Annotated in this window: 51 protein-coding genes (2 of these 51 running past the window's edge); 9 read left to right on the top strand and 42 right to left on the bottom strand. The window is 39.6% G+C overall.

Annotated elements, in window-relative coordinates:
• The 3 genes from mutT to H4J46_RS17570 all read right to left on the bottom strand — a co-directional run.
• Positions 1–305, bottom strand: the 5' portion of a protein-coding gene (mutT, locus tag H4J46_RS14690) for an 8-oxo-dGTP diphosphatase MutT (protein ID WP_182234193.1). Its footprint begins 91 nt before the window's first position; only the first 305 of its 396 coding nucleotides appear in the window; the start codon lies at positions 303–305; its stop codon lies beyond the left edge, outside the window.
• A gap of 417 nt (positions 306–722) precedes the next feature.
• Entirely contained in the window at positions 723–3,401 is a 2,679-nt protein-coding gene (secA, locus tag H4J46_RS14685; protein WP_182234192.1) for a preprotein translocase subunit SecA, read from the bottom strand.
• 139 nt (positions 3,402–3,540) lie between these two features.
• Positions 3,541–4,389 (bottom strand): M23 family metallopeptidase, encoded by an 849-nt coding sequence (locus H4J46_RS17570; RefSeq protein WP_310650251.1) that lies wholly within the window; start codon positions 4,387–4,389, stop codon positions 3,541–3,543.
• A 76-nt stretch (positions 4,390–4,465) separates the two neighbouring features.
• Here H4J46_RS17570 and H4J46_RS14675 point away from each other — a divergent pair, with 76 nt between their 5' ends.
• Positions 4,466–4,927, top strand: coding sequence for a DUF721 domain-containing protein (locus H4J46_RS14675; RefSeq protein ID WP_182234190.1), 462 nt, complete (start codon positions 4,466–4,468; stop codon positions 4,925–4,927).
• 376 nt (positions 4,928–5,303) lie between these two features.
• Here H4J46_RS14675 and lpxC read toward each other — a convergent pair whose 3' ends face one another.
• From lpxC to mdh, 21 genes are all read right to left on the bottom strand, one after another.
• Positions 5,304–6,221: a UDP-3-O-acyl-N-acetylglucosamine deacetylase gene (gene lpxC, locus H4J46_RS14670; RefSeq protein ID WP_182234189.1), complete on the bottom strand. Its 918-nt coding sequence runs from the start codon at positions 6,219–6,221 to the stop codon at positions 5,304–5,306.
• Positions 6,222–6,357: 136 nt separating this feature from the next.
• Positions 6,358–7,521, bottom strand: coding sequence for a cell division protein FtsZ (gene ftsZ, locus H4J46_RS14665; RefSeq protein ID WP_182234188.1), 1,164 nt, complete (start codon positions 7,519–7,521; stop codon positions 6,358–6,360).
• A 111-nt stretch (positions 7,522–7,632) separates the two neighbouring features.
• The gene (ftsA, locus tag H4J46_RS14660) at positions 7,633–8,868 is read right to left on the bottom strand and encodes a cell division protein FtsA (RefSeq protein WP_182234187.1); all 1,236 of its coding nucleotides are present in this window, start codon (positions 8,866–8,868) and stop codon (positions 7,633–7,635) included.
• Positions 8,869–8,873: 5 nt separating this feature from the next.
• Positions 8,874–9,641, bottom strand: a complete 768-nt coding sequence (locus H4J46_RS14655; RefSeq protein WP_259365889.1) for a cell division protein FtsQ/DivIB — start codon at positions 9,639–9,641, stop codon at positions 8,874–8,876.
• 15 nt (positions 9,642–9,656) lie between these two features.
• The gene (locus tag H4J46_RS14650) at positions 9,657–10,592 is read right to left on the bottom strand and encodes a D-alanine--D-alanine ligase (RefSeq protein WP_259365894.1); all 936 of its coding nucleotides are present in this window, start codon (positions 10,590–10,592) and stop codon (positions 9,657–9,659) included.
• Positions 10,592–11,998 (bottom strand): UDP-N-acetylmuramate--L-alanine ligase, encoded by a 1,407-nt coding sequence (gene murC / locus H4J46_RS14645; protein ID WP_259365893.1) that lies wholly within the window; start codon positions 11,996–11,998, stop codon positions 10,592–10,594. Before murC ends, H4J46_RS14650 begins: the two co-directional genes overlap by 1 nt.
• A 74-nt stretch (positions 11,999–12,072) precedes the next feature.
• A complete protein-coding gene (gene murG, locus H4J46_RS14640) occupies positions 12,073–13,179 on the bottom strand; it encodes an undecaprenyldiphospho-muramoylpentapeptide beta-N-acetylglucosaminyltransferase (protein WP_182234184.1) in 1,107 nt (368 codons plus the stop codon).
• Positions 13,172–14,434: a cell division protein FtsW gene (gene ftsW / locus H4J46_RS14635; protein WP_182234183.1), complete on the bottom strand. Its 1,263-nt coding sequence runs from the start codon at positions 14,432–14,434 to the stop codon at positions 13,172–13,174. The genes murG and ftsW overlap by 8 nt, the downstream gene beginning before the upstream one ends.
• A complete protein-coding gene (gene murD / locus H4J46_RS14630; RefSeq protein WP_310650250.1) occupies positions 14,434–15,828 on the bottom strand; it encodes a UDP-N-acetylmuramoyl-L-alanine--D-glutamate ligase in 1,395 nt (464 codons plus the stop codon). The genes ftsW and murD overlap by 1 nt, the downstream gene beginning before the upstream one ends.
• Before the next feature lie 10 nt (positions 15,829–15,838).
• A complete protein-coding gene (mraY, locus tag H4J46_RS14625; protein ID WP_182234182.1) occupies positions 15,839–16,921 on the bottom strand; it encodes a phospho-N-acetylmuramoyl-pentapeptide-transferase in 1,083 nt (360 codons plus the stop codon).
• Positions 16,921–18,321, bottom strand: coding sequence for a UDP-N-acetylmuramoyl-tripeptide--D-alanyl-D-alanine ligase (murF, locus tag H4J46_RS14620; protein ID WP_182234181.1), 1,401 nt, complete (start codon positions 18,319–18,321; stop codon positions 16,921–16,923). The genes mraY and murF overlap by 1 nt, the downstream gene beginning before the upstream one ends.
• Positions 18,318–19,931: a UDP-N-acetylmuramoyl-L-alanyl-D-glutamate--2,6-diaminopimelate ligase gene (locus H4J46_RS14615; RefSeq protein ID WP_182234180.1), complete on the bottom strand. Its 1,614-nt coding sequence runs from the start codon at positions 19,929–19,931 to the stop codon at positions 18,318–18,320. The genes murF and H4J46_RS14615 overlap by 4 nt, the downstream gene beginning before the upstream one ends.
• A complete protein-coding gene (locus H4J46_RS14610) occupies positions 19,924–21,687 on the bottom strand; it encodes a penicillin-binding transpeptidase domain-containing protein (RefSeq protein WP_182234179.1) in 1,764 nt (587 codons plus the stop codon). Before H4J46_RS14610 ends, H4J46_RS14615 begins: the two co-directional genes overlap by 8 nt.
• 15 nt (positions 21,688–21,702) lie before the next feature.
• Positions 21,703–22,017 (bottom strand): cell division protein FtsL, encoded by a 315-nt coding sequence (gene ftsL, locus H4J46_RS14605; RefSeq protein WP_182234178.1) that lies wholly within the window; start codon positions 22,015–22,017, stop codon positions 21,703–21,705.
• A gap of 15 nt (positions 22,018–22,032) precedes the next feature.
• Entirely contained in the window at positions 22,033–22,974 is a 942-nt protein-coding gene (rsmH, locus tag H4J46_RS14600; RefSeq protein WP_182234177.1) for a 16S rRNA (cytosine(1402)-N(4))-methyltransferase RsmH, read from the bottom strand.
• Between the two features lie 51 nt (positions 22,975–23,025).
• Positions 23,026–23,484 (bottom strand): division/cell wall cluster transcriptional repressor MraZ, encoded by a 459-nt coding sequence (gene mraZ, locus H4J46_RS14595; RefSeq protein WP_182234248.1) that lies wholly within the window; start codon positions 23,482–23,484, stop codon positions 23,026–23,028.
• Positions 23,485–23,777: 293 nt separating this feature from the next.
• On the bottom strand, positions 23,778–24,878 hold the full coding sequence (locus H4J46_RS14590) for an ABC transporter ATP-binding protein (RefSeq protein WP_182234176.1): 1,101 nt from the start codon (positions 24,876–24,878) through the stop codon (positions 23,778–23,780).
• Positions 24,875–26,503 carry an iron ABC transporter permease gene (locus tag H4J46_RS14585; RefSeq protein WP_310650248.1) on the bottom strand — a complete coding sequence of 543 codons (1,629 nt, stop codon included), beginning with the start codon at positions 26,501–26,503 and terminating at the stop codon, positions 24,875–24,877. Before H4J46_RS14585 ends, H4J46_RS14590 begins: the two co-directional genes overlap by 4 nt.
• A 24-nt stretch (positions 26,504–26,527) precedes the next feature.
• On the bottom strand, positions 26,528–27,529 hold the full coding sequence (locus H4J46_RS14580) for an extracellular solute-binding protein (protein ID WP_182234246.1): 1,002 nt from the start codon (positions 27,527–27,529) through the stop codon (positions 26,528–26,530).
• Between the two features lie 206 nt (positions 27,530–27,735).
• Positions 27,736–28,212: a YcxB family protein gene (locus tag H4J46_RS14575; protein ID WP_182234175.1), complete on the bottom strand. Its 477-nt coding sequence runs from the start codon at positions 28,210–28,212 to the stop codon at positions 27,736–27,738.
• Positions 28,213–28,549: 337 nt separating this feature from the next.
• Positions 28,550–29,485 (bottom strand): malate dehydrogenase, encoded by a 936-nt coding sequence (gene mdh, locus H4J46_RS14570; protein ID WP_182234174.1) that lies wholly within the window; start codon positions 29,483–29,485, stop codon positions 28,550–28,552.
• 615 nt (positions 29,486–30,100) lie between these two features.
• Here mdh and argR point away from each other — a divergent pair.
• Positions 30,101–30,574, top strand: coding sequence for a transcriptional regulator ArgR (argR, locus tag H4J46_RS14565; protein ID WP_182234173.1), 474 nt, complete (start codon positions 30,101–30,103; stop codon positions 30,572–30,574).
• Between the two features lie 103 nt (positions 30,575–30,677).
• Here the strand turns inward: argR and H4J46_RS14560 are convergent, their stop codons facing one another.
• From H4J46_RS14560 to H4J46_RS14540, 5 genes are all read right to left on the bottom strand, one after another.
• Complete coding sequence (locus H4J46_RS14560; RefSeq protein WP_182234172.1) at positions 30,678–31,601, bottom strand: Dyp-type peroxidase; 924 nt, start codon at positions 31,599–31,601, stop codon at positions 30,678–30,680.
• A 205-nt stretch (positions 31,602–31,806) separates the two neighbouring features.
• Positions 31,807–33,072 carry an ammonium transporter gene (locus H4J46_RS14555; RefSeq protein WP_182234171.1) on the bottom strand — a complete coding sequence of 422 codons (1,266 nt, stop codon included), beginning with the start codon at positions 33,070–33,072 and terminating at the stop codon, positions 31,807–31,809.
• Positions 33,073–33,082: 10 nt separating this feature from the next.
• Positions 33,083–33,421, bottom strand: a complete 339-nt coding sequence (locus tag H4J46_RS14550; protein ID WP_182136611.1) for a P-II family nitrogen regulator — start codon at positions 33,419–33,421, stop codon at positions 33,083–33,085.
• Positions 33,422–33,937: 516 nt separating this feature from the next.
• Entirely contained in the window at positions 33,938–34,786 is an 849-nt protein-coding gene (locus tag H4J46_RS14545; protein ID WP_182234170.1) for an HDOD domain-containing protein, read from the bottom strand.
• A 114-nt stretch (positions 34,787–34,900) separates the two neighbouring features.
• The gene (locus tag H4J46_RS14540) at positions 34,901–35,701 is read right to left on the bottom strand and encodes a DUF2797 domain-containing protein (RefSeq protein ID WP_404851803.1); all 801 of its coding nucleotides are present in this window, start codon (positions 35,699–35,701) and stop codon (positions 34,901–34,903) included.
• A 172-nt stretch (positions 35,702–35,873) separates the two neighbouring features.
• Here H4J46_RS14540 and H4J46_RS14535 point away from each other — a divergent pair, with 172 nt between their 5' ends.
• A complete protein-coding gene (locus H4J46_RS14535) occupies positions 35,874–36,140 on the top strand; it encodes a GIY-YIG nuclease family protein (RefSeq protein ID WP_182234168.1) in 267 nt (88 codons plus the stop codon).
• A gap of 116 nt (positions 36,141–36,256) precedes the next feature.
• Positions 36,257–36,973, top strand: a complete 717-nt coding sequence (locus H4J46_RS14530; RefSeq protein WP_182234167.1) for a DUF3581 family protein — start codon at positions 36,257–36,259, stop codon at positions 36,971–36,973.
• A 106-nt stretch (positions 36,974–37,079) separates the two neighbouring features.
• On the opposite strand, the gene H4J46_RS14525 is transcribed toward H4J46_RS14530, so the two are convergent.
• Positions 37,080–37,334, bottom strand: a complete 255-nt coding sequence (locus H4J46_RS14525) for a PGPGW domain-containing protein (RefSeq protein WP_182234166.1) — start codon at positions 37,332–37,334, stop codon at positions 37,080–37,082.
• A gap of 195 nt (positions 37,335–37,529) precedes the next feature.
• The gene (locus tag H4J46_RS14520) at positions 37,530–38,063 is read right to left on the bottom strand and encodes a hypothetical protein (protein WP_182234165.1); all 534 of its coding nucleotides are present in this window, start codon (positions 38,061–38,063) and stop codon (positions 37,530–37,532) included.
• Positions 38,064–38,282: 219 nt separating this feature from the next.
• On the opposite strand from H4J46_RS14520, the gene H4J46_RS14515 reads away from it, so the two are divergent.
• Entirely contained in the window at positions 38,283–39,161 is an 879-nt protein-coding gene (locus tag H4J46_RS14515) for a DNA ligase (RefSeq protein ID WP_182234164.1), read from the top strand.
• A gap of 40 nt (positions 39,162–39,201) precedes the next feature.
• Positions 39,202–39,816, top strand: coding sequence for a LysE family translocator (locus tag H4J46_RS14510; protein ID WP_182234163.1), 615 nt, complete (start codon positions 39,202–39,204; stop codon positions 39,814–39,816).
• Between the two features lie 100 nt (positions 39,817–39,916).
• On the opposite strand, the gene H4J46_RS14505 is transcribed toward H4J46_RS14510, so the two are convergent.
• The 8 genes from H4J46_RS14505 to H4J46_RS14475 form a co-directional block, all read right to left on the bottom strand.
• The gene (locus H4J46_RS14505; RefSeq protein ID WP_182234162.1) at positions 39,917–40,810 is read right to left on the bottom strand and encodes a class I SAM-dependent methyltransferase; all 894 of its coding nucleotides are present in this window, start codon (positions 40,808–40,810) and stop codon (positions 39,917–39,919) included.
• Between the two features lie 111 nt (positions 40,811–40,921).
• Positions 40,922–42,346 carry a sodium-dependent transporter gene (locus H4J46_RS14500; protein WP_182234161.1) on the bottom strand — a complete coding sequence of 475 codons (1,425 nt, stop codon included), beginning with the start codon at positions 42,344–42,346 and terminating at the stop codon, positions 40,922–40,924.
• Between the two features lie 186 nt (positions 42,347–42,532).
• On the bottom strand, positions 42,533–42,724 hold the full coding sequence (locus H4J46_RS17385; RefSeq protein ID WP_259365888.1) for a hypothetical protein: 192 nt from the start codon (positions 42,722–42,724) through the stop codon (positions 42,533–42,535).
• Positions 42,725–43,130: 406 nt separating this feature from the next.
• On the bottom strand, positions 43,131–43,367 hold the full coding sequence (locus H4J46_RS17380) for an HDOD domain-containing protein (protein ID WP_259365887.1): 237 nt from the start codon (positions 43,365–43,367) through the stop codon (positions 43,131–43,133).
• Between the two features lie 73 nt (positions 43,368–43,440).
• On the bottom strand, positions 43,441–45,135 hold the full coding sequence (locus tag H4J46_RS14490) for a M28 family metallopeptidase (RefSeq protein WP_182234160.1): 1,695 nt from the start codon (positions 45,133–45,135) through the stop codon (positions 43,441–43,443).
• Positions 45,136–45,381: 246 nt separating this feature from the next.
• A complete protein-coding gene (locus H4J46_RS14485) occupies positions 45,382–45,861 on the bottom strand; it encodes a winged helix-turn-helix transcriptional regulator (protein WP_404851799.1) in 480 nt (159 codons plus the stop codon).
• Positions 45,862–46,107: 246 nt separating this feature from the next.
• A complete protein-coding gene (locus tag H4J46_RS14480) occupies positions 46,108–48,669 on the bottom strand; it encodes an EAL domain-containing protein (RefSeq protein WP_182234158.1) in 2,562 nt (853 codons plus the stop codon).
• A 121-nt stretch (positions 48,670–48,790) separates the two neighbouring features.
• Positions 48,791–49,078, bottom strand: coding sequence for a hypothetical protein (locus tag H4J46_RS14475; protein WP_182234157.1), 288 nt, complete (start codon positions 49,076–49,078; stop codon positions 48,791–48,793).
• Between the two features lie 347 nt (positions 49,079–49,425).
• Here H4J46_RS14475 and H4J46_RS14470 point away from each other — a divergent pair, with 347 nt between their 5' ends.
• The gene (locus H4J46_RS14470) at positions 49,426–50,265 is read left to right on the top strand and encodes an isopenicillin N synthase family oxygenase (protein ID WP_182234156.1); all 840 of its coding nucleotides are present in this window, start codon (positions 49,426–49,428) and stop codon (positions 50,263–50,265) included.
• A gap of 85 nt (positions 50,266–50,350) precedes the next feature.
• Here the strand turns inward: H4J46_RS14470 and H4J46_RS14465 are convergent, their stop codons facing one another.
• Both H4J46_RS14465 and H4J46_RS14460 read right to left on the bottom strand, forming a co-directional pair.
• Positions 50,351–53,554, bottom strand: coding sequence for an efflux RND transporter permease subunit (locus tag H4J46_RS14465; RefSeq protein WP_182234155.1), 3,204 nt, complete (start codon positions 53,552–53,554; stop codon positions 50,351–50,353).
• Positions 53,555–53,556: 2 nt separating this feature from the next.
• Entirely contained in the window at positions 53,557–54,774 is a 1,218-nt protein-coding gene (locus tag H4J46_RS14460; protein WP_182234154.1) for an efflux RND transporter periplasmic adaptor subunit, read from the bottom strand.
• Positions 54,775–55,502: 728 nt separating this feature from the next.
• Here H4J46_RS14460 and H4J46_RS14455 point away from each other — a divergent pair.
• The gene (locus tag H4J46_RS14455; protein ID WP_182234153.1) at positions 55,503–55,970 is read left to right on the top strand and encodes a TerB family tellurite resistance protein; all 468 of its coding nucleotides are present in this window, start codon (positions 55,503–55,505) and stop codon (positions 55,968–55,970) included.
• A 79-nt stretch (positions 55,971–56,049) separates the two neighbouring features.
• Entirely contained in the window at positions 56,050–56,886 is an 837-nt protein-coding gene (locus tag H4J46_RS14450) for a S1 RNA-binding domain-containing protein (RefSeq protein ID WP_182136631.1), read from the top strand.
• A gap of 75 nt (positions 56,887–56,961) precedes the next feature.
• Here the strand turns inward: H4J46_RS14450 and tldD are convergent, their stop codons facing one another.
• Positions 56,962–57,671: the final stretch of a metalloprotease TldD gene (gene tldD / locus H4J46_RS14445; protein WP_182234152.1), read on the bottom strand. Its footprint extends 739 nt past the window's final position; the window shows 710 of its 1,449 coding nt (coding positions 740–1,449); its start codon lies off the right edge, out of view — the gene reads right to left on this strand; its stop codon occupies positions 56,962–56,964.

The following is a 57,671-nucleotide window of genomic DNA, read 5'->3' as shown; positions in this document are numbered from 1 at the left end:
GATTGCTGCCCTTCTAAAGCTTTTGCTTGGCCGTTAAAGTTATCAACGACAAATACCTCTAGTAACACCTTTTTATCACCGTAGTCATGGCTAATTTGCATTAATGGTGTACACGTCAGGGTTTCAATGGCGACTTCTTCTTTTAGCTCTCTATGAAGCGCTTGATGAACAGTTTCATTTTCTTCAACTTTTCCACCAGGAAATTCCCATTTGCCCCCCTGATGACTATCAGCTAATCGTTTAGTGAGGAAAAACTTATGGTCTTGCTTGATCACCCCAACCGCAACATGCACAATTTTTATCATTATTTATCCTAAATACCTATCTAATACTTATCTAATACTTATCTAATACCAAGTTAATTTATTATCTGCACATTTTAATGCTTGAAGTAAAAAACGAGCTCAACTAATTAGTCAAACCAGTATAAAAAATTATACCCGCTGCAGATGTTTGTTGGCACATCAGGTTAATCGCTAGCTTAACAGTTGACAGACTGAAGTCCGACCTACAAATAAACAACCCTAGACAAAACAACCATGCCTGAAAAAATAGGATGTCTGCACATATGTTACTCTTTCATCTAACGTGCAAGGATACACTAATGCCGTGCAGCCATGGATAGCTTGGAACGGCCATGTGATCCTGATATACCCTATATCCTGAAAATAAAAATGCCAGTCACTTGACTGGCATTTATCAACAATTTACTTGTTGATTGCTTAAGTTAATTTACCGTGGCACTGTTTATATTTCTTACCTGAATTACATGGGCATGGTTCATTTCGACCCACACGTGGCAAGCTTGCTTGTTCTGGCGCTGAAGCTGATTCATGCTTAAACTCTTTTGGCAATTCATCGGCTTTTCTATGTTGCTCTTCAACGGCTTCCACATCAGATTCTGCTCTAATTTGCACCTTACTTAAGATACCAATAACGTCGTATTTTAAGTTATCAAGTAACTCAGCAAACAGTTCAAACGACTCGCGTTTAAATTCTTGTTTCGGGTTCTTTTGCGCGTAACCACGTAAATGGATGCCTTGACGTAAATGATCCATCGCCGCTAGGTGCTCTTTCCAATGCGAGTCTAAGCTTTGTAACATAACCGCTTTTTCAAATTGACGTAAAACTTCAGCGCCAACCATTTCTTCTTTGGCCGCATAACTTGCATCAACTGTATCTAAGATTTTTTCACGTAACGTATCTTCATGTAAATTACTGTCTTCTTCTAGCCATTTTGCAATAGGTAGTTCAAGAGTCAATTCGCCTTTAAAACGCTCTTCTAAGCCAGTAATATCCCACATTTCTTCTAACGATTGTGGCGGAATATGTTGACCAATTAGGCCATTAACCACGTCGGCGCGGATCGCGGTAATCACATCAGCAATATCTGCTTCATCCATTAATTCATTACGTTGTTCGTAAATAACTTTCCGTTGATCGTTTGAAACATCATCGAATTCAAGTAATTGCTTACGAATGTCAAAGTTACGGCCTTCAACTTTACGCTGCGCGTTTTCAATGCTCTTAGTTACCCAAGGGTGTTCAATAGCTTCACCGTGCTCCATGCCGAGTTTACGCATCATGTTACCGATACGCTCTGAAGCAAAAATTCGCATCAAACTATCTTCCATTGACAGGTAAAAACGTGTTGAACCCGCATCACCTTGGCGACCCGAACGACCACGCAATTGGTTATCAATACGACGAGATTCATGACGTTCTGTCGCAACAATGTGCAAACCACCAGCTGCTAATACTTTTTCATGCTCTACTTGCCAAGCCGCTTTAACTTCAGCAATTTTCTCTTCACTTGGATTATTTAGCTTTTCAAGCGTAGTGGTTAAGTTACCACCTAGTACTATATCGGTACCACGACCCGCCATGTTAGTGGCAATAGTCACTGCGGAAATTTTACCGGCATCGGCAACAATCTCAGCTTCTTGTTGATGAAATTTAGCGTTAAGTACTTTGTGCTTAATTTTTTCTTTCTTTAAGAATGACGACAGAAATTCTGAGGTTTCAATACTGATGGTACCCACCAACACTGGCTGACCACGCTTAACACAATCTTTAATATCTTCTAAAATAGCTTCAAACTTTTCTTCACCTGTTAAGTATATTAAATCAGGTAAATCTTTACGTACCATTGGCTGGTTTGTTGGGATAACTACGGTTTCTAAAGCATAAATATGATTAAACTCAAACGCTTCAGTGTCGGCAGTACCTGTCATTCCTGACAGTTTATTATAGATACGGAAAAAGTTTTGGAAGGTAATTGATGCCAGTGTTTGATTTTCATTTTGAATATCTACACCTTCCTTTGCTTCAACAGCTTGATGTAGACCTTCTGACCAACGACGGCCTTCCATGGTACGTCCGGTATGCTCGTCAACAATAACAATTTCGCCATCTTTTACGATGTAATCTACGTCTCTTTGAAATAGCTTATGTGCACGTAACGCGGCCATAACATGATGTAATAAGGTAATATTTGCCGCAGAGAAAAGTGAGTCTCCTTGCTGCATCAAGCCTTTTTCGAGCATAATTTCTTCGATACGAACTTGACCAAGCTCGGTTAAATAAATTTGCTTGGCTTTTTCATCGATAGTGAAGTCACCGGTGCTTTCTTCACCTTCTTTATCTTCTTCTTCCTGTTGAACTAGTGTGGGGACAACAAGATTGATACTACGATAAAGCGCTGAGCTATCTTCTGCTTGGCCAGAAATAATCAGCGGTGTACGTGCTTCATCAATTAATATCGAGTCAACTTCATCGATAACCGCAAAATTTAATGGTTTTTGTGCTCGTTCTTCTGGCGAAAAAGCCATGTTATCACGCAGATAATCAAAACCGAATTCGTTGTTAGTACCGTAAGTCACATCCGAATTATAAGCGGCTTGCTTATCTTCTGGTGCCATACCCGCGACATTACAACCAACCGTCATGCCTAAAAACTCAAATAATGCCCGATTCCAATCTCCATCTCGCTTAGCAAGATAGTCATTGACCGTAATTACATGCACACCTTTACCGGTTAGTGCATTTAAATAAGACGGTAAGGTGGCGGTAAGTGTTTTACCCTCACCGGTACGCATTTCTGCTATTTTACCAGAATTGAGCACCATACCACCGATCATTTGTACGTCAAAATGGCGCATACCAAATACCCGTTTACTCGCTTCGCGTACTACCGCAAAAGCTTCAGGAAGAAGATCGTCAAGCTCTTCGCCTTGTGCAATACGTTCTTTAAACTCAGGTGTTTTTGCTTTTAGTTCTTCATCACTGAGTGCCTCAAAAACTGGCTCTAGGGCATTAATCTTACTTACTTCTTTCTGCATTTGTTTAAGCAATCGATCATTTCGACTACCAAACAGTTTTGTCATTATATTTACAAACATCGTGTTAAACCATATTGAGAAGAATATCTTCAACTGAAAATAAAATGATCGGTTGAGCCGATCACATAAACTTGCTTAGTATTGTAATGCCAGTTCTATTTTAAACAACTGAAATTAGAGCAAAAGTTATCATTTTGCATTATTTTGCTTTACGATAAACATATTTTTTTGGATCTATTTGTCGGTTATTACGTAAAATTTCGTAGTGTACGTGTGGCCCTGTCGAGCGTCCTGTACTGCCCATTTTGCCAATAACTTGACCTTTGTTAACTACATCACCAACAGATACTACTATAGTTTTATTATGACCGTAGCGAGTTTTTAAACCATCACCATGATTAATCTCAATTAAATTACCATAACCGTAACGAGAACTCGCCCAACTTACCACACCTGATGCCGTGGCAATAATGTCATCGTTTTCACTGCCGGCAAAATCAACACCTTTATGCATGGCAGGTTTACCATTAAAAGGGTCTTTACGTAATCCGAAATACGATGACAACCAACCTTTAGTAATTGGTCGACCAGATAAATACCGAGTGTTTTCTATATGGTGCCCAAAACTAACAGATTCAAGCATTTTTAATTGTTTTTCTTCATGTTCAAGTGTTTCTGCCAGTACGTCTATACCTTGGCTCAATTCGGCTAAACTTTTTTGCTTAACGTGATCAACCTGATACATTGGGCCACCGCTAGGCGGCGCTTGTTGAAAATTAAATTCATTATCTGGAATGCTAGCTTCATCTGCTAAGCGATCGCCTAAAGCATTTAACCTCAACACTTGGCTTTGTAACTCAGCCAATTTCATGGTTACTGCGGTTACTTGGCTGTTGACTTTAAAGTTATCAATAATGGGTAAACTTGACAGGAGATAAGCCGGATTTTGTGGTACGTCATCTGCTGAAGCAATTAAATGCACAATAAGCCCAGAAACCAAGGCAAAGGCAACGAGAGCAGATAGCCAATGCAACTTATTTAGCTTCATTGAAAATCTAACGTTCTTTCCACGGTATAGTAATGTTAAACTCATATATCATTTATCATTTGTTCAGAGCTGACCTATGGCACGAAAATCTAGAATCCCCACAGACATGTCAGCGCTGTTTAATTCAACGTCAGGCACTTTGGCACAAATAGCCGCAAAAACCAACTCTTTAACCGTATTGTCGGACATTGTACGCCAAATTTGCCCAGACCTACCAGCCGATGTCTTCAAAATAGCTAATTTCAAAGCGAATGCCATTATTATTGAGGTAAAATCTGCTGTTTGGAGCCAACGTTTACAATTTGAAAGAATGAATATTTGCCGCGAACTCACCCAAGTGACTAACAATGAGTTTAATCAAATAGAAATAAAAATCACACCTTTTCGACATAAAGTGCCGGAAAAAACGGTTATCCCCAACGCTATTAATTCAAAAATTTCAGCCGCTACTGCCGCAGATTTATTAAAAATCGCGGCAACTGCGCCTGAGAGTTTACGTAAAAAAATCGAAAAGTTAGCTGCCCACGCTAATAAATAGTTTGCTATAAGCAAGTTAGCAATCACTTTTAGCAATGTATTTTAGCCATAGTTTGTTGCAGTAATAACACTGATAACAGCAATAAAGGTTGTATCTCTTTGTGCTATATCCAATAATATTAGCTGTTTAGCTGCCAGCGTTAAGACATAAACCCAAGGGATTAAAATCCAACCTAGACTTAAGACTACGAAGGCTTAACCGGTGCTTTGACGCCTGCAAATAGTTTACAGCCTTGAGCCGGTGTTTTCTAAATCAAACTTCAGTCTGCCAAAACCACAGCGAACAATTAACCGAGCTGGCTATGAACAGTCTGGACATAAAAAAACCAGTACATCGACTGGTTTGATTTATGGGCCTTTGCCAATAAGCGGCGGGATTAAAAAGCAGCCGCATTAATCTCTTGAAATTCAATAGGTGATTGAACTGTATCTTCGTACGTAACCCATTCAAAACAATCAACTTGTTTAAATACTTCACGTAACAAGATGTTATTGAGAGCATGGCCAGATTTAAAGGCATTAAATTCACCTAAAATACTCACACCACCCATATACAAATCACCAATGGCATCAAGAATTTTATGTTTTACAAATTCATCATCATAGCGCAGGTCATCTTTATTAAGCATACGGTATTCGTCTAACACGATAGCATTTTCTAAGCTGCCACCCAGGGCTAAATTATGAGAGCGTAAAAACTCAATATCTTTCATAAAACCGAAAGTACGCGCACGGCTAATTTCTTTGATAAATGAACAACTTGAAAGGTCCATACTCATCGATTGACAAGTATTTACAATAACAGGGTGTTCAAATTCAATTGCAAAATTGACTCGAAAGCCTTCATAAGGCTTCAGTTCGGCCCATTTATCGCCTTCTTCAACACGTATTGCTTTTGTAATACGTAAAAAACGTTTAGCAACATTTAACGTTTCAATGCCAACCGACTGAATTAAGTAAACAAAAGGTAAAGCACTGCCATCCATAATTGGAATTTCAGATGAGTCAACCTCAACAATAAGGTTGTCAATACCTAAGCCTGCAACAGCAGAAAGCAAGTGTTCGACGGTGGAGATCTGAACACCTTGCTCATTCACTAAACACGTACATAAAGTAGTTTCACCGACAGCTTCCGGTGTCGCGGGGATATCGACAACGGGATCTAAATCAACTCGGCGAAAAATAATACCGGTGTTAGCGGGTGCAGGACGGAGAGTAATCTGCACCTTTTCACCTTTATGTAGCCCTACACCAATAGCAGAGACACTTTCTTTTAACGTACGTTGTTTAATCATAAATAGCCTTCTTAAGCCTATATTTTTGTATTAATTAGCCGCCACTGGATAAGCGGAGACGTAATATATCAAAAAAGCCTAACAAAATCAAAATCCCAAATTTTTAGTAGTATTCAATTAGCTTCACTGACCCGTATTAATCGGCTTGTTTGCGTAAAAATGCTGGAATATCTAAATAATCATCAAGCTCTGTTGCTGTCACTCTTTGCGCTTGAGCATTTGCTTCTGGCATAGTGACCGGGTTTGACGATAACTCTGGCTGTGCGCTTGGTGTATAATCACCACCAACCACTTGCGGCTCTGCGATCGGTGTTGGGTTAACTAACGTAATATCAGGCTTGCGATCAGCACCAATACCCGTGGCAACAACAGTTACTCTTAGTTCATCTGTCATTTCCGGGTCAATAACTGCACCAACCACCACAGTAGCGTTTTCAGAAGAAAAGGCTTTAACGGCATTACCAACAGTTTCAAACTCATCAATACTAATATCCATACCGGCTGTAATATTAACCAATATGCCACGAGCTCCTGCCAAATCAACATCTTCAAGTAATGGACTTGAAATTGCAGCTTCTGCTGCCTCTTCTGCACGATCAGGACCTGATGCTGTACCTGAACCCATCATCGCCGTGCCCATTTCAGACATCACAGTTCTAACATCGGCAAAATCAACGTTTATGAGTCCTGGACGAGTAATAAGTTCAGCAATACCTTGAACTGCACCTAATAAAACATCATTGGCTGCTTTAAAAGCATCTAACAAACTGGTGCCAGGCCCTAAGACTTTTAATAGTTTCTCATTAGGAATAGTGATCAGTGAATCAACACTTTTTGATAAAAATTCAATGCCTTGATCGGCATAATTCATCCGTTTTTTGCCTTCAAATGGGAATGGCTTAGTCACTACCGCAACAGTCAAAATACCCATTTCTTTCGCTATTTCAGCAACCACAGGCGCGGCGCCTGTTCCTGTACCTCCACCCATACCTGCGGCGATAAACACCATGTCTGCACCTTTAAGTGCTTCTTTGATGGTTTCTCTGTCTTCTTCTGCACTAAGACGACCAATTTCAGGGTTAGCGCCAGCGCCTAGACCTTTGGTCACATTATGGCCTAGCTGCAAAGTCACATTAGCGCCCGAATTGCGTAGTGCTTGTGAATCGGTATTTGCGGTGATAAATTCAACACCTTCTATGGTTTGTAACACCATATGTTCTACCGCATTGCCACCACCACCACCAACACCGATGACTTTGATAATTGCTTCTTCGTTATGATCTTCCATTAATTCAAACATTTATTATCTCCACTTTTTGTTACGTTTTGTTCCACCAAAACTCTTTTTACTTTCTAAGACCAATACCATTAAATAATTGGCACTGGCCTAACTAGCCGCCAAAGCAGCTAATTAAAATTCACCTTTAAACCAAGCAAGTACTTTCGAGCCGATGCTCCCAACTGATTCACTTTTCTTTTGCTCTTTATTTTTTTGCTGATGAGCCTGCATACCGTAATGCAACAAGCCAACTACCGTTGAATATGTGGGGTCGTTGACATACTCTTTCAATCCACAGACATCAAAAGGCTTGGCAACGCGTGCTGGCATTTGAAACACTTCTTCAGCAAATTCAACCACACCTTCCATTTTGGCTGTACCACCCGTTAATACGTAACCCGCAGCAATTTGCTCTTCTAAACCAGATTCACGTAATTCTGCTTGGATTAGTTCAAATAATTCCTGATACCTAGGCTCAACAACTTCTGCTAATGTATGACGTGACATAGACCGCGCAGGACGTCCACCCACACTAGGCACTTCAATATTTTCTTCCATACTCACCATTTGGCGTAATGCGCAAGCATACTGAACTTTAATGTCTTCCGCGTGGCTCAGTGGCGTGCGAAAAATTTTTGCAATGTCGCTAGTCACTTGATTGCCCGCTACGGGAATTACCGCGGTATGACGTAAAGCTCCACCGGTAAAAACCGCGATATCCATGGTGCCAGCGCCCATATCAACAATACAAATGCCCAGCTCTTTTTCATCATCCGTTAATATTGCATAGCTAGAAGCCAGCGCAGAAAAAATCAGTTGATCAGCTTTTAAATCACAACGTTCAACACATTTAACAATATTTTTTGCCATGTCATTGGCACAAGTCACGATATGAACCTTTGCTTCCATTCGTACACCTGACATACCAATCGGGCTTTTAATACCGTCTTGACAGTCAATACTGTATTCTTGTGGCAAAACATGTAGCATCCGACGCTCGGCAGAAATAGGGACTGAACGGGCAGTATGTATAACGTTATCAACGTCGTCTTGCATAACTTCTTTATCGTTAATAGGCACCATACCGTTCTCATTTTGACAACTAATATGTTTACCCGAAATACCAAGATATACCGACGTAATATGGCAGTCAGCCATCAATTCTGCTTCATTAATAGCCCGCTGAATTGACTGAATAACTAGGTTTAAATCATTAACGCCACCTTTATCCATGCCACGTGCCGGTTGATTACCAACACCAACAATACTCAGCTGGTTGTCAAGCGTGATTTCACCAACTGCTACTGAAATTTTTGACGTTCCAATATCTAATCCAACCACTAAATTTCTTTCAGTTATTTTTGGCATTAAGGCTAAACTCTTTCTTTATTATTCGCGGCTTTCCAACCAACGGCTAGACCAGTATCGTATCTCAGATCAACATAATCGACTTGTTGATCCTGCTTTTTATTCAATTTAATTTCCGGATAAATGTCCATAAAACGCTGTATGCGTTCTACACGATTATCACGTCCTAAATTAATGGTCACACCATCATTTAAGATTAACTGCCAAGCAAAACGCTCAGTTAGTACTAATTCATCAATGGCTAGTTGGCTAAAATCTAATAGTTTGTTCAAGTTTCTAAAGTTCTTTAAGGCTATTTGTTCACTACCTTCTGGACCAAAAAATGCGGGTAATTGCTTAACAAGACGTTGCACATCAGCCTGAAACGCTTTGCCATTAGCGTTAAGTAGAAAATCACCATTCCAGTGGGCAATAGGTTTTTGGTCAACAACATAAATTTTCAATTCATCAGGCCACTTTTTCCGTACTGAAACGGAATAAACCCATGGCAACTTAGCCACTTTTTGCTGAACATCGTTGACATCTAAGTTGAAAAAATTGCCTAAATGCACTTGTTCTATCGCACGTTCAATATCTAATCGCGTGGTATATGGCATTTCACCGGCAATCGCAATTGAGGTAACCGGTGCTGACTCTTCCGAACTTAAATTTTTATTGAGAAAGATACCAAACGATAATATTGCGACAATAACAGCAACGAAAAACGCTACACCTAGCCAAAATGACCAGTGTAAGTTTGCCACTTCTTCCTTTAAAGGCAGTTGTTTTTCCATTGCCGGAACCATATTTTACAAAGCCCCTTGTGCGCTTATAGCGACGATTTCTGTCACTAATTCACTAAAGCTTAAGCCGTGAACTTTAGCGGCTTTGGGTACTAATGACGTTTCTGTCATACCAGGTACGGTGTTAACTTCTAATATCTGCCATTGATTTTGGCCATTGCGCATAATATCTACCCGGCCCCAGCCTTTTGCACCGGTTGCATTAAAAGCTCTCAAGGCAATATTTTGTACCTCTGCCTCATCATCTGCTGATAACGAACACGGACAATGATATTGCGTACTAGTAGATTTATATTTCGCATCGTAGTCATAAAAATCGTGCGGCGTTTCCATATGAATCACTGGCAAAGGTGTTTGGCCCAGAATGGCGACGGTATACTCAGGGCCTTGCACCCAAGCTTCGACTAATATTTGTTGGTCGTAGTTAAAGGCGGCCATAAGTGCTTGATGCAATTCTTCGCTATTATTTGCCTTTGACATGCCAATACTTGAGCCTTCATTGGCGGGTTTAACCATAACAACAGCGCCTAGCTGCTGTGAAATTTTTGTCGCGTCACCCGGTTGATAGTCAGTCTTACTGACAATGGCAAAGGCAGGCGTAGGTAAGTTCATCGCTTGAAATACTTGCTTGCTACGAATTTTGTCCATTGATAGTGCAGAGCCAAGCACATCAGAGCCAGTGTAAGGTATATTCATATATTGCAGCGCACCTTGCACGCAACCGTCTTCGCCACCACGACCATGTAAAGCAATAAAAACACGATCAATATCTAATGTTGCTAAATCACTTAAGCAATAATTTTGAGTATCAATTAATTGCACATTAAAACCGGCTTCGGTTAAGCCTTTTGCAACCGCTTTACCCGAATTTAGCGATATCGCTCTTTCTGCTGATGTGCCACCATATAAGACGGCTAATTTTTGCTCGATTAAAGGTTTCATCATAGTGCCACCGTTAATTTTTTATCTGTCGCTAAATTATTGGCAATAGTACCGATATTGCCAGCACCTTGAGTAATAACCATGTCGTTGTCACGTAACTGTGCTGCCAATAATTCAGCTAATTTGTCACTGTCGCTGACATAAATTGGTTCAATTTGGCCGCGTTGACGAATACTGCGCGCTAAACTTTTACTGTCGGCGTTGGCAATGGGCGTTTCACCCGCACCATAAACATTAAGTAAAAATAAGCAATCAACCTCAGATAACACTTCGACAAAGTCTTCATAAAGATCACGAGTACGCGAATAGCGATGCGGTTGAAATACCATCACCAATCGTTTTTCAGGCCAGCCATTTCGCATGGCCGCTATAGTGGCTTTTACTTCTGTTGGGTGATGACCATAATCATCTATGAACATCATTTCGCCTTGCTCTGTGCGTAAAGTTGGTAATTGTTCAAAGCGTCGACCAATACCAGCAAAGTTTTGTAACGCTTGCTGGATAGCGTTATCGGCAACACCTTCATCAATGGCAACGGCCACACCGGCTAAGGCGTTTAAAACATTGTGCTCACCTGGCAAATTAACGCTAATGGCCAAGGGTGCGTGGTCTTTGCGCTCAACAACAAATGAACTAACGCCGGCCGATTGTTGATATTTCGTGGCTCTTACATCGGCATCTTGACAAAAACCATAGGTAATAACCTGGCGACTAATGCGCGGTAATATTTCTCGCACCGCTGGATTATCTAAACACACCACGGCTAAACCATAAAAAGGCAAGTTGTGGAGAAACTCGATATAGGTGTCTTTAAGTTTCTCAAAATCACCTTGATAAGTCTCCATATGGTCTTCGTCGATATTGGTGATCACAGAAACCATAGGTTGTAGATGTAAGAAAGACGCATCGCTTTCATCAGCTTCTGCGATCAAATAACGGCTACTGCCTAAACGCGCATTGGTGCCTGCGCTATTAAGTAAGCCACCAATCACAAAAGTAGGGTCTAAATTTGCCTGAGCAAAAATACTCGCAATTAAACTCGTGGTGGTGGTTTTACCATGGGTTCCCGCAATGGCAATGCCGTGGCGAAAACGCATGAGCTCTGCCAACATTTCAGCGCGACGCACCACCGGAATACGTTGTTGATGCGCAGCAAGCAGCTCTGGATTTTCAGCATTAATCGCTGTTGACACCACAATAACGCTCGCATCGTTTACGTTATCTTGATGATGACCTAAGGTGATTTTTGCACCCAAGGATGTTAGGCGTTTAACGACTTGATTTTCACCAAGGTCGGATCCGGTAATTTGATAGCCTTCATTTAGCAAAACTTCAGCGATACCGCCCATACCCGCACCACCAATACCCACAAAGTGGATGGTTTTGACCCGACGCATTTCCGGCATCCTATTACTGGCATTATTTGATGCTGTATTGCCTAAGCTTGCGCCGCTGTTGCTTGCTGTTGTCATTGCTTTACTCATGTGTTTGCCACTTCAATACAAGCTGTTGCTACCAGGTTAGTGGCATCAGCATGGGCAGCGTTGTGTGCAGCTTTAGACATTTGCTGCAGCACTTTGTTGGATATAAACAAACTATTAAGCATTTGTCCTAGTGTTGTACCATTAAATTCTTTTTGGGCAATTAATTTTGCCGCGCCACAGTTAACCAGATACATAGCATTCTTGGTTTGATGATCATCAACCGCATGCGGCAAAGGCACAAATATAGCGGGCTTTGCTGCCATCGCTAATTCAGACACAGTTAATGCGCCCGCTCGGCAAATAACTACGTCCGCCCATTTATAAGCAGCTGCCATATCATCAATAAACTCTGTGACCTTAACCTTCTCTTCTGGTAAACCGTAATCTTGATAACTCTTTAACACTGACTGTTCATTGCCGCCACCGGTTTGATGCCAAACATCAATACTTTGCACTTTAATTTGCTTCATCGCTTGTGGCACAACATCATTGAGTATTTTGGCGCCTAAACTACCACCAACCACTAATACTTTTTTGCTGGTTGCCGGTTTTTCAGGCATCACGTTTTCAATGGCGATAATCTCGCTACGCAATGGGTTGCCAACCACCTTTGAGGTGACTCGATTGCTAAATGCGCCCGGAAACGCGCTTAACGTTCTGGTGGCTAAATACGACAGAAAGCGATTACTCATGCCCGCAACAGCATTTTGTTCATGTAATACCAAGGGAATACCTAATAACCATGCTGCCACACCACCCGGTGCACTGGCATAGCCGCCCATACCCAGCACCACATCAGGCTTAACTTTGCGCAGTATTTGAATTGACTGTAGTACAGATTGCAAAATTTTAAACGGTGTTTTCAACCACGTTTGCCAGTTTTTATTACGCACGCCAGCCATATTGATAAATGAAATGGGAAAACCATTTTTTGGTACCAATTCCGCTTCCATGCGCTCAGCGGTGCCAAGCCAATGGATATTCCAGCCCTGCTTTACTAGGGCTTGTGCAACCGCAATACCTGGAAATATATGACCACCGGTTCCACCTGCCATTACTAGCAGTGTTGGGCGCTTTACTTCATGACTTGTCTGTTCAGTCATTTTCGCTCTCAATAATTTTTGTTTGATGCACTTTTCTGGGTTTCTTCTTGCTATCTTTATAATCACCAGTCGTGCGACTAGTGGCTTGAATACTTTGCAAGCGAATTTCGTGGTCAATGCGAATCAGAATCACTATAGCAAGGGTCATAATAATCATTGAACTACCACCATAACTGATCAGCGGCATTGTTAAGCCTTTGGTTGGCACTACACCTGCACTCGCACCGATATTAACCGCTGCTTGAAAGCAAAACCAGATACCAATGGCATAGGCAAAAAAACCTTCAAAATACTTTTTTTGATTAACCGCTTTTCGACCTAGCAGCAAAGCTTTAAAAACCAAGGTCATACTTAACAGTAAAATAACACTAATACCGACAAAACCAAACTCTTCTGCCAGTACAGCCATGACAAAATCAGTATGTGCCTCTGGCAAATACTCTAATTTTTGTACGCTATTACCTAAGCCTTGACCAAATGTTTCACCGCGACCATAAGCCATCAGTGATTGAGTGAGCTGATAACCACTACCAAAAGGGTCTTTCCATGGGTCGAGAAAGCCAGTTACCCGTGCCCAACGATAAGGTGAGAAATACGCCAACATGGTCAATAAAGTAATACCCACACCTGATATGGCAATAAACTGCCATAATTTTGCACCAGCTAAAAACAACAAACCAAACGTGGTAACAAACATCACAATAATAGTACCTAAATCAGGCTGCATTAATAACAAACCACTTAATAGACCAAAAACCATTAAAGGTTTGGCAAAGCCTTTAATATTTTCCATTACCTCATTACGGCGCCTAACTAAGTAAGCAGACAAATAACAAAAGAAAAAAAGTTTAGCCGGTTCTGCGGCTTGTACCGTTATCGGTCCGACGCTAATCCAACGAGTAGCACCATTAACATTCCGACCAATAACTAAAACAACCACAAGTAAAATAACAGCGATTAACAGTAACTTACTGCTGTATTGGTGCCAACGATGCATAGGTATTTGCAAGGTAAAGGCGGCAACACCCAGACTAAGTATGATATAAATCATATGGCGGGCAATGAAATGAAACGGGTTGTCAAATAAACGTTCAGCAATCGGCATTGATGAACTTGCTACCATAATTAACCCTATAATATACATACTAAACGCAAGCATTATGTAGCTACGATCAAAGGTCTCCACCGTTCTTTCCTCGGTTTGGAACCATGGCGGTGAGGCCCATTGTGATAAATTAGCAAAAGATAGCGACATTACCTTTGCTCCTGATGCGTTAATACTGACGTGATAAATACCACGCCCCGTTCAACGTAGTTAGCAAACATATCTAAACTGGCACAGGCCGGGGATAGTAAAACCATATCGCCGGCCTTTGCCTGTGTTCTGGCCAGTGTTACTGCCGCTGCTAGCGAATCAACGTGCGAGGTTTTATCGGCTTGGCTTGATAAGCGTAACGCGGCAATAGCAAGGCCATCTTTGCCGAGCGTGATCAAGTAATCTACGTGTTGAGTTAAGGCTTGAGATAATGGAGAAAAATCAGCACCTTTACCATCACCGCCGGCAATTAAAATCAGTTTATTCTCGGATAAGGTGGGTACTAATCCTTCAATGGCGGCCAGTGTTGCACCAACATTGGTAGCTTTTGAGTCGTTAATCCAACGAATACTGTCATTTGTTTCAATCACTTCACAACGATGTGCTAAACCTTTGAAGGTCATTAAACAGGCCAACATGGCTTTTAAATCCCAACCGGCACATTTTCCTAACGCCAATACGGCTAAATAATTTAAAGCATTATGACGACCTTGTAATGGCAATTCAGCTAAAGAACATAATGGCTGGTCACCTAACATTAAGTGGCTAATACCCTGATGCTCTGCAAGACCAAAATCACCATTTTGTGCGCGGTCGCTACCAAAACTTAACCGCTCACTATCGCTATAGCAGGCTTTAGGCAGAGTAGCCTTGTCATCACGATTATAAAGCGCATAGGTACAGTATTGATAAATGCTTTGTTTAATTGCGCCATAATTTTCAAGGGTTTTGTGACGATCTAAATGGTCGTCACTTAAGTTCAATACAGTGGCGGCTAGTGCCTGCATACTTTTTATTGTTTCAAGCTGAAAACTTGATAGCTCTAACACAATAAAATCAGCAACCTCTTGATCTATTTGATCCAGTACTGGCAAGCCAATATTACCACCTAACTGCACGCGGTAACCTAAGGCATTACCAACGTAATTTAACATTGAAACAACGGTAGATTTACCATTGGAGCCAGTAACCGCTAATATCGGCGTATCACTTAATCGGCAAAACAATTCAATATCACCAATAACATCACAATTTTTAGCTATGGCATGACGAATAGCAGGCTCAGCCATATTAATGCCTGGACTAACAATCAAAATATCGGCTTGGGCTATCAATGCTTGCTCCCAATGGCCAAGTACTAAGGTATTATCAGCAAATTGCTGTTTAAAATCACCGGGAGAAATAGGCATTGCCCGGCTGTCGTTTACGGCAAAAGAAATTTGATGACGATGTAAAAAGCGCGCGCACGACAAGCCCGTTATCCCAATACCTAAGATCACGATTCGCTTATGGGCTAATTGCGTCGTTACCGACTGTTGCAATTGTTTATTCACGCGTCTATTTTTACCTTAATTTCAAGGTTGCTAATCCAACCAAGACTAAGACTAAAGAAATTATCCAAAAGCGCACAATCACTCTTGGCTCGGGCCAACCTTTTAACTCATAATGATGATGAATGGGTGCCATACGAAAAATTCGTTGCCCACGCAACTTGTATGAGCCAACCTGCAAAATAACTGAGAGCGTTTCTATCACAAAAACGCCACCCATAATAAATAGCACTAACTCTTGCCTAACTAACACAGCAATAACACCTAGCGCTGCGCCTAAAGCAAGCGAGCCAACATCACCCATAAAAACTTGCGCAGGGTAAGTGTTAAACCATAAAAAACCTAAACCAGCACCAACAATAGCGGTACAAACCACCACAAGTTCACTCGCTAAAGCAATGTGGGGAATATGTAAATACTCAGAAAAATTGGCATTACCTGTCATATAAGCGAATATTGCAAACGCACCTGCCACCATAATAGTTGGCACAATAGCCAGACCATCAAGACCGTCTGTCAAGTTAACAGCATTACTGGTGCCGACAATCACAAAATAGACTAAGCCGATATAGAGCAAGCCTAACTGAGGTAACACATCTTTAACGAATGGAATTAATAACGTAGTTTCTTCAGGGCCTTGAGCAAACTGGTATAAAAATATAGCGGTTGCCAAGCCGACTATGGTTTGCCAAAAATACTTCCAACGGGCAATTAAACCATTGGAGTCTTTGCGAATAACTTTACGGTAATCATCAACAAAACCAATTAAGCCAAAGCTGACCAACACAAACAACACCACCCAAACATAGGTATTGGTTAAGTCAGCCCACAATAAAACACTGACCACAATTGACGCTAAGATTAGGAGACCGCCCATAGTTGGCGTACCCGATTTTACTAAGTGACTTTCTGGACCATCGTCACGAATTGTTTGGCCAATCTGCATGTTTTGCAGGGCGCGGATCAATTTAGGACCAAAATATAACGAGATAATCAAGGCGGTAAGCGTTGAGATGATCGCTCTAAAGGTTAAATAAGAAAAAACATTAAAGAATGAATAATACGGGGTGAGATACTCACCTAACCAAAGTAACATTATGCCTGCTCCTGCATAGTCTGACTGTTATGCCATTTAATAATATCAGCCACTACGTATTCCATATGAGCACTGCGCGAACCTTTAACTAATAATGTCACTTGCTGTTCTTCATCTTGAAGTAACTGTTGTAAACGTGACATGAGTTTTTCTTTGCTACTAAAATGTTGTGCCTGTGTATTGCGCCCTTGATAAAAAGCGTCAGAGGCATTTTGACTTAATACGCCTAAGGTCAACAAATCATCAATCTCTTTACTTTTTGCATGTTCACCAACTTCTTGATGGTAACGACGTGCTGCACCACCTAGTTCCCCCATATCACCAAGAATAAGTATCCTACGCCCTGGGTAGCTAGCCAATAAATTTGATGCGGCATTGATTGATTCAACATTGGCGTTATAGCTATCGTCGATCAGCTTAATCTTGCTACTCAGTTGATGGAGATTCAAACGCCCTTTCACGGCAGGCATAGCCGCTAAACCCAAGCGAATATCATCTAAACTGGCACCAAACTCTAACGCTATCGTTGCAGCCGCAACCGCATTGCAGACGTTATGGTGGCCTGGCACAGTAAGTTCAATATCAATATTACCGATTGGCGTTATTAACTGAAAAATCGCACAGCCGTTATCATCTAAAACTTCTTGATGACTATAACAATCTGCACTGCCTTGACAGGAAAAGCGCCGTACTTGTTTATCAGTTAAGCGCCACTGCCACTTATCAGCCCACGGGGTGTCTTGGTTATAAATCGCCACACCACCGACGTTTAAACCAGAAAAAATTTCACCTTTCGCTCTGGCGACTCCACATAAATCGCCAAAGCCCTCTAAGTGGGCCGCGGCGATATTATTAATTATGGCAACATCTGGCTTGACTAGCGCAGCGGTATAAGCAATTTCGCCAATATGATTAGCGCCTAATTCGATCACCGCAAAGTCATGCTTTTGCTCTAGTCGTAATAACGTCAACGGCACACCGATATCGTTATTAAAATTTCCTTTTGTGGCTAACACATGGCCTAAACGATTTAAAATCGCTGCCACCATTTCTTTTACCGTAGTTTTACCGCTACTACCGGTGATCGCGACGGTTTTTGGCGCCACTTTTTCTTTAACATAAGCCGCAATATCGCCTAGTGCTTGATGGGTGTCTTTAACCAGGATTTGCGCAATATTAAGCTTATCTTGAGCTTGCTCGACTATAACAGCGCTACAGCCAAGTTCGCTGGCTTGGCTTAAAAATTTGTGGCCATCAAAATTTGGTCCGTGCAAGGCTAAAAAAACATCACCTGCCTTTAATGCTCGACTGTCGGTGCTAATGGCATTAATGGTGAGATTTTCACCAATTAATTGGCCATTAACAGCTTGAGATAACTCAGTTAAGGATAACGAGATCATAACGTTAGCTCTTTTTCTAGTGAGTAGAATGCTTTTACAATAGCGCGTTCATCATAATGACGTTTTTCATTGCCAAAAATGATGTAGTCTTCATGGCCTTTACCAGCACAAAGAATGACATCATCGGCATCGGCTTGTTTTAATGCCATTAATACAGCAGTTTTTCTATCTAATATTTTTTCAAAGCGAGTGGTTATTCCTAGGCCAGCAATAATATCGGCGGCAATAGCCTCAGGGTCTTCGCTGCGTGGATTATCGTTGGTAATGATGATGTGATCGGCTTTACTTTCTGCCACCTTAGCCATCAATGCTCGCTTACCAATATCACGCTCACCACCACAGCCAAACACTAGCCATAACTTGCCATGACAGTGCAAACGACAGGCATCTAACGCACTAGATAATGCGTCGGGGCTATGAGCATAATCAACCACAGTGGTCGGTTTACCCGTAGACGAAAAAGCTTCCATACGGCCCATAATCGGCACTAGTTGGCTAATCGCGCTAGCAATAGTGGTTAGCGCTATATTTTCGATTATCAATACGGCAATCGCCGCTAAAAGATTTTCAACATTAAAATCACCTAGCAACTGACTACGAATTTCAGCTTGGCCTTGCTCAGTGTTGAGCGTGAAACTCACACCGTTCGTGTGATGCTCAACATTTAGTGCTTGGGCAAAGCGCGCAAAGTTAGCGATATTTTCACCTCGACCATAAACCGCAACAGGCTGTAATCTTGGCCAATGTGCTAACCAACTTTGCGCTTGTGGGTCATCACCATTAATCACTGCCATTTGCTGATCATCACCGGTAAATATTGCTCGCTTAGCCGTCGCGTATTCAGTCATAGTTTGATGGTAATCTAAATGATCACGGCTTAAGTTAGTGAAAACTGCAGTGTTAAATAGGCTTGCACTGACGCGTTTTTGCGCTAGGGCGTGTGATGATACTTCCATTGCTACGTCAGTAATTTTTTCTTCAGCAAATAATGCCAGTAGTTGATGTAACTCTGTCGCACTCGGCGTCGTGTTTTCAATGGTTGTTAAGTTCGCAGGCTTGCCAGCACCATTAGTGCCAATAACCGCACAATTTTTCTGACAAGAATCTAATAAGTGGGCAATAATTTGGCTGGTACTGGTTTTGCCATTAGTGCCAGTAATACCAATGATATTTAAATATTGCTGAGGCGTGTTATAAAACGCTTTTGCTAGCTCGAATAACTCATGGTTAAGTTGAAAGTAACTTAACCGGGGTATCGCATTACCTGATGCCTGTTGACACCAAGTGAGTTGACCATGTTCTGATGACTCGGTAGTTTCTTGCAATATCATCGCACAATTCGCGGCCAGCGCCTGAGCAATATATTCGCGACCATCGCGCAAGCTGCCAATCACCGCACAAAATACATCACCGGCAATAAGTGCTCGTGTATCGTTGACTAAATTAGCCTTAGTAGCATTCGCTTGCTCAGTAAAAAGGGCTTTAAGTTGAGTTAAATCATTTGCTGTTAGCGATATTTTACCCAAGCTTAATACTGCTTCGATAGCAGCAAAGTTTTTAGCAGCAAGGTTTATGGCTTGATTTGAAACGGTTAAAGCGTGATCAGACATGATCATGCTCCTTAGGTGAACTTTTCGCTTTTTGCTCTGCTTGCACTGAGGATACTCGAGTGTTGTCATCAGGCGGCACATTAAGTAGTCGTAGTGTGCCTTTCATAATTCGTGAAAAAACTGGTGCAGCCACTTCACCGCCATGATATAAGTCACCAGCGGGATCATTTATCACCACTACCACGGCAATTTCGGGATCTGAGATCGGTGCTATACCGGCAAACAAACCAACATAATCATCACCATAACCACCGGCAAATGCTTTAATCGCTGTACCACTTTTACCCCCAACACGATAACCATCAACTTTTGCAACGGTATAGCGTTGATTAACCACATTTTCCAACAACTCGACAACATTTTGACTATTTTCAGCTGAGAAAATACGTTCATGTCTTTGCTTCGCTAGCGATGCTGCATCTTGCTTTAAAATCGTTAAGGGCATTTTAATACCGCCATTAGCCAATGTGGTATAAAAACGCGCCAACTGAATAGGAGTGATGGCTACGCCATGGCCCCAAGACAAAGTGGCTAACTCAAATTTTGACCAACGCGGCCTATCATGCATCATGCCTGAACTTTCACCGACCAGGCCAGTACCTGTGTCTTCAGAAAAACCCGCGTCAAAAAATTTATCGATAAGGTAATTTTTTGGTACAGATAACGCCAACTTAGTGGTACCCATATTAGAAGAATTTACTAATAACTCTGATAGGGTAATTTTGCCAAGGTAACGTGGATCAGAGACACGACTGCCTCCTAAACGCATCCAACCGGGATAAGTATCAATAATGCTATCTTTTTTTATACTGCCAAATTCCAAGGCTGTTAGTACCGTTAGTGGCTTCATGGTTGAACCCGGCTCATAGATATCGGTAATAGCACGGTTACGAAAACGATGAATAGCAACACCAGAGCGATTATTTGGGTTATATGACGGGCTGTTAACTAGCGCTAAAACTTCACCGGTGTTGACATTGGTGACCACTGCCGAACCTGATGTCGCTTTAAACGCCTTCACTGCGCCTTTTAATTCACGATAAGCGAGTGTTTGAATACGTTGATCTATACTCAAGGTGATTTTTTCTGGTGGTGTGACCGCTTTGACCGATAATATTTCTATTTTTCGACCTTTGGCGTCTTTACGATATTTTTTTTCGCCATTTTCGCCAGTCATCAATTGATCATAAACGCGCTCAACCCCTTCAATGCCTTTATCATCAACATTGGTGAAGCCAACAAGATGAGCACTTATTTCACCCGCCGGATAAAAGCGTTTAGATTCTTTGCGTAAATAAATGCCAGGAATTTTCAATTCTTGAATATAAACGGCCATAGCTGGGGCAACTTTACGTTCAATATAAACAAAACGTTTACTGGGATTTTCAATTACCCTTGCTTTTAATTCACCAACCTCTTGACCCAAGACATCAGCCAAAGCCTGCCAATGTTTTATCATAGACAAGGCATTAGTATCGGAAATAATTTTAGGATCAGCCCAAACCGTATCTACTGGCACACTGATGGCTAATTCATAACCATTACGGTCAACAATCGAGCCGCGTTGCACCGTTTTAGTATTGGTACGCAACGAGCGATTGTCGCCCTGTTTTTTCAACATCTCAGGCTCAAATACTTGAATGTACGCTGTACGAGCCATCAAGCCAGCATAAATAAGCACAACAGCAGCTAGCACAACGTAAAAACGCCATGCTACCGTATTTGGATTAAGTTCTGCTGGTTTTTTCATTGCCATACCCGTGGTAATAAATCATGGTAATTTAATAATAACTTCCGAGCTTGCATCTGGCCTTGTCATATTAAGTTGCTTTGCTGCACTGCTTTCTATCGCGCTGTGTTCGGCTAAGCTGTTTTGTTCTAGTATTAAGTAGCGCCATTCAATTTCTAAGGCGTCACGCTCCGTTAATAAAACTTCAATTTTACTGGTGGTTTGTCGGTTTAAGTGGGTAAAATAAATAACTGAAAATGCTGATATCAACACCAATAATACAACGCCATAAATAGCTAAATGGCGTTGTATATCATGCCAAATATCAAAAAATAACACTACTTTTTTGGTTGCCATACTAACGCACCATGATTAGCGCGCCAGTCTCTGTGCAACCCTTAATACTGAGCTGCGAGAGCGAACATTTTCTTCCACTTCATCTTTACTGGGCTTTAACCTACGACCAATTAAGCTCAAGTTTTTACCCTTATTCAATTCTTCTTCGCTAATGGGTAGACCCCGTGGCACTTTTCTACCTTGCGAATGCTTTTTCATAAACTGTTTCACTAACCGATCTTCAAGCGAGTGAAAACTGATCACAACCAAACGACCATCGGTGGCCAATACCGACAAAGACGCAGACAATACTTTTTCAATTTGCTCTAACTCACTATTAATATAAATGCGAATTGCTTGAAAACTACGTGTTGCAGGATGCTTTTTCATTTCTCTTTGTGGTGCTGTTTTCTTAATTAACTGCGCTAACTGTCCAGTACGTGTCAGCGCATTTTCTTCACGCTCGTCAACAATGGCATTAGCAATTCGCCAAGCATGTTTTTCCTCACCAAAGGTTCTTAGCACCCAAGTAATATCTTCAACGTCGGCAACTGCTATCCACTCGGCAGCTGTTTGGCCACGTGTGGTATCCATTCGCATATCGAGTGGGCCGTCTTTCATAAAACTAAAACCACGTTCTGCTTCATCAAGTTGCGGAGAGGACACGCCAAGATCAAGTAAAATACCGTCTATTTTTTCAGTTAACTGATGCTTCTCAACAATCATCTGTAAATCAGCAAAACCGTGATGTTCGATAATAAAACGCTTATCGGCGGCATATTTTTTTGCCGCTTCTATCGCGGTTAAATCTCTGTCTATCGCGATCAAACGTCCATTAGGACCCAAATTATCAAGAATTAAACCTGAATGTCCGCCACGGCCGAAGGTACAGTCGATATAAGTACCCTCTGGTTTTATCGCCAATCCAGAGATTGACTCGGCCAGTAAAACTGAAATATGTGCATTATCATGTTGCATTATAAATTTATCAACGCCATCTAGTTATCATTATTTTCATTTAACAATTTATCATAAAGATAAATCAAGTAATCGGTCAGTGAGCTCTATTTCACCTGACTGAATTTGTGCAATGCCTTGCTGCATTTGGTTTTGCCAAGCGCTATCATTCCAGATTTCAAACTTTCTCAACTGACCTACCAACATCAAGTTTTTTTTCAAGCCTGCATGTTGGCGCAGTGGGCCATTAATTAATAAACGGCCACTTTTATCGATTTCGCAATCTGAGGCATTACCTAATAACACTTGTTGTAATAAACGCTCTTGTGGATTCATACTCGACAATTCACAAAGCTTTAATTCTATTTCTTCCCATTCGGGTAGTGGATATAACAATAAACACGGATGTTGAGTATCTACAGTACAGACCATTTTTCCTTGGCAATCAGCAAATAACTCCTCGCGATACCGAGTAGGTATAGTGATTCTATTTTTGCTGTCGAGTGTTATCGCACTAGTGCCTCTGAACATAATCCACTTTAATTGTTTTGGGATCACCTGCGATCCACTAATTTCCACTTTTTACCACATTGTTACAGTTTAGTGAGTAAAGTAAACTTATGTCAAGTAAAGTTTTTGCAAATCCATAGCGCTGAATGCCTGTAAATAAAGGCTTTGAGGGAAGTGAATGAAATTGTGCACTTTTGTGGTTCTGACACCCAATTTAGACTAAAATTAGCTTCTTTGTGACTAAAAAAGCCATTTTAGTGTTAACAATTAGTGATAATAAACCCACCCTTTTTAACTGGAAAAAATCTGCCTATTCAAGTGGTGCGGGTATATAAGTTAAAGTCTTCGCCCTTTAACTTTATCGCTAATTTATCACCTAAGGCAAACAGTTCTTGGCTATAAAAGCTCAGTTGTGAGAAAGCTAGTACGCTATTTTTCTCAATACTACTGAGTAAATAGTGATAGCCTTGTTCGGTTACACCGATATGTTCAACGATGACATTACTGCCCTGTTGCTCGCATAACTCAATATTATTGGGTTTAACCAATAATTGGTAATTAAGTGCTGAGTCACGCTTGTTATCTGCTGGTGCATTAACGATAGCACTCGGCGCTAATTGACCAATCAAGCTTGTTACTTGTGCGGGATTATAATCCGCCAGTAATGCTACCGGCAGCCAACTACCCAGTTGTAAAAAATCAGCAACTTGCCAACTATTAGGCTGCTGGCAAACCTGAGCAGGAGAGCCAATTTGCAGCACCTTGCCTTGATGCATAACGGCAATTTTATCCGCAAAGGTGAACACTTCATCTTTATTATGAGTAACAAAAATAGCGGTCATACCCAAACGCTTTAATAGGCGCCTGATTTCAATCATTAATTCATTACGTAGCCTGGCATCAATATTTGAAAAAGGTTCATCAAGTAATAATAAACTAGGTTGTGGTGCTAAAGCACGGGCGATAGCGACTCGTTGCTGCTGACCACCGGATAATTGATGTGGGTAACCTTGTCCAAAATCAGTTAATTCAAGTAAAGTCAGTAACTCTTTACAGCGTTTATTTTGCTCTGTTTTCGTTAGCTTTTTCAGGCCAAAGCAAATATTTTCATTAACGCTAAGGTGAGGGAACAAAGCATAATCTTGAAATATCATCCCGATATTACGTTGTTCTGCCGGCAACATGGCTGCAGTACTGACTTTTATTTGCTGATTATTGCTGGCGTTAATTTCAATGGTGCCCGCACTTTGTGCGACAAAACCCGCTAAGGTGTTTAGTAAGGTTGTTTTGCCACAACCGCTAGGTCCAACCAGTCCTAATATTTCACCTTTAGCCAATGATAAATCAACTTGCGTTAAAATCACTGTTGCTTGTAATTTAACGGCTAAATTTTCAATATTAATCAGTGGTTTCACGGGGTGTCCTTCTGGCGGTTGAGAATAATAATTGGCAATAAGCCAAATAAGACAATTAAAATAGCGCCTAACGCGCCCTGCTCTAAACGTTCATCTGAGATAAGCTGATATACCTGCGTACTCAAGGTTTCAAAATTAAATGGTCGCAATAGTAGTACCGCAGGTAACTCTTTCATGGCTTCAACAAAAACTAACAACCAAGCCACCAAAATAGATGATTTTAATAACGGTAGATGAACGCGAAAAATAGCTGACAAGGTGGTTACACCTAAACTCGCTGGTGCTAAATCAAGTGATTTTGGAATTTGCTCTATACCGGCGCTAATGGTGCCGTTGGCAATAGCTGAAAACCTGACGATATAAGCAAAGACAATTGCAAAAACAGTGCCTGACAATATTAATCCAGGCGCGGTAAAACCTAACGCCTTAGCCACGTCGTTTATAGCATGATCTAATGGGCCAAAAGTGGCTAGCATGGCCATCGCAAGCACAGTACCTGGAATAGCATAACCAAAACCAGAAATTTGCACTGGGAACATCCGAAGGCGGCTTTGATGTAAACGTTGAAATAAAGCCAGTATTAAGGCAATGGATGTAGCTATGGTCGCTGTATAAGTCGCAATTTCAATACTGTTTTTACCGGTCACAATTAATGCCACAAGCTGTTGATAATCCGCATAATCTATCACCATCACTAGCAATAAAATAACAGGTAATAAAAAACCAGCAAAGACTAAAAACCAACAAAAGATACTGCCAATGATTTGCTGAGCTACACTAAGCTGCTTACGCTGGTGTTGGGTATTTGGCCGGCTTGATTGATGTCGCTGCCCGGCTCTGGCCCGTTGCTCTGCGACGACAATAAATAAAATAAATAACATCAGTACACTGGCTAATGCGTTAGCAGCGGCAAAATCACTGTAGCCAAGCCAAGTATCATAAATAGCTGTAGTTAACGTACTGACAGCAAAATATTGCACGGTTGCAAAGTCGGCTAATGTTTCCATGGTGACTAACGCTAATGAAACAGCAATAGCCGGACGAGCTAAAGGTAAAGTCATCTGAAAAAAACTTTGCCGCTCGGTACAACCCAATAACCGACTTGCTCTTAACAAGTTACGGTCCTGTTGCTCAAAAGCGGTGCGTGTCAACATGTAAACATAAGGAAACATGACCAAGGAAATAACAACAGCTGCCCCCCCTATGGTTCTAATATCAAAAAAGTAATAATCATTGGGTGATTGCCAATCAAACCACGCGCGCAATAACCGTTGCACAGGGCCAGCATAATCAAATAAATCGGTATATAAATAAGCGACTAAATACGCAGGCATTGCTAGCGGTAACATCAGCAACCATCTTAACTGCTTGCCCATAACAATATTAGTTTGGCTAATAAGAGCAGCTGCCGGCACACCAAAGCAAAATGATAACAAGGCTACCAACAGCCCAAGTATCACAGTATTGCGGATATATTCAGGTAATACCGTGGCCCATAAATGGCTAAAAAGATCGCTGGACGCATTAATGCTGCCCAGTAACATCACCACAATTGGCAACATTAAGGCTAAAGCAAAAAACCAGCTGAAGAATTTCCAACTGGTGTTTTTATTACCGGTGAGCACGAGGCGAGAACTTAATGATAAGCGTTATAAATCAAACTTTGCTTTATCCAGTAAAATCAGAGCAGCTTTACGGTGTTTAGCAATAGTTTCTAGCGGTAAACTGTCGGCTTTGAACTCTCCCCAAGCAGCGACTAATTTAGAAGGCTTTACCCCTGGGCGTACAGGGTATTCCATGTTAGTTTCTGCGTACATTTTTTGTGCCGGCGCTGACACTAAAAAATTCATTAATGCTAATGCATTGGCTTTATTTGGCGCGTATTTTGCCATCGCCATTCCAGAAATATTCACATGGGCACCACGATTATTTTGATTTGGGAAGTTAATATAAACCGCCTCAGCCCAAAGCTTTTGTTTTTCATCTTTGAGCATATTACCAAAGTAATAACTATTACCTAACGAGATGTCACATAAGTTTTGGTGAATAGCTTGCACTTGTGCACGATCACTGCCTTGTGGTTTACGCGCTAAATTGGCTTTAACTTTTTGCAACCAAGTAAGCGTATCTGCTTCACCGTGTTCTGCAATCATAGAAGCCACTAAAGCAACATTGTAAGGGTGCTTACCACTGCGAGTACAAATTCGACCTTGGTATTTTTCATCCGCAAGATCTTCATAATTGAAGTCAATTTTACCTAATCTTTTTGCTGAATAAATATTTCGTACCCGTGTAGTTAACGCATACCAAGTATTGTCAGCAGCTTTAAATTGCGCAGGAATTGCCGCACTTAATTCAGCAGATTGAGTCGATTGTAATAAGCCATTATCTTTTAATTCAATTAAACGGCTAATATCCGTGGTTAATAAGATATCTGCCGGACTGTATTCACCTTCACGTGTTAGACGTTCGGCCATACCTTTTTTGGCAAAAACTACATTAACCTTAATACCGCTTGCTTTAGTAAATTCATTAAATAAAGGTTCAACCAGAAACGGTTGACGGTAAGAGTAAACATTAACCTCGTCGGTTGCTGCCACATTAAGACTTGCAACTAAAAGTGCAACTAATACCAAAGGAGAAAGCCAGATTTTATTCAACGTGAAGCCCGCCTAAATAATCAAAAAATTGATGGATTTATATTTTCCGTCAGACTAATGAAGATACTGAACACTGTCAAGGTTTTTGAGAATTATTCTCATTCAACTTTCAGCGCTTTTTATTAAAACTTTACTAAACTAGGAAGATAAAAAGTTGTTCAGGAAAATTCATAAGCATGACCGCTTATCTATCACTATTAGCTAATTTTAGCCTGTAAAAAAGCCTGAGCTGACGCATTGAGGCAACGATTAGAAATATAATGCCTAAATGAATTATGACTAATTAGCCAACCATGATCTGTGGGTGTTATTCGCTCTATATCGCTAAACTTCATCTTGTTGTCGTTATAAAATGACGATATATGCACACTGTCTACATCAATTTTTAAGCTCACCTCAGCTTTCGCTACTTTACTTAACATCTGACGTGCAATCCACCACGCTTTTTTATAACGACTACTGACAATTTCTAACAAGCCTAAAGAGAAAATAAACCAAGCGGCGTACGGATTAAGCTCGGAAAACATCACCAACAATGCACCTATCAATAGCAAAAATGCGCCTTTACCATATAGCGCAGCAAAAGTTGGCACTGGTACCGATTCATCATAGCATTCACTAAAATGAGATTTGTCTAATATAAATGTTGTTTCGTAACTAAAGGACTGAGTCATATTACAGTTATGTTTAATAAGGTTATCTGCATTTTACCAATATTTTGGCATTATACTAGTACCATTAAATTTGTGACTTTGTTGTGCGCAGGAAAAATAAACCTAAGCGGTTCACTTTATTTCTAATCTGGAGTTTATCCCCGTTCCACTTCAGAAGCCAGTGTCGAAGTTAGGTTATAAAATCAGCTTAAAAGGTGCTTAAGAAAGTTGCGACTAAAGCTTTTGATTTATTATCTGTTTTTCAAAATAACCTTATTAATATAACAGCGGTTTCAACAAAATCTAGACAACAAAAAACCGCGTTAGACGCGGTTTTTAAAGCAAAAATTATAACAAATTAGCCGTTGATATAATCAACGCCTTCTTTGATATCAGCTTTTAATGTTGCAAGCATGTCATCTTTTGCATTTTGTTCAAATGCACTTAGCTCGCCGTAAGGTAATATTTCAGCAATACCATTAACACCTAAACGTATTGGGTGAGCGAAATATGCCGCATCGCCGCCTTCAACGTCTACGTAAGCGTAATCGACAACACTTTCACCTTGTAAACCTTTAACTAAAGATAAACAAAAACGAGCAGCAGCAGCGCCCATTGATAGCGTAGCAGAACCACCACCCGCTTTAGCATTGACAACTTCCGTACCGGCATTTTGAATACGAGGTGTTAAAGCCGCAACTTCTTCATCAGAGAAAGTTACACCTTGAACTTGTGAAAGCAGTGGTAAAATTGTGGTACCTGAATGGCCACCAATTACTGGAATTTTAACTTCACTTACGTTTAAGCCTTTTAATTCAGCAATGAAAGCTTCAGAGCGAATAACGTCAAGCGTTGTAACACCAAAAACGCGGTTTTTATCGTAAGTACCGGCTTTTTTGAAAACTTCAGCAACAATTGGCACAGTACCGTTTACTGGGTTAGTAATAATACCAACTAGCGCTTTAGGGCAATTTGCAACAATGCCTTCTGCTAAGGTTTTAATAATACCGGCATTAACAGCAAATAAATCGGCACGGTCCATACCAGGTTTACGTGGCATACCGGCTGGAATAATAACGATATCCGCTCCAGTAAGGGCACCGGCTAAATCATCAGCACCAAAACCAGCAACTTTTACTGCTGTTGGTATGTGTGATAAGTCAACGGCAACACCTGGAACAACTGGTGCAACGTCATATAAAGATAACTCAGAACCTGCAGGTAATTGAGTTTTTAATAGTAAAGATAACGCTTGGCCAATACCACCAGCAGCGCCTAGCACAGCAACTTTCATTTGATGTCTCCAGAAATTTGAGTAATTACGTAATAATTTGTCGGCCAAAAGATATAGTAAAAATGGCCAAAAAACAATGATTTTACCAAACAGATTAATTTATTGTACAACTTAGCGCCTTTGAATGAATTTAGCACAAGCAAAATATTTTATAGATAATTATGCTCAGATTTACGCGCTGAGTCGCCTGACCTAGGGTATTCATTCAGCAGTCTATGAAATTTATTTTCAAGGTTGTAAGTTTACAACTAAATATCCAAAGGACCCGTTTATAAAACTTATATTCGGTATTATTGATTTTAATAAAGATCCCACACAGCCACAGCTTCAACCTTGAACTATAAACTCGTGCCTCTAAGGTTTCCTGCTCAATAGCTTAGCCAAATGGGTATATACCTAAACAGTTAAATTTTTTTGCTCGACTTAACTTAGCCAGATTGGACTTAACTGAGTAAGCTCAACAAACTTAATTGAGTCGGTAGACTAAGAATTATTAACCTGTATTGACTTATAATGATAACGTATAATAAAAATTATGAAATAATACTTAGGTCTTAAGTAAGTATTATATATCAATAATAGTCGACCCTAATTTTTATCAAGTAGTGGACCTATATGAGCGGACAACAAAAACAAGAAGCTTTAGTACAAGCATTCAAAGATTTATTAAAGCAAGAACAATTTAGTTCACAAGCTGATATTGCCGAAGCCTTAAAATCTCAGGGCTTTGAGAATATTAGCCAGTCGAAAGTATCGCGTATGCTAAGCAAATTTGGTGCGGTACGAACGCGTAATGCCCGGCAAGAAATGGTTTATTGCTTGCCGGCAGAATTGGGTATGCCTACGGCTAAAAGCCCACTCAAACAATTAGTACTCGATATTGAGCACAATGACGTTATGGTGATTATTCGAACAAGTCCTGGTGCGGCGCAATTAATCGCGCGCTTACTCGACAGTTTAAGTAAAAGTGATGGTGTACTCGGAACTATCGCTGGTGATGATACTATTTTTATTGCCCCGACTAACGTTAAAGCAATTAAACAAACCATTGTTAAGCTTGAAGCATTATTTTTGAAAAACTTAACGTAAATTTTAATGCCGGATTAGGTTTAATTATTAGGCTTAATTAGGTGTCGCTCAACGCTATATTTATCTGCCAAACAATATAGCGTTGGCACTAAAATGCCCAGTATTAGTTACCAAGCTGTGCCAAAACATTTAAGCTAGGTACAAAAAATGCGGCCCCCGTTTCCGCTTGTGTATACTTGAGTAGATGATCACTATGGCCATCAGCATCACCAGCAATCATACTTTTTAGCATTAATTCAAAAGGCTCAGGCGAGTGACAATAAGCAACGAAGAACAAGCCTTGCAGCTTCATATCACCATACGGCATGCTTTGGCGTAATATTTCAAGGCTATTGCCTGCACTGTCTTTTAAATTAACCCGCTTAATATGTGAAGATGGCGCTTTATTTTCTTCTGAATACTCTTCATTGCTCACCTTAGTACGTGAGAAAACGTCTTCTTGTTCTTTAACTTCCAATGAGTTCCACAAATTTAAGTTATGACGATAACGCTGGATATGCAAGTAACTACCGGCAGAAAATTCGGCATCTTGTGCGTCAGTAATCAGCGCAACACGACGACGGTGATGGCCTTGTGGATTTTCAGTGCCATCAACAAAGCCCGTTAAGTCTCGACCGTCTAAAAAGCGAAACGCTCGAACTTGCTCAACCAATTCAACACTATTCGCTAATAACTGACAAACTTTTGTCGCAACAATATGATTTACGTCAGCTCGGTCACCACGAATTTCGATATAAAGATCATAATTATTTCCTGGAGCGATGCGGTCTTCTACCGCCATTTCTGGAAATTGACGTAAATGCTTAGGCCGTCCTTGCGGGTAAAGTTCATCCCAAAAGTTTGTGCCAATCGCAATAACGCCAGCTAAATTGGCTTCTGAAAAACGATCAGCATATTTATCAAATAAGGCGGGTAAACGCGATAGTGCTTTACGTAAAAATAAATTTTTATCATCTAACGCATTAAATAATAAATAATATCCGTGAAGGCTGGGCTCTGCACAAACACCAAACTGCTCTCTTGCCATCTAACAATCCACTCATAAACATATCCGTTAATAACTTAATCTTACACACTTTATGACTAATGGTAGTAAAACTTTGATAAATATTTCAAACCCTTGCTCTGTTATACATAATCAAGCTGAGTGTTAGCCATTAAAATAATAAAAGCCTGTGTAAGTTAATACACAGGCTTTTTAATATTTCAATTACTTAATTAACTTAAGTTATTTAGCCACGAGTAAACTCTGGATAGGCTTCCATACCACAATCAGATTGATCACAACCTTCATATTCTTCGTCTTCGCTGACTCTGATACCGATAACTTTTTTCAGCACAAACCAGACCACAAAACTTGTAGAAAACACCCAAACGAAAATGGTTGCAGCACCAATTAATTGCCCGCTAAAGCTTGATGCACTATTGGTTAACGGCACTAATAATAAGCCCAGTAAACCAACCACGCCGTGTACTGAAATAGCACCCACTGGATCATCAATTTTTATTTTATCTAAACTGATAATAGATAACACCACTACAATACCTGCGATAGCGCCAAACAATGTGGCCTGAATAGGTGTGGGTGTTGATGGCTCAGCCGTAATAACCACTAGCCCTGCCAAAGCACCATTTAGCGCCATGGTTAAATCGGCTTTTTTAAAGAGTAATTTCGCTAAAACTAACGCCGAGATTGCGCCAGCCGCCGCTGCTGCATTGGTATTTAGAAACACCATAGCAACTGAGTGTGAGCTAGCAATATCGCCAAGCTTCAATACTGAACCACCATTAAAGCCAAACCAGCCCATCCATAAAATAAATGTTCCTAAAGTTGCCATTGGCAAGTTTGAGCCTGGTATTGCGTTTACTTGGCCATTTTTACCGTATTTACCTTTGCGTGCTCCTAACAGTAAAACCCCTGCTAATGCCGCGGATGCACCTGCCATATGGACGATACCCGAGCCAGCAAAATCAGAAAAGCCCAGTTCAGATAGGGTATATAAACCAAAAACAGCATTACCACCCCAAGTCCAGCTTCCTTCCATTGGGTAAATAACGCCCGTTAACACTACCGCAAAGGCTAAAAAAGCCCATAGTTTCATACGCTCAGCTACTGCACCAGAGACAATTGACATGGCAGTGGCGACAAAAACTACTTGGAAAAAGAAATCAGATGCTGCGGAATATATTGCTGCACCGGTAAAGCCATCTTCTCGTGCTGAAAAGTTTTCTAATACCTTAGCGGGATCAACCGTTTCAATGCCTGATAAGAACATGCCGCCACCATACATAATGTCGTAACCAACAAATAAGTACATCATGCAAGAAATCGCATAGAGCGCGACATTTTTAGTCAAAATTTCTGTGGTGTTTTTGGCTCGAACTAAACCGGCTTCTAACATTGAAAAGCCTGCCGCCATCCACATTACCAAGGCCCCACAAATGAGGAAATAAAAGGTATCCATTGCATACTGAAGTTGAAAAATATTTTGTTCCATGATTTTGCTCCTATATCGCTTCTACATCTTGTTCACCGGTACGAATTCGCACGGCATGCTCAAGGTCATAAACAAATATTTTGCCATCACCAATTTTACCTGTATGTGCTGCTTCCGCGATGGCATCAACTAACCGTTGTACAACATCATCATTTACCGCAATTTCAAGTTTCACTTTTGGGAGAAAATCTACTTGATATTCAGCTCCCCGATATAATTCGGTATGCCCTTTCTGGCGACCAAAACCTTTTACTTCACTGACCGTTAAGCCTTCAATACCTATTTCAGAAATAGCCTCTCTGACGCTATCAAGCTTGAATGGCTTTATAATTGCACTTACTAGTTTCATGTTGTTATTCCCTAATTGTCATTGACTAATACATATCAATCTTCATGCCAATTAAAATATCTCATAAAAACAAGTAGATAAGAAATCACAGGTTAATACTCCCGCACCACGATAGTGCGTATGAAATTTATTTGTCAGCTACTGGTGCAATATTTTCAGCAAGAGAAAAGCTCCACACAATGAAACAGAGCTAAGTGAGTAAGACTTAATAGATAGCGTTGTCTGCAAGCTAATACATCAGGCATAATGTAAAAACTAAAGACCTAATTGCATTAAGCTAACGGGTGCGATTTTCAGTGAGGTATTAGAGGCGGACAGTAAGCAGAACTGTTAAAGTTTTCAGTGCGATATTAAACCTGATACTCAGGGAGCAGTTGAGGTTTTTTTAAACCAAGAGGCTATTAAAAAATGTCGCCGCTAGCGCTTACTTAATGGCTAGAGACTTATATTGATACTGGTAAAGTATCAATATAAGTTGTGGTTAATGTCGCTATAAACAATGAAATGGCATCACAATTAAAAAATCATTGCCGCGCCTGGATTTATAATGGCCAACATACTTAAACGCTCAAAGTCACAAAAATTGAGCGCCTCTTGTATCGTGTTTTCATCTATCGGTAATTGCTGCAAGGCATCTTCGCTTAATAACAACTCAATAGGGTGTGAGCTACAATCAAACTGGCTCAACATAATGCGTTTTGCTAGATACAAGAGTTTAATTTCATCTGTGCTGTAAGAGAAATCACTATTGTCTTGATTACGAATAGGTTCGATAATGCTATACGGTAATTGCCATTGCTTTAAAAGTTCAGCGCTGCACTCACCATAGGTGAAACCGAGCTCATGATATTGCTTGTCCCAAGGCAGTTCACTTGAAGAAAAGCGGTTAGCGCTTGATACTTTTTCTGGAGATATTTGCTGAACAACAAGCTCACCCAAGTTATGTAGTAACCCAATAATAAACAAACGTTCAGCATTGGGGATATTAAGTTTGCTGCCGATATATTTGACAATGAGCGCACAATCAACACTTTTACACCAAAAGTCATCTAAATAGTCATGTTCAACATTCAGCTTTTTAAAGGTGCGGTTAGTAAAAAAAGCTATCACTAAATTATAAACTTCAGTAATACCCAACACGAGTAAGGCTTTAGAGATAGTATCAATTTTACCCGGATAATTAAAAAATGAGCTATTGGCAAGTTTTAAAATGGTTGCCACTAATGCTGGGTCCAAAAGAATAACATCGGCAATATCGTCAATCGTTGACTGTTCATCATCAATCAACTCTTTAATGCGGACAAAAGAGTCTGAAAGTACAAATATTTCACCAGCTTCTTGTGCATAATCGTTCACATTCTTCATAATGATCCTCACATCTCTTTTATCGCTATAACTGACGTAGCTGTATAATTAAACTGACCCGTAATAATCAAAAGTATGCTTTAGCTTAGGTAAATTTATTATCCTTGGCAATAATTAACTTACCTGCAAACTAACATGATATGAAGTAAATTTACGTAAATTAATCACACCCGTTTCAAAAATCAAATATTGCCCTTTTATCCCCAGTAAAATACCTGAAACTTCTGGTGTTTTATCAAAATTAAAGGATGATATTTTTGTTAAATATTGCTTAACGGGGAAATGCAAGTTAACCACATCTTCATCCAACTCAGTCACAGCATCAGCACCATATTTTAAGCTCACACTTGCCAATTTTTCGGCTATTTTAGGCTTAAGTTCTTCAGCAATCACTTTTAAATCTATCGCTTCTGCACTGCCTTTAAGCATTGCCCGCCAATTGGTTTTATCCGCAATAAATTCAGCCAAAGCAACTTCTACTAACCCTGATTGTAAGCGTGTGCTCACTTTAAAGATAGGTAATGCTTGAGTAGCCCCCTGATCAATCCAACGCGTTGGGATTTGTGTATGACGGGTAATGCCAACCTTTAGACCTGAGGTATTGGCGAGATAGACATAATGCGGGATCATACAATTACTTTCGCCCCATTCTGGCTCTCGACAAGTGCCTTGTTCAAAGTGGCAAGTTTCTGGTTTCATAATACACATGTCACATTGCGCAAGTTTTTGCATACAAGGAAAACAATAACCTTGAGCATAACTTTTTTTAACTTTTTTGCCACAATGCTGACAATCTATATGACCACTAAAATTCAGCGTTAGGTGCTTGCCTATTAGTGGGTTTAACTCAACTTCTTGCTCACCGAGCACCATACGGTAATTTACCGTACCATCTGCCGCTAAATCCGCACGCATTTTGCGTAAAGCACCTGTTTCTGTTTGCAACATATCTCAACCTATTATTTTTTCAGGCGCTAATAGTATTAAAATCGCCAACTAGCAGCCAGTATTAATTCATTTTTATCTCGAATACCAACCAAAAAATTGCGAAAATGAATCATTAGTTCTCTGATCAGACTTTATTACTATGTGGTACGTTTATTTTCTTCGTTGTGCCGACAATAGCCTTTATGCAGGTATTACCACCTCACTTGAACGACGGGTACTTGAGCACAACGAAAGTAACAAAAAAGCAGCAAAATATACTCGAGCTCGCCGTCCGGTAACTTTAGTTTACGCTGAATCTCAACCCAATCGACAACAAGCAAGTCGCCGCGAGTATCAACTGAAGCAACTTAACAAGCATATTAAAGAACAACTGGTTTATAGCTATTCGCTGCAGCTGTTAGCTTAAAGGCCCTACTTTTACTGGTCTGCTTTGTCAGTTAAATATTAATAAACTTCGATATTGACTAAGCATACTGATAGAATAACACCGATTTCAATAGCTTAAAGTGATGACAAGACTCCATGTTTTTAGAGAATTATTGCCGAATTTCGGATGATAAAATTAGTTTCACACGTCAACAGGCGAGTGATTTTGCTAAACAAATTGCTGACGATTTTAATCCTCTACATGACATAAACGCTAAACGCTTTTGTGTTCCAGGTGACTTACTGTTTTCATTAATATTAGAGCGCGCAGGATTGCACCAAGAAATGAGCTTTAGATTTTCTGGTATGGTCACAGACGCAACTACCTTAAATATTCCAACAGAAATTAGCAGCACAGCGCGTATTATTGACGATAAGCAAAAAGAATATTTGAATATGTCAGTTGCCGGTAATTACACAAAAAACACTAAGTCGATTGAAGCGTTAACGCGTGCTTATGTTGAATTTTCAGGACATACTTTTCCACATATTCTGGTCGACTTAATGCAAAAAAACAAGGTGATGATCAACCCAACTCGCCCTATGATTATGTATGAAAGCATGTCTATTAAACTTGATAAGCTTGATTTTCAAGATATCACCTTACGTTTATCTTCAACCACTTTAGCGATAGAAGGCAAGCGCGGTAACGCCTGTTTATCATTTGATTTAGTTTCGCAAGAAAAAATCATTGGCCACGGTAAAAAGTTCATGCTACTAAGTGGTTTACGAGACTACTGCCAAGAGACCGTTGATAATATTGTCACGCAATATAATCATACTAAAGCCCAGTATATCGCCCAGAAAATTTAACGTTATATAATAAAAGTGAGTCATGGATATTAAAGTTAATGACTCACGACCATTAGACTTTAAATTAATCATTATGCAAGCGGTTACAATCACATCTCACCTGCTATTAACGACGTAATTTTCTCCCCAACCAAGACAAACCTTGATCTGTTTTTACTGCCGCTTGACGAAAGTAGCCTTGGCTTTTTTTTAAGCCTATTTTTGCCCAAGGGTATTCCAAACTTAACATCGCTAAACCCAGTGGTATAAAAATCACAGCAGGGCCAGGCAATAAGATAAAAACAATACCGAGCAATAAGCATAAAAAACCTAGTATAACACTTGCTATGCGCTTCATTTTTAACCATCTATTTTTTTGCATACCTTAAGCCCTCCTTACTGTTAACTTGTCTATTTAACAAGCCTATTTACCAAGCCTATTTAACAAGTTAAAAGCAAAAGCTGTTCCAAAGATAATTATCATTAGTTATCAAATAACTAAATTAAAAACACCTTAAAGTCATGATACTAAAATGGTGTAAACGACAATCAATTAGTGAATATTACAAACACAAGCTTAATAGCTTTTTTCAAATTCAGTTTGTTGGCTACGCTTGTCTTCAATACATAGGGCAAAATGTTGTAGAGATTTAGGTCGAGCACACTTTTTCGCGGGTTGATAAAATATCAGCCAAGCCCGTAACTTTTCACCTTGATACTTTGAACGTATCACTAGAGGGTTATGGCTAGCAAAAGGTACTAAAGCTTGACTATTTTTGTGTAGCTTAAGAGCAGCGGATTGGCTATGGGTTTTATTTTTTGTTTTCTTATTAGCGGGCTTTTGCTTTGATTTTTTCTCTCGCTTAGACTTGGATTTAGCTTTAGCTTTAGCTTTAAGTTTACCGGTTTCACAGCGCCACCATCTATCGCGTGCTTTAGCTGCTTTGCTCGATAAACTATGACTGCGTTTATGTGTATTGGCTTGGCGTTGTTGCGCTTGAATATTATCAAGTTTTTGACGATAGTCTTGGCAGTGTTTTTTCCCAGCTGTCGCCAAAAATGAAGCGCATAAAAGTATCAACATGAGGCTAGAAAGCATTATTCGTTTCATCGACTATCATCCATTAAATTTTATTTTATGCCAAAGTGTAGTCAACATTGAAGAAATTTCGACCTTAAACACTTGTTTTCCTGACGTATTATTTAAGTGTTTTTTAAGTAAGTAAGCAAACGAATAGCCCAAAATTATGAAATGCTTCTATACTCTCTTTAAAACTTCTCAAGATATTCGTTTTGATTATTTGGGCTCAGTTACTGAAAAGGAACAAGGATGTTTCAAGCAACGACATATCAACAAATTTTGTGCTTTAACTTTTTAATCTTCGCATTCCCCTGCGTACTTGCACAGCAAGCAAACGTAGAAATAAAAAAACCACAAAAGCCCCAGCTACAGCTGGCTACTAAATATCAGCAGAGCGCGGTTATTGAAGATTACTGGGTAAGCGAGAAGTTAGACGGTGTTCGCGGATATTGGACTGGACAACAACTATTAACCCGCAATGGTAATGTCTTGTCACCACCGGGTTGGTTTATTGAACATTGGCCTAACATAGCTATGGAAGGTGAACTTTGGAGCGGCCGAGGACAATTCCCCCAAATCAGCGCCTGTGTAAGACGCAAACACTCAGATGGAAAATGCTGGAAAAAACTTAAATTAATGCTTTTCGACTTACCCAATCACAGCGCTAATTTCACGCAGCGTATTGTGACCATGAAGCAATTAATAGCAAGTAATAGCTCTGCTTACCTAGCGATGATTAAACAAAAAAAGCTAGCCAGTAATATGGCTTTGTATGATCTGCTGAATCACATTGTTGATCATAATGGCGAAGGCTTAATGCTGCACCTAGCATCAGCAAATTATCAAAGTGGCCGTAGCAAGAGCCTATTAAAACTAAAACTATATCAAGACGCTGAAGCGCTAGTCATTGCGCATACGCTAGGTAAAGGAAAATACCAAGGTTTACTGGGCGCGGTTAAAGTAAAAACCCCCGAAGGTATCACTTTTAAAATAGGCACAGGCTTTTCTGATCAGCAGCGCCAGCAACCACCAAAAATTGGTAGTATAATAACCTATAAATACATTGGTAAAACACAACGGGGTGTGCCAAAATTTGCCAGCTTTCTTCGCATTAAAAATCAACATTAGTCCCACAAATCAACTTAACTAATCTAAGGCGCATTAAATTATGGAGTTTCATTTATGGCTATCACTAGTGGTTATTTGTATTCTTGGTGCCCTTTCACCAGGCCCAAGTTTGGCGGTAGTGATTAAAAATACGTTAAATGGTGGTGCAAACCAAGGTTATGCCACCGCCATTAGTCACGGCTTAGGTGTTGCGTTATATGCGGCAATAACCGCAACAGGTATCGGCCTGCTTATTGTGCAATCACCTATGTTGTTTTCAGCCATAAAATACGCTGGTGCCGCTTTTCTAATATATTTGGGTATTAAAGCGCTAATGAGTAAGCAACAAAACATTCAGTTTTTCCAACAAGGTAAAACACTAGAGCCAACTATTAATGGTTGGCGAGATGGATTTTTAATTGCTTTTTTGAACCCTAAATTAGCGATTTTTTTTCTTGCCTTATTTAGTCAGTTTGTTGATCCTAACGCAGGTTGGCAGCAAAAAGCTGTGATGACTGCCACTGTCGGCATTATTGATATGCTGTGGTATGTCGTTATTGCTTTTATGATGTCACGCGGGCCTGTTTTAGAAAAATTACAAGCCAATAGTCATCTGGTAGACAAGGTTACTGGTAGCTTTTTGATTTTATTGGCCGCACGCGTGGTGTTAAATTAAGACTAGATAAAGTGGACAGAAGTCCACTATTGAGATAAATAATAATAAGGTTTGCTTGACCCATAAACTAAACAAGTAAACTAGACAGAAAAATTGAAATCTACGCGGTTGGTTTATATATAAAATATAAACATTTCAATCCCTTACCTTGATGCGCCTCTTTAAATACTGCTGGTGTATTCAGTTGATATTGGAAAATGCACTCAGGGCATTCTCTGACAACTTCAGCCATTAAAAAATCAACATTAAGATCAGGGGAGTTTAAGCACAACAATACATCACCATTATCTGACATTAGCTCAGGCAAGCGACGAATAATTTTCTTATAGTCTCTGACAATATCAACACTACCTTTTTGAAAAGATGGCGGATCGCAAACTAATAACTGATAGGGTCCATATCTTTTCAGACGTCCATAAGACTTAAAGATGTCAACACCTTCAAAAATAACTTTGCTGAGATCTTGTTGGTTTAATCGGTGGTTTTCTCGACCTTTAGTTAATGAACTTTTACTCATGTCGACGTTCACCACTTTACTGGCATTACCAGCCAATGCCGCAACAGAAAAAGCACAAGTATAAGAGAATAAATTTAATACCTGCTTATTTTCACTATGCTTTTGAACCCAGTCTCGGCCATTACGCATATCCAAAAACAAACCCGAATTTTGCGCTTTACCTAAACTAATATGGTATTTCAAGCCAGACTCTAGAGCACACAAGTGAGTGACTTCCTGCCCCCAAAGCAACTCACATGGGGCAAATTGACGGCAGCGGTATTGCACTTGAATTGATTGACACTTATCGGTCAAAGTCTGTAAAGTCGCTACTTGTTCTGCTAGCCAATTAGCTTCAACTTCTTGATATAAACTGATCAAAATAACGGGTTCAAACCAATCAACATTGACATGTGATAATGCGGGGTATGCATGGCCACGACCATGAAATAATCGCTGGCTTTCACTAAAATCAGATGCGGAGATAAATTCAATCATTATAAGAAGCTCTAGCTAGAAAAAATAAGGCCGGATAATAACAAATTATCCGGCCTTAAGTATTATTTAACGTGTTTTATTCGTCTTAAATTATGCTAGCTTAGCAAAATTTTAAAAGCCAAAGATGCTATAGCCAAAGAATTTTTGCACCACGGTATTGATAAAGATACCAAAAACAATGACAGGGATAAAAGTACCTAAAGAGAAGTTAATATACTTTTCGGCCCAAGACCCTATATAGTTTTCATTACCTATCGCTAGCTCTTGGGATAAATTAAGTTTCTTCCATCGATAACTAACAAATACACATAATAAAAAGCCATTCAAGGGTAAAATAGTCTCATAGAAAACATCATATACCACATCGAAAAATGACCTCACGCCACCAGCATATGAGGTAAACTCGGTAAAGAATGACACCATACCAAACGACAAGGTAGCAAAAATAGTGAGTAGCCCAGCACTCATCAATAATATTGACAATGCTTTCTTACGACTGTGTTTTTTCTCCGTGACTAGATAAGAAACCGGTACTTCTAAAATTGACACTAGCGAGGTGATGGCGGCAAAGAAGACTAAAGTAAAGAAAAATGCCGCGACAGTACTCGCGCCGATGTAACCGATTGAGCTTTGTAATGCTAAAAATATTTTAGGTAAAAAGGTAAAGATTAATGACACTGAACTATCACTTAATTCAGCTGGATTAACGTTGGGATTAAATGAGAATACCGCGGGTAAAATCATTAAGCCAGCGATAAATGCCACTGCAGTATCGGTCAGAGCAACAAGTTTTGCTGAGCCAACAATATCAGTTTTACGGTCAATATAAGAGCCATAAGTGATTAATATTCCCATACCTAGAGACAAGGAGAAAAATGCTTGTGATAAAGCGCCATTAATTACCGATGGGGTAATTTTAGCAACATCCGGAATTAAAAAGAACTCAACACCTAAAAGCGCATTCTCTAGTGTTAGGACATAACCCACCATAATCAGTAGCATAATAAACAAGGTTGGCATCAATATTTTTGAGGCGCGCTCAATACCATCTTTAACACCTGCTACAAGAATAAAGTTAATAATGGCTGCCACGACAATCATACCGACAAATAAGTAGGGGCTATTAACAAACTCACTAAAGCCGCTATTACTAGCTAAATAATCTAAATTACCGCTTAGCGTCAGCACAAGATAGCCAAAAATCCATACCGTTATTACCATATAAAATATAGCAATCATAAAGGGCGTTAACACACCAAGAAAACCTGCTGCCCCCCAAGCTTTACTACCGCCACTTAGCGCTTTGTAAGCCCCAACCGGTTCTTTCGCCGTTTTACGGCCAACAGCCATTTCAGCAACCATCACAGGTAAGCATATAAGTAAAACAAAAACAGCGTACATTAATAAAAATGCACCACCACCGTTTTTGGCCGCATTCACTGGAAAGCCAACCAAATTACCAATACCAACTGCAGAACCTGCAGCGGCTAAAATGAACCCTAAGCGGGAACTGAAATGTTCTCTTTCTGTACTCATAAGTATCCTTCGTTGTATTTTTTTAGGGCTAATAATTATAATTTTTACTTCACAGCGCCCGTTTTCTTATTGAGGTAACTTTTATTAACTGATCGATGCTAGCAGGCTTTTTTAATAAAGTCTTGTTTTTAACCGCAGCATTTATTGAGTAGCCTGTATAATATTTTTTGCACCTGTTAAGCCGCATTAACCATAAAACTTAGCGTTGATAATATTGAAGATATTATCGGTTTCTATTGTCGCGAAATTTGCCGCAATTTCTAAATCATCTGTTGATATTTTCAAGGCCTGACATAGTGTTGCATCAATACTATCATCGTAACTAAAAATCTCAGGATGACACGCGACTAATGCCAATCCTGATACTAAATACCACACGTGGACATCTTTATTGAGTTCAATATTATGGGCATTATTATAATGGCGAATAGGTAAAATTATTTTTCTGGTAACTGCTAAATTTTAAGTAACTCAGCAGAAACTTCAGCGTAACTAAAACCCAATTGCTGTTGCTGTAGTTGCCAGGGTAATACATCCGCATTATAAGCTTTGCTTTACTAACGCAGGCGAAATTTTAACAACAATGAGCTCGCCAAAATTTTGTAATAAGCCCGCAACAAATAGGCGTTCTATATCTTGAATTACCGGTGGTCATTGCTAAGTTTTTTGTCACTAAACCACAAAGTGCGCTAAAACACCAAAAGCGCTTTAAATCGATCGATTGATTTGAAAAGTGCTTAAAGGCTGTCGCAGCTTCATCGACTAACATCAGGTTGTAAATAGCTTACGTACCAATAATAGTAATGGCACGTGAAATGGTACTGATCTCACCGGGCAAGCTATAAATTGGACTATTAGGCATTGGTAATAAACGCGATGTCATCGAGGGATCCACACTGATAACATTGACGAAATCTTCTAGCGTAGAACCCTCATTTTCCATCAAGGCTTTTATTTTAAAACACACGTCGGGTAAGGCAAAAGAACCATTGGCTTGCTGGGCATATTTAAGAGCATTCATTAATTCATAAATTCCTTATTTAAGCGTTTCTCAGCTGAATTTAATCGCCCTAATTAAAACCTTATCAGTTTATTTATTGCCCAAATGTTGTGCCAAAAAAATCACCTCTATGCCACTGTGGTCGCGCCACTTGGTTAGCAATTTCCAAACCTATCATCATATTAACCAATGCAAAGTTAGCCGCCGCTTGGTAATTTATCGGTAAGGTGATTTCGTCACTGTGTTGGTGATAATGATTTTTCAAGAAATCACCAAATACCGCACCACCATCAATACTTGTATCTGTTGATTTAAAACCTGTCATTAAAAATACCGATGGAATGCCAACCTTAACAAAGCTGTAATGATCACTACGGGTAAAAAGTGCCTGTTCTGGCATGGGGTCTTCACTCAGTTCTATATCGATTTTCTTTGCTGCTGTCGCAACAATCTTCCCCATCGTTGAATGAGTAGAGCCAAAAGCGATAACATCAGCAAAGGGATATAAAATTAATGGCATATCCAAATTCACATTGGCGACTAATTGCGACACAGGTATGGTGGGATTATTGGCAAAATAACTTGAACCTAGCAAACCTTTTTCTTCGCCGGTCACGACAACAAACAACACTGAACGTTTTGGCTTGATTGGCATTTGTGCTAATAAACGTGCGGTTTCAAGTAAAATGGCTACACCTGAAGCATTATCTAAGGCGCCATTATTGATAATGTCTTCATTGTCACTATCAGCGCTTATACCAATGTGGTCAAGGTGGGCACTAAATACAACATATTCGTTTTTTAATTTTTCATCGCTACCTGTAACTGCAGCGATAATATTAGGGCTGGTGATCTGTTCATGACGAGAGCGGTTTTTCAAGGTAACTTGATAAGGCAAAGCAAAACCTTTAATGGCCTTGTTATTGGTGTCATCAGCATAAATATCAGCTAGGGTGCTTGCTGCACCTACAAATAACGCTTCGGCTGCCTCTTGGGCTATATAAGCTCCTGTTATAATTTTTTCTTGTTTACCAAACGGCATATTATCTTGAGTAAGCCAGCTGACACTAGGCGCTTTTGCATATTGCGCCGATTTTTCAAAACTGCGCACTTTTTCACGTTTGGGACTGTGTATCGTAATAAAACCAATAGCACCATGTTCTGCAGCATGTCGACTCTTCTCGGCATTTGAGCCGATATGTGCACCTTCTTCAGAGGGTAAATCATCAGGTCGGCCAGTTAAAGCAACAACAATTTTGCCATTAACATCAATGTTTTCATAATCGTTATAACCAAACTCTGCAGATATAACCCCGTAACCAACAAACACGGTTGGGGCGGTAATCGCCGTTTCATTTTGTAAACTTGAACCTGACATTAAAAAATCGGTCAAAAAATCCAGTTCAATGTCGCCCTCTAAGCCATGAATAGTTGCTTGGGCAGAGCCGTCAATAAGATAAGTTTTACGAAATCGGACTTGCTGTTCAAAACCGAGAGACTCATTGGTTATATTGTTCCCTTGTGGAGTTAAACCCAGTTGCTTAAAATCAGATTTCACATAGTTGGCCGCAATTTGATAACCACTACTACCGGTATCTCTACCCTGTAAGGTGTCATCAGCCAGAAATTCTATATGGGCTTTAATATTGTCAGCATTAACCTCACTAGATAAGTCTTTTAGGTTAATTTGCAAGGGTGCAGAGGTTGGCTTATTACAGCCAAATAAAGCGATGAGGGCCAGGGCAACTAGGCTTGATTTTTTGATTATCTTTGATGGGCATATATTCATGGTATTTCATTAACCTCTACCAATTGGACACTTAAATTACTTGCTAATTGGGCAATTAATGCAGTCATTTGGTTTTATTATTTTATAATTACATTTTGGCCTATTTAGCAATATACCTTACTAAAATTGGCTAAAAACATCTAAGACACTATATCGACTGTCATATAAGAAAACTAGTTCCACATTACAAAAGCAAACACTGGCTAAACCAAGCAGTGTTAATATAACTTTGCAAGCTTGTGCTTGTTAGTCGAAAATAGGTATACCCGAGTAACGCTTTACATGCTCCACAACCACATAAGTATGGGTTTGAGAGACTCCTGGCAAGTCAACAATATTACCTAATAGTATTCGATAGGCTTCCATGTTTTCAAAACGTAATTTTAATAAATAATCAAAGCCACCAACCACCATGTGACATTCAGCTACTTCTTTAATTTCAATAACCTGTGCACGAAATTTATTAAATATATCCGCAGTGGTACGATCAAGGGTCACTTGAATAAAAGCTGTCATGCCATACTTTAACTTACTGGCATTTAAAAAAGCACCATAGCGCTCGATATAGCCTTCTTGTTCAAGACGTTTTACACGCTCTAAGCATGGGCTAGCACTTAAATTGACCCGTTGTGCCAGTGTACTATTTGAAATCCGACCATTTTTTTGTAAAGCATCTAAAATAGTTAAATCGATACGGTCTAAGGTTTTAGCTTTGCTACTTGTCATTGTCATTGTCATTTTCAGTCAATTTTATGGTTAATCACTTTATTTACAGCATAAATTACCGTAAACAGCTAAAAAACTCCAACACATTCAAATTTTAGTTCATTTAAACACAGATCAAAAATAACCCTTATGATGATAAAATAATTATTATGGCTAAGGTTAGATCTAAAAAATCCACACATAAGATCATTATTAGTGGACTTTTACCGCATTTTTCTTTTCATACTAAATACTAGAGTTTAGCTTTCACTGAAAAAGGCTAGCTATTTCTTCGGCTGGTAACGGTTTGAAATAGTAATAACCTTGACCATAAACACAGCCCATGGCTCTTAATAATTGTGCATCCGATTCAAGTTCAATACCTTCAGCCACCGTCTCCATATTTAAATTTGCGGCTAAATCAATAATAGTTTTAATGATCGCTTGATGGTTACTTTTCTCGTGCACACTATTGATAAAAGAACGATCAATCTTTATCACATCCATTGGAAAACGATGTAAATAGCTTAAACTCGAATAGCCGGTACCAAAATCGTCAAGCAATATTTTCACACCCATTTTGTTCAATAACCGCATATTGTTGAGCACAACATCACTATTGTCTAACAAAGCTCGCTCAGTCAACTCCACACGAATTTGATGCGGCTGCACACCCGTTTTATCGATAATAGCTTTAATATCTTGCGGTAAATGTAAACTGAAAAAATGATTACAATATAAGTTGCAACTAACATAAAGTTGATCTGAGCCTGAATTCTGCTGCCACAGTTTCAGTTGTTGGCATGATTTCTCTAGAATTTGTAAATCAATCGCCATCACTAAATTGGTTTCTTCTGCTAGTGCTATAAAATCATTCGCTAACACAAAACCACGCTTATCACTTTGCCAGCGCGCCAAAGCCTCAAAGCCAACGATCTCACCGTCAACAAGTTGTACTATAGGTTGAAAGTAAGGTATAAATTCCTGATTATCAATGCCCTCTCGAATATCAGCTTCCAGTGACAAGGCGTTTTTCATTTTTGTATGCATACTTGAGTCAAAAACCTCAAAGCGCCCTTTACCGTTATTTTTTGCGTGATACATGGCTATATCAGCATCTCTGAGCATAGAATCAGCGCTGATATAGCGTTCGTCATTAAATAACACCCCTATGCTGGTACCTATAAATATGGTCTGATTTTCAATGATAAATGCTGAAGATAACAAGGCTGTTATTCGATCGGCAATTTCATATGTTTTAGCAATGCTCTCTATATTTTCTATTAAAATAACAAATTCATCACCACCTAACCGCGCAGCAGTGTCATTGCCTCTGACCACATCAACTAACGCTCGAGCAATTTTTTGCAATAAAAGGTCACCTGCTTGATGGCCTAAATTGTCGTTGACTATTTTAAAGCGGTCTAAATCTAGGAAAAAAACAGCAAATTTAAATTCTGGTTGCCGTTTATTAAGGGCAATAGCCTTATTTAATAGTTCAATAAATACGGCTCGATTAGGTAAACCGGTGAGAATATCGTGTGAGGCAGCATGCTGCAGTTTTTTTTCGGCTGCTTTACGCTGTTTAATTTCGTCTTCTAAATCGGCAGTGCGCAGCTTTACTTGGTGTTCTAACAGTTCATGCGCTTTGCGCTCATTATAAGTAATTTTACGCCGATTCATCGCTGAGGCCACATGCCGTGAAACAAATCGCAATAACTCAGCATCTTGTTCAGTAAAGCATATTGCTTGCTGGTAACTTTGTAAAACCATAGCACCGAGCATTTCACCCGAATGAACTAATGGCACACCAAGCCATGATACAACATTAACATCTGGCTTAATGGTTTTACCTTGTTGATGTAACGCGAACATAGCTTGCTGATCTAGCAACACAGTTTCGCCACTTCTTAAGACTAATTCAGTAAAGTGGTTTGACAGTTTTCTTGGTTGATAATCTTGCTCGGTGCTATTACAACCATGGTCGAGGAGATAAGCAAAAAATAGTTCATCATCTACCTGGTTATAGTTAGCAATATAAAAATTTTCTGCATTAATTAACTGTCCAACAATGTTGTGCACCATGTCGTAAAAAGTATCAATATCTAAATCGGAATCATTGGTGAGTTCTGAAATTCGGTATAACGACTCTTGCAGTAACTCCGCTTTCTCTCGATCGCGAATTTGTGCCATTAGTTCTTGCGTACGTGCATTAACCGCGACTTGTAATCGCTCTCGATCCTGTAAGCGTGTTAATGCGGTAACAATATGTTGAGCGGCAAATTCCAGTAAATCTCGTTCATACTCTTGATAGCGGGTTGCTGCAGAATAACTTTGCACGGCCATAAGCCCAATAACAAAACCATCATGTATTAAAGGCACACCAAGCCAATCGATGCCTGTGGCTCCGATAGACTTAATTTTTTTTTCTTGCGCTAGTTGTGCAATAACTTCTGGTGTCGCCAATAAAGCTTTTCCTTGTTCAATAACGTAGTTTGTCATTGAACCTTTAAAGTCATCCATAGGGTAAACACCCAGAGCCATTTTGTCTTTTTCATCAATATGATAAACAATCTCTAAGGTGGATAATGTTTGTTCATATAGCACGATGTAAAAGTTATTGGCACTCATCACAGTAGCAATCGCGTGATGAACTTGTTTAAAGAATTCACTCAGCTCAACACAATCAATTGATAATTGGTTCAGTGTCAATAAGGTGGTGTAGCGGTCTTGAAGCTTTTGATACTCGTTCAGTAATGTAAGAGATTCTTTTGCCGAATCTGCATTTAAATTAGCTAATGGATCTAATGAATCTAATGAACTCGTCAACTTTTACACCATACCGCACAGTTAAATTTTTATTATGGGGGGCAGGTTATATGTCCCGATTTTTTTAAATACACTTTAAAGTAACAAAAAACAGGTAATACATATAGCTAAAAATTTGCTTTTACTGGCTAATTTTTTGAGACTCAACAACTTCTGCTTTATTGCCACAAACTCCAGCTTGTTTGTCGTCTCGATAGTAGCGAATATCAATACAATCTTGTTGGTATCTGCGTTCCAACTCTGTGCGTATCAAAGGTTTATTTTTAGTGTTAATAATTTTTTTATGCAATGACTGACATTGCTGTACTTGCTCTGCGGCTATGGTTACATCTTCACAAGCACTATTATTGATACTACATGCTGAAAAAAACACCACGAAGGAAACTATCATAACCAGGTTTTTTATCATCTTACTTCTCTTTTATTTACAAAATTAATTTATAACCAATAATAACCGATGGGTTAGATGGTTATGAACAATACAATATCCCTGTGTTAGGTAAAAACTGTACAAACTCGATACACAGTAAGTTATTTAACCTAAAGTAAAATAAGCATTATTACTGGCTTTTTCACCAACGAGAGTCAATTCGCCACTTTTCCTTTAACTTATATATCGGTAACTTATGTATTTGTAGCTAGCGTATCTTTAACTGGAAGATATGATACTTCTGGTACACATAGATGGATCAGTTAGCGAAAATTATTTCAATAGGTATAATACCCAAGATAAAGATTAAGCATTAGGGAAATATTATGCAAGTACAAGTTATTGATTATCAGGCAAGTGATGCCGCAGAAAAATTTGTTGAAAGTTTACGAAATACAGGTTTTGGTGTGTTAACTAACCATCCAATTCAACAAGCTTTAGTCGATAAAATATATCAAGATTGGTATATCTTTTTCTCTCAAGAGGAGAAACAAAGCTTTGCCTTTGATCCTGAAAAGCAAGATGGTTATTTTGCCCCTGAAATATCAGAAACCGCCAAAGGTCATAACAAAAAAGATATTAAAGAATATTATCATGTCTACCCTTGGGGACGCATTCCAGCACAACTGAAAACTGATATTCTTAATTATTATAAAATGGCTTCAGATCTAGCGAGTGAGTTACTTGATTGGGTAGAAAAATGTAGCCCACCAGAAGTCACTAAACACTATTCTGAGCCGCTGTCGCAGATGATTAAAGATACGCCAAACACCTTGTTACGCATTCTCCATTATCCACCATTAAACGGTACAGAAGAACCCGGCGCTATTCGTGCCGCCGCACACGAAGATATCAACCTGCTTACTATTTTACCCGCAGCCAACGAGCCTGGTTTACAAGTAAAAGCACAAGATGGTGAATGGCTAGATGTGCCAGCTGACTTTGGTCATTTAATTGTTAATATCGGTGATATGCTGCAGGAGGCATCGCAAGGCTATTTTCCATCAACCAGTCATAGAGTGATTAATCCAACAGGGGATAATGCCACTAAATCACGTATTTCTTTACCATTATTCTTACATCCACGTAATGAAGTGGTCTTGTCAGAAAAGCACACTCATGCGAGTTACTTATTAGAGAGATTAAAAGAGCTGGGCGTAAAATAATAGCTGATAAATTAACTAGCTTAACTTAATAAGAAGCCATCACATTGCGATGGCTTCTTTAGTTTTAAGTTTTAAAACGTTATCCCTACAAGCTTTCATTGCTAATATTATTAGACACTGGCGCCTGAGCTAAAGGCACTTCTTTATTGCGCTTAAATAATACTTTAATATCTTCAACAATAAGGTAAAGGCAAGGAATAAGTACTAGCGTTACTATCGTGGCAAATAGCACGCCAAAAGCTAGTGACACCGCCATTGGAACCACAATTTGTGCTTGTGCACTCACTTCAAAGAAGATAATCGGCACTAAACCAATAAAGGTAGTAATTGACGTTAACATGATGGCTCTAAATCGTTTACTACCCGCATGCATCACTGCATCTTTTAAGCGTTCGCCACGTTTTCTAGCATTGTTAACATAATCAACCATAACGAGTGAGTCATTCACCACTACCCCGGCAGCTGCTAGTATTCCCAAAACAGATAAATTACTTAAGTCCATCCCTAAAATAAAGTGGCCAATAACTGCGCCAATAACACCAAAGGGAATAACCACTATAATCATCAGCGCCTGTGAATATGACTTTAACGGTATCGCTAGCAATGAAAATATAATCATTACTGAGATGACAAAATCGCGTAATTGATTATCTGCACTATCCATTTCTTCTTGAATACTGCCGGTTACTTCACTGTTAACTTGGGGATATTTTCTTAACAATTCTGGCATGAAATTATCTTGAATATCATTAGCCACTTTAAACGGTTCGACCTGATTCGCATCAACACTGGCCCAAACATTAATAGTACGATTACCATTTTCACGGCGGATACTTGTCACACCATCTTGTAAGGTAATAATCGCCAGTTCAGATAAGGGTAATTCCGCACCATTGGGCGCTAGTATCATCACATCATCAACATGACCCACAGAGCTGCGTTGCTCAAGCGGGTATCGCACCATAACTTTCACTTCTTCACTGTCACGTAAAATGCGCTGCGCTTCTAAACCATAAAAGCTATAACTCACTTGTGAGGCAATGTCTGCTAAGGTTAAATTCAAACTATAGGCTAGCGGCTTTAATTCAAATTGCACCTCTTTAGCACTAGTTTGGCGGCTGTCATTGACATCACCAATGCCCTTAAGTGAGTTAAGCTTAGTTTTTAATTCTTTTGCTGCTGCGAGTAATTCTGCATCATTTTGACTTTCTAATCTAAAGGCAATATCACCATCTTCTCGGCCACCACCAAATAAATTGTCTCCTATGGTGAATGATTTAACGCCGGGATAATTTGGAATAGCTTTACGCCATAAATCAGCCAGCTCAAAAGTATCCATCGGCCGTAATTCAGGTATCACTAACTTCACCATTAACTGGCCACTGGTTCTGCTGCGCAAATCAACCTGCATATCAGAGATCATTGAATTACCGTATTGCTCGGTAATTTCTTGATCAATGCGGTTAATAACCCCTTGAATATTTAGCAAGGTATCTAAGGTCGCTTGTTCAGAAGCATCAACATTCATTTCCACAGTAACACGCGGAAAATCATGTGGAATTTTAGGCTGGCCAACAAAACGAACAAAACCACCACTAAACAAACCACCACTGATGAGCATTAAGCTAATAAAAAACATTAATACCCCATAACGATATTCAATAAATATCGCTAAAGCCGGGCTATAAACATGCTCAATAAAGCTTTTTAACTTGCTATCAATCCAGGCGCGTAATCTATCAATCGGATTTTTAGGGTTAAATGCTTTCATTTTCATTTTAACTAAATGCGCAGGTAAAATAAGTTTAGATTCGATCAAAGAAAAAATTAAACACAAAATCACCACAGAGCCAATAGCTTTACCAAACGCTGAAGATGGCCCTTCACCAAAAAGAAATGGCAAAAATACCGCAATCGTTGTTAAAACACCAAAAGTGGCCGGCATAGCAACACGCTTGACTCCACGAATAACGTTGTCGGTACTATGGCCATGTTCTTCAATTTCTTCATGAGCACTCTCCCCCATAACAATCGCGTCATCAACCACAATGCCTAATACTAAAATGAAGGCGAACAAGCTAATAACGTTGATGGTGACGTTAACAAACTCAAGTGGCATGACGAATAAAGTACCGAGGAAACAAACCGGTAAGCCCATCATGACCCAAAAAGCCAAGCGCACGCGCAAAAATAGCGCCAACATTAAAAATACCAACACAGCACCACTTTTCATGTTGTCTACCATCATGTTTAAGCGACCTTCGAGGTAGTAAGTCATGTCAACCCAAGTTTCTAACTTGACCCCTGCCGGTAATATTGCTGACTTTTCTTCAACGTATTTTTTCACCACATTGGCAATATCTGTGATGCTTTGGTTATCAGCGGCACCAATAAATAAGGTGACTGAGTTTTCACCGTTGAACTTAGAATATTGTAGACCTTCTTCAAAGCCATCAATAATAGTGGCAATTTCGCCTAGCACAATACGCGTGCCATCGGCTAAAGTTACCACTGGAATTTGTTCAAACTCATACCCTCGATAAGCTTGATTTTCTACCCGTAGGTTAATATAGCCATTTTCTGCACGGATTTGTCCCGCTGACATATTACGAGAAGAACTGCGCACCGCATTGGCGATATCATTAAAACTTAAGTCATACTCTCGCAGCTTATCTTTGCTGACTTCAATCGAAATTTCATAATCTAAACCACTAAATAAATCAGAGATATTAACCGCAGGCAGTTGCTGAATTTCATTATGAACTTTACGGCCAAGCTCTTTTAATTCGCCGTTGGTTAGATCGCCATATAAACTCAGATACATCACTTCTTGACGAAATTTTTCCCGCTCGACTTTGATTCGCTCCATGCCATCAGGAAAGCTAGAGATTGAGTCTATTGCTGATTTAACTTCTTCCAACACGACTTGAGGATCATAATCTAACTCAACTTCAAACCAACCGTTAGAAAAGTTACGGTTTGAATAAGTAATAACACGCTTAAGGCCTTGAACCGTATCCAATGCCTCTTCAATTTTAATGGTTATGCCTTCTTCAACTTCTTGTGGCGCGGCTCCAGGGTATGGCGCTGTGTAGGAAATCCAATTGATCTTAACTTGCGGAAACATTTGTTTGTTGATGGTTTGAATGGTGAGTAAACCACCCACTAAAATAAAAATCATCAATAAGTTGGCGGCGACACTATTACGAGCAAACCAAGCTATAATACCGCTATGTGTGTCAATACTGTGGTCAATTTCAGCCAATTTTTTAGGCTTAAGAGTGCTCATGGTTATTCCCCTGAATCACTGTCATTTAAAGCAACTTGCGACTCACTTGCAATATCATCTTCTGACTGATCATTAAGCTTGTCAGCTTGGTCAGTAATTAACGCTAGTTTCATCCCGTCAACTGGGTAGTCAAGCGCTGACACAATCAGTTGATCGCCATCAGCTAAACCACCTGAAATAATGACATTTTGGCCATCTTCGCGAACAATTTTTACTACTGAGTAATGTAATTTAGATTCACTGTCCAACAGCGCAACGCGACTATTTTCAACTAAGTAACGCGGCACACTGGCCGCTTGTGCTATAGCTGCCCCTAAAATTTTTGCCTTAACATAAGCACCAAAGCGTAGTGGTGTTTTTTGATTGTTATCTCGTAGAGCATAAGGGTCAAAAATTTCAGCCACTAGATAACTCATGCGACTTTTGCTATCAATAACACCTTCACTGCGGACAATTTTCGCTGCCCATAAGGTCTCACGGCCAGCAAATATGCCGGTTAAGTTAACACTGGCGTCTTTACCTTGTGCAATTAAAAACTCTAATTGATTATCGGCAACGGGTAAACGTACCTCAGCAATGGCGGTACCGAGTAATTTACCTATCATACTACCGGTACCAACAAACGAACCTAAGCCGACATTGCGGCTGTCGATCATCGCATCATAAGGTGCTCTAATTTCGGTACGTTCTAAATTACGTTTAGCGCGTAGAATAAACGCTTGTGCCGATTTTACTCGTGCTATTTCTTGGGCTAATTGCGGTTTACGTAAACTCAACGGCGTAGGCGCTGCATCAGTAATACGTTGCCATTCTTGCTCAGCAACTTGCCCTTGTGCACGTTCCTGTTCTAAGGATGCCTGTGCTGATGCCATGGTTGCTTGGGCTTCAATGAGTGCCGCTTGATAATCGCTGGGATCTATACGGGCCAATAGCTGACCTTGCTGAACAAACCCACCACGAACAAACTTTTCTGATAATTCAACAACTTCTCCACTGACTTGAGCGACTAATTCAGTTTCATATTTGGGTTTAACCACACCGTATGAATCTACGAGTAAGGTCATTGGTGCAAGTAAAATCGCTTCAACAGCAACGATAGGGGCATTATTGACAACAGCTTTTTCTTCCGGTGGTGTTTTCATACTTGAGAATAAAAAGAAAATTAAAAAACCGGCGATTAAAATGACTATAGGTATAATTATTTGTTTTTTCCGTATCACGATTTCGTCCTCGTAAAGTCTAAATAGTTGTAAATATTAATTTAATTGCCAATAGGATACAGAAATTACTGGCTACAAAACTAACAAAGTTGTAAAAGCTTATTACAATTTTCGCGCCGTTTTTCAAAGCACCCCAAATTATAATAAAATAACAATATATAACAACAAGTTAAAATAATTTCTTATTATAAAAAACAAATAAGGCCTCAAATTAATAGTGACTTTAATAATATGTTAGTTTTTTTCACTATTAAATAAGATTTTATAAAAATTTTTAGTCAAATTGATTAATATAAGAATTACCTTTGGATAAACACCACAAAACTGCGTTTAAGCACTACTTTTGTACTTATTGACCCAAAGTTAGGATAAAGCCAAAGAAATGATGACTGCCAACCCTCACTTACCAATAAACCCACTGAGTATAAACGCAGGTAATACACACCATAATCAAAAAATATTCAACATTAATATTCAACATTAATATTCAACATTAATATTCAACATCAATACATCGAAAAAGGTACCAAAGATCACTAACAACAAAGGTAAAAACTTAGCATTAACAATACTACCGTCCTTGTTAGTAGCTTAATTATCCGCAACCAACGCACTTGAGGTAAGCTATGCATACTCAGGGTGACAATTTTTTATTAAAATAAGTTAATTAAGCACTTGCAGCTAAAAGTAAGTACATTAGTATTCATCATCAAAAAAGAGAGTAATTTATGTTGTCAAAAATTAGTGCCTTTTTCCAATTATTAGGCGAAGAAAATGATCAGCAAGCAGATCAGTTAAGCTTAGAGATTGCCTGTAGTGTATTGTTATGTGAGGTTATGCTTGCCGATGGTCAACTTGATAAAGCTGAACAACAAAAACTCAAGGATATTATTGCCAACCAATTTCAATTAACTGGCGATGAAGTCACGGAGATCATAAAGCACTCGCTCTTACTCTGTGAACACGCCACAGATTTTTATCAATTTACCTCTAAAATCAACGACAATTACAGCCTTGAACAGCGAGTAAAAATGATAGAGCTTCTATGGCAGGTCGCTTATGCCGATGGCGAACTCGATAGCATTGAGGAGCACATTATTCGTAAGATTGCCGATTTATTGCATTTACGACATAGCGAATACATTCAAACCAAACTAAATATGCAATTAAAAGCAGCACAGTTAAATAAAAATTAGTCCCAGCATTGAAAGTTATAGTTAACTTGCGGACAAATCGGTTATTATAGCCGCAAGTTAACTGACCTCAAGAATTCACATGGCAAGCATCGGCAAATACAACACTCTTCCTGTAGTAGCAATTACTGACAATGGCGCATATTTAAATGCAAATGAATTAGGTGAGCTATTATTACCTAATCGCTTTGTGCCTGAAAATTGCCAAGTGGGTAGTGAAGTTAAGGTTTTTATCTATGCAGATACTGCAGATAGAATCGTAGCAACAACGGAAAAGCCATTAGCGGAAGTTGATGAATTTGTCTCGTTAAAAGTTAGCCAAGTAAATAAAATGGGTGCCTTTCTAGATTGGGGCTTACCTAAAGATTTGCTGGTCCCTTATAACCAACAACATACCCCGATGGAAGCAGGCAAGTATTATCTTGTTAGGATCTTTCTCGATCTAAAAACTGACCGTTTAGTCGCCTCAAGTAAGTTAGATAAGTTTATTGATATTTGGCCAGCTGAATATCAAAAATGGGATAAAGTAACATTAACCATTGCCACCAAAACTGACTTGGGCTTTAAAGCGATTATTAATGATCTGCACTGGGGCTTACTTTACGATAATGAAATATTTAAGCCACTGCGCACAGGTAAAAAGATAACTGGCTATATCAAGCAAGTACGTGAAGATGGTCGTATTGATTTATCATTGACCCGCCCAGGCGAAGGTAAAGTTAAAGACTTTAGTGAAGTATTATTAGCTCATATTGCAGAGCATGACGGTTTTAGTCCGTTACATGATAAAAGTGACCCAGAATTAATCAAGCGTATTTTAGGGGTCAGTAAAAAAACCTTTAAGGCCACCGTAGGTAATTTAATGAAAAACGGTAAAATTACCATTGAAGCAAAAGGTATTCGCCTCAAAGATTCTTAATTTTTCTCATCACTTAAAAAAAAAGCCCGAAAGGGCTTTTTTTTTAAGTCGTTAAAGTAGCACTTTAGACCGGTGTTATTGCGTACCACCCACCGTCATTTGATCAATTTTCAAAGTCGGTTGACCAACACCAACTGGCAAGCTTTGACCGTCTTTACCACAAACACCCACACCAGCATCTAGTTTCAAGTCATTACCCACCATGCTGACGTTCTTCATCGCTTCAGGACCACTGCCAATTAAAGTAGCGCCTTTTATGGGTGAGGTAATTTCGCCATCTTCAATTAAATACGCTTCTGAACTCGTGAAAACAAATTTACCCGAGGTAATATCAACCTGCCCACCAGCAAAATTGGGGGCGTAAATACCTTTTTTCACTGATTTGATAATATCTTCAGGCTTATGCTCACCTGCCAACATATAAGTGTTGGTCATGCGCGGCATAGGTAAGTGTGCGTAGGATTCACGTCGGCCGTTACCTGTGGGTTTTACGCCCATTAAACCGGCATTGTGTTTATCCTGCATGTAACCTTTGAGAACACCTTTTTCAATCAGCACATTGTACTGCCCTGGCGTACCTTCGTCATCAATACTGATCGAACCACGACGATTTGCCATAGTGCCATCATCCACAATAGTACATAAATCAGAGGTCACTTTTTGGCCGATTTTTCCCGAAAATGCTGAAGAGCCTTTACGGTTAAAGTCACCTTCTAAACCATGACCAACCGCTTCATGTAGTAATACCCCTGGCCATCCAGCACCCAGCACTACCGGTAATAATC

It is taken from the genome of Colwellia sp. MB02u-6, assembly GCF_014077095.1.
In the GTDB taxonomy this organism is placed as follows: Bacteria; Pseudomonadota; Gammaproteobacteria; order Enterobacterales; family Alteromonadaceae; genus Cognaticolwellia.
This window is presented reverse-complemented; position numbering and strand designations above follow the sequence as displayed.

Coding starts and splice junctions, on each gene's coding strand:
- secA (WP_182234192.1), bottom strand. CDS start 3,401: ATGTTTGTAAATATAATGACAAAACTGTTTGGTAGTCGAAATGATCGA.
- H4J46_RS17570 (WP_310650251.1), bottom strand. CDS start 4,389: ATGAAGCTAAATAAGTTGCATTGGCTATCTGCTCTCGTTGCCTTTGCC.
- H4J46_RS14675 (WP_182234190.1), top strand. CDS start 4,466: ATGGCACGAAAATCTAGAATCCCCACAGACATGTCAGCGCTGTTTAAT.
- lpxC (WP_182234189.1), bottom strand. CDS start 6,221: ATGATTAAACAACGTACGTTAAAAGAAAGTGTCTCTGCTATTGGTGTA.
- ftsZ (WP_182234188.1), bottom strand. CDS start 7,521: ATGTTTGAATTAATGGAAGATCATAACGAAGAAGCAATTATCAAAGTC.
- ftsA (WP_182234187.1), bottom strand. CDS start 8,868: ATGCCAAAAATAACTGAAAGAAATTTAGTGGTTGGATTAGATATTGGA.
- H4J46_RS14655 (WP_259365889.1), bottom strand. CDS start 9,641: ATGGAAAAACAACTGCCTTTAAAGGAAGAAGTGGCAAACTTACACTGG.
- H4J46_RS14650 (WP_259365894.1), bottom strand. CDS start 10,592: ATGAAACCTTTAATCGAGCAAAAATTAGCCGTCTTATATGGTGGCACA.
- murC (WP_259365893.1), bottom strand. CDS start 11,998: ATGCCGGAAATGCGTCGGGTCAAAACCATCCACTTTGTGGGTATTGGT.
- murG (WP_182234184.1), bottom strand. CDS start 13,179: ATGACTGAACAGACAAGTCATGAAGTAAAGCGCCCAACACTGCTAGTA.
- ftsW (WP_182234183.1), bottom strand. CDS start 14,434: ATGTCGCTATCTTTTGCTAATTTATCACAATGGGCCTCACCGCCATGG.
- mraY (WP_182234182.1), bottom strand. CDS start 16,921: ATGTTACTTTGGTTAGGTGAGTATCTCACCCCGTATTATTCATTCTTT.
- murF (WP_182234181.1), bottom strand. CDS start 18,321: ATGATCTCGTTATCCTTAACTGAGTTATCTCAAGCTGTTAATGGCCAA.
- H4J46_RS14615 (WP_182234180.1), bottom strand. CDS start 19,931: ATGTCTGATCACGCTTTAACCGTTTCAAATCAAGCCATAAACCTTGCT.
- H4J46_RS14610 (WP_182234179.1), bottom strand. CDS start 21,687: ATGGCAATGAAAAAACCAGCAGAACTTAATCCAAATACGGTAGCATGG.
- ftsL (WP_182234178.1), bottom strand. CDS start 22,017: ATGGCAACCAAAAAAGTAGTGTTATTTTTTGATATTTGGCATGATATA.
- rsmH (WP_182234177.1), bottom strand. CDS start 22,974: ATGCAACATGATAATGCACATATTTCAGTTTTACTGGCCGAGTCAATC.
- mraZ (WP_182234248.1), bottom strand. CDS start 23,484: ATGTTCAGAGGCACTAGTGCGATAACACTCGACAGCAAAAATAGAATC.
- H4J46_RS14575 (WP_182234175.1), bottom strand. CDS start 28,212: ATGACTCAGTCCTTTAGTTACGAAACAACATTTATATTAGACAAATCT.
- mdh (WP_182234174.1), bottom strand. CDS start 29,485: ATGAAAGTTGCTGTGCTAGGCGCTGCTGGTGGTATTGGCCAAGCGTTA.
- argR (WP_182234173.1), top strand. CDS start 30,101: ATGAGCGGACAACAAAAACAAGAAGCTTTAGTACAAGCATTCAAAGAT.
- H4J46_RS14560 (WP_182234172.1), bottom strand. CDS start 31,601: ATGGCAAGAGAGCAGTTTGGTGTTTGTGCAGAGCCCAGCCTTCACGGA.
- H4J46_RS14555 (WP_182234171.1), bottom strand. CDS start 33,072: ATGGAACAAAATATTTTTCAACTTCAGTATGCAATGGATACCTTTTAT.
- H4J46_RS14550 (WP_182136611.1), bottom strand. CDS start 33,421: ATGAAACTAGTAAGTGCAATTATAAAGCCATTCAAGCTTGATAGCGTC.
- H4J46_RS14545 (WP_182234170.1), bottom strand. CDS start 34,786: ATGAAGAATGTGAACGATTATGCACAAGAAGCTGGTGAAATATTTGTA.
- H4J46_RS14540 (WP_404851803.1), bottom strand. CDS start 35,701: ATGCGTGCGGATTTAGCGGCAGATGGTACGGTAAATTACCGTATGGTG.
- H4J46_RS14535 (WP_182234168.1), top strand. CDS start 35,874: ATGTGGTACGTTTATTTTCTTCGTTGTGCCGACAATAGCCTTTATGCA.
- H4J46_RS14530 (WP_182234167.1), top strand. CDS start 36,257: ATGTTTTTAGAGAATTATTGCCGAATTTCGGATGATAAAATTAGTTTC.
- H4J46_RS14525 (WP_182234166.1), bottom strand. CDS start 37,334: ATGCAAAAAAATAGATGGTTAAAAATGAAGCGCATAGCAAGTGTTATA.
- H4J46_RS14520 (WP_182234165.1), bottom strand. CDS start 38,063: ATGAAACGAATAATGCTTTCTAGCCTCATGTTGATACTTTTATGCGCT.
- H4J46_RS14515 (WP_182234164.1), top strand. CDS start 38,283: ATGTTTCAAGCAACGACATATCAACAAATTTTGTGCTTTAACTTTTTA.
- H4J46_RS14510 (WP_182234163.1), top strand. CDS start 39,202: ATGGAGTTTCATTTATGGCTATCACTAGTGGTTATTTGTATTCTTGGT.
- H4J46_RS14505 (WP_182234162.1), bottom strand. CDS start 40,810: ATGATTGAATTTATCTCCGCATCTGATTTTAGTGAAAGCCAGCGATTA.
- H4J46_RS14500 (WP_182234161.1), bottom strand. CDS start 42,346: ATGAGTACAGAAAGAGAACATTTCAGTTCCCGCTTAGGGTTCATTTTA.
- H4J46_RS17380 (WP_259365887.1), bottom strand. CDS start 43,367: ATGAATGCTCTTAAATATGCCCAGCAAGCCAATGGTTCTTTTGCCTTA.
- H4J46_RS14490 (WP_182234160.1), bottom strand. CDS start 45,135: ATGAATATATGCCCATCAAAGATAATCAAAAAATCAAGCCTAGTTGCC.
- H4J46_RS14485 (WP_404851799.1), bottom strand. CDS start 45,861: ATGACAAGTAGCAAAGCTAAAACCTTAGACCGTATCGATTTAACTATT.
- H4J46_RS14475 (WP_182234157.1), bottom strand. CDS start 49,078: ATGATAAAAAACCTGGTTATGATAGTTTCCTTCGTGGTGTTTTTTTCA.
- H4J46_RS14470 (WP_182234156.1), top strand. CDS start 49,426: ATGCAAGTACAAGTTATTGATTATCAGGCAAGTGATGCCGCAGAAAAA.
- H4J46_RS14465 (WP_182234155.1), bottom strand. CDS start 53,554: ATGAGCACTCTTAAGCCTAAAAAATTGGCTGAAATTGACCACAGTATT.
- H4J46_RS14455 (WP_182234153.1), top strand. CDS start 55,503: ATGTTGTCAAAAATTAGTGCCTTTTTCCAATTATTAGGCGAAGAAAAT.
- H4J46_RS14450 (WP_182136631.1), top strand. CDS start 56,050: ATGGCAAGCATCGGCAAATACAACACTCTTCCTGTAGTAGCAATTACT.